The sequence below is a fragment of the Collimonas sp. PA-H2 genome (assembly GCF_002564105.1).
Taxonomy (GTDB): Bacteria; Pseudomonadota; Gammaproteobacteria; order Burkholderiales; family Burkholderiaceae_D; genus Collimonas.
The window spans coordinates 1608284-1664326 of record NZ_PDBX01000001.1 but is presented as its reverse complement, the minus strand read 5'-3'; the positions used below and the strand labels follow the sequence as shown (position 1 = coordinate 1664326).

Annotated in this window: 58 protein-coding genes (2 of these 58 only partly in view); 29 read left to right on the top strand and 29 right to left on the bottom strand. The window is 58.8% G+C overall.

All coding sequences use genetic code 11. The features are described 5' to 3' along the window. From BCF11_RS07485 to BCF11_RS07470, 4 genes are all read left to right on the top strand, one after another. On the top strand, window positions 1-592 hold the 3' portion of the coding sequence (locus BCF11_RS07485; protein WP_098494187.1) for a DsbC family protein. It extends 131 nt beyond the left edge of the window; only the last 592 of its 723 coding nucleotides appear in the window; its start codon lies beyond the left edge, outside the window; it ends in the stop codon at window positions 590-592. A gap of 126 nt (window positions 593-718) precedes the next feature. After that, window positions 719-1318 (top strand): NTP transferase domain-containing protein, encoded by a 600-nt coding sequence (locus tag BCF11_RS07480; RefSeq protein ID WP_098494186.1) that lies wholly within the window; start codon window positions 719-721, stop codon window positions 1316-1318. Window positions 1319-1441: 123 nt separating this feature from the next. Continuing rightward, window positions 1442-1900, top strand: a complete 459-nt coding sequence (locus BCF11_RS07475; protein WP_098494185.1) for a DUF3429 domain-containing protein — start codon at window positions 1442-1444, stop codon at window positions 1898-1900. A gap of 4 nt (window positions 1901-1904) precedes the next feature. Next, window positions 1905-3758, top strand: a complete 1854-nt coding sequence (locus BCF11_RS07470) for a M61 family metallopeptidase (RefSeq protein WP_098494184.1) — start codon at window positions 1905-1907, stop codon at window positions 3756-3758. Between the two features lie 63 nt (window positions 3759-3821). Here BCF11_RS07470 and BCF11_RS07465 read toward each other — a convergent pair whose 3' ends face one another. Together BCF11_RS07465 and grxD are read right to left on the bottom strand one after the other, a co-directional pair. Next, window positions 3822-4415, bottom strand: a complete 594-nt coding sequence (locus BCF11_RS07465; protein WP_098494183.1) for a UbiX family flavin prenyltransferase — start codon at window positions 4413-4415, stop codon at window positions 3822-3824. An 8-nt stretch (window positions 4416-4423) separates the two neighbouring features. Further along, entirely contained in the window at window positions 4424-4735 is a 312-nt protein-coding gene (gene grxD, locus BCF11_RS07460) for a Grx4 family monothiol glutaredoxin (protein WP_061944363.1), read from the bottom strand. Between the two features lie 312 nt (window positions 4736-5047). Between grxD and rplU the strand changes: the two genes are divergently transcribed. The 4 genes from rplU to proB all read left to right on the top strand — a co-directional run bounded on the left by rplU (window position 5048) and on the right by proB (window position 8286). Then, on the top strand, window positions 5048-5359 hold the full coding sequence (gene rplU / locus BCF11_RS07455) for a 50S ribosomal protein L21 (protein ID WP_098494182.1): 312 nt from the start codon (window positions 5048-5050) through the stop codon (window positions 5357-5359). 39 nt (window positions 5360-5398) lie between these two features. Continuing rightward, window positions 5399-5656 carry a 50S ribosomal protein L27 gene (gene rpmA, locus BCF11_RS07450; protein WP_014007873.1) on the top strand — a complete coding sequence of 86 codons (258 nt, stop codon included), beginning with the start codon at window positions 5399-5401 and terminating at the stop codon, window positions 5654-5656. A 273-nt stretch (window positions 5657-5929) separates the two neighbouring features. After that, complete coding sequence (gene obgE / locus BCF11_RS07445; protein WP_098494181.1) at window positions 5930-7039, top strand: GTPase ObgE; 1110 nt, start codon at window positions 5930-5932, stop codon at window positions 7037-7039. Window positions 7040-7167: 128 nt separating this feature from the next. Further along, entirely contained in the window at window positions 7168-8286 is a 1119-nt protein-coding gene (gene proB / locus BCF11_RS07440) for a glutamate 5-kinase (protein WP_098497370.1), read from the top strand. An 86-nt stretch (window positions 8287-8372) separates the two neighbouring features. Here the strand turns inward: proB and BCF11_RS07435 are convergent, their stop codons facing one another. Further along, window positions 8373-8957, bottom strand: a complete 585-nt coding sequence (locus BCF11_RS07435; RefSeq protein ID WP_098494180.1) for a CNP1-like family protein — start codon at window positions 8955-8957, stop codon at window positions 8373-8375. An 8-nt stretch (window positions 8958-8965) separates the two neighbouring features. Further along, window positions 8966-9535: an RNA pyrophosphohydrolase gene (locus BCF11_RS07430; RefSeq protein ID WP_098494179.1), complete on the bottom strand. Its 570-nt coding sequence runs from the start codon at window positions 9533-9535 to the stop codon at window positions 8966-8968. 260 nt (window positions 9536-9795) lie between these two features. On the opposite strand from BCF11_RS07430, the gene BCF11_RS07425 reads away from it, so the two are divergent. The 5 genes from BCF11_RS07425 to BCF11_RS07405 all read left to right on the top strand — a co-directional run bounded on the left by BCF11_RS07425 (window position 9796) and on the right by BCF11_RS07405 (window position 16256). Then, window positions 9796-11535: a proline--tRNA ligase gene (locus BCF11_RS07425; RefSeq protein WP_098494178.1), complete on the top strand. Its 1740-nt coding sequence runs from the start codon at window positions 9796-9798 to the stop codon at window positions 11533-11535. A gap of 107 nt (window positions 11536-11642) precedes the next feature. Continuing rightward, window positions 11643-12266, top strand: a complete 624-nt coding sequence (locus tag BCF11_RS07420; RefSeq protein ID WP_098494177.1) for a lytic transglycosylase domain-containing protein — start codon at window positions 11643-11645, stop codon at window positions 12264-12266. Window positions 12267-12547: 281 nt separating this feature from the next. Next, window positions 12548-13993 carry an alkaline phosphatase gene (locus tag BCF11_RS07415; protein WP_098494176.1) on the top strand — a complete coding sequence of 482 codons (1446 nt, stop codon included), beginning with the start codon at window positions 12548-12550 and terminating at the stop codon, window positions 13991-13993. A gap of 73 nt (window positions 13994-14066) precedes the next feature. Continuing rightward, entirely contained in the window at window positions 14067-15500 is a 1434-nt protein-coding gene (locus BCF11_RS07410) for an alkaline phosphatase (RefSeq protein ID WP_098494175.1), read from the top strand. A 96-nt stretch (window positions 15501-15596) separates the two neighbouring features. Further along, window positions 15597-16256 (top strand): hypothetical protein, encoded by a 660-nt coding sequence (locus BCF11_RS07405; protein ID WP_098494174.1) that lies wholly within the window; start codon window positions 15597-15599, stop codon window positions 16254-16256. 114 nt (window positions 16257-16370) lie between these two features. Here BCF11_RS07405 and BCF11_RS07400 read toward each other — a convergent pair whose 3' ends face one another. After that, on the bottom strand, window positions 16371-16739 hold the full coding sequence (locus BCF11_RS07400) for an SWIB/MDM2 domain-containing protein (protein WP_062119149.1): 369 nt from the start codon (window positions 16737-16739) through the stop codon (window positions 16371-16373). Window positions 16740-17061: 322 nt separating this feature from the next. Then, window positions 17062-18429 (bottom strand): signal recognition particle protein, encoded by a 1368-nt coding sequence (gene ffh / locus BCF11_RS07395; RefSeq protein ID WP_062119146.1) that lies wholly within the window; start codon window positions 18427-18429, stop codon window positions 17062-17064. A gap of 286 nt (window positions 18430-18715) precedes the next feature. Between ffh and BCF11_RS07390 the strand changes: the two genes are divergently transcribed. From BCF11_RS07390 to BCF11_RS07345, 10 genes are all read left to right on the top strand, one after another. Then, window positions 18716-19525 carry an inner membrane protein YpjD gene (locus BCF11_RS07390; RefSeq protein ID WP_098494173.1) on the top strand — a complete coding sequence of 270 codons (810 nt, stop codon included), beginning with the start codon at window positions 18716-18718 and terminating at the stop codon, window positions 19523-19525. Further along, window positions 19522-19788, top strand: a complete 267-nt coding sequence (locus tag BCF11_RS07385) for a PP0621 family protein (protein WP_098494172.1) — start codon at window positions 19522-19524, stop codon at window positions 19786-19788. The genes BCF11_RS07390 and BCF11_RS07385 overlap by 4 nt, the downstream gene beginning before the upstream one ends. Window positions 19789-19892: 104 nt before the next feature. Continuing rightward, entirely contained in the window at window positions 19893-21632 is a 1740-nt protein-coding gene (locus tag BCF11_RS07380) for a PAS domain-containing sensor histidine kinase (RefSeq protein ID WP_233212407.1), read from the top strand. A 23-nt stretch (window positions 21633-21655) separates the two neighbouring features. Then, complete coding sequence (locus tag BCF11_RS07375; protein WP_098494170.1) at window positions 21656-23137, top strand: sigma-54 dependent transcriptional regulator; 1482 nt, start codon at window positions 21656-21658, stop codon at window positions 23135-23137. Window positions 23138-23149: 12 nt separating this feature from the next. Continuing rightward, window positions 23150-23788 carry a 1,6-anhydro-N-acetylmuramyl-L-alanine amidase AmpD gene (gene ampD, locus BCF11_RS07370; protein ID WP_098494169.1) on the top strand — a complete coding sequence of 213 codons (639 nt, stop codon included), beginning with the start codon at window positions 23150-23152 and terminating at the stop codon, window positions 23786-23788. Window positions 23789-24277: 489 nt separating this feature from the next. Beyond that, on the top strand, window positions 24278-27202 hold the full coding sequence (locus BCF11_RS07365) for a ribonucleoside-diphosphate reductase subunit alpha (protein ID WP_098494168.1): 2925 nt from the start codon (window positions 24278-24280) through the stop codon (window positions 27200-27202). A gap of 145 nt (window positions 27203-27347) precedes the next feature. Further along, a complete protein-coding gene (locus BCF11_RS07360) occupies window positions 27348-28523 on the top strand; it encodes a ribonucleotide-diphosphate reductase subunit beta (protein ID WP_098494167.1) in 1176 nt (391 codons plus the stop codon). Between the two features lie 502 nt (window positions 28524-29025). Further along, entirely contained in the window at window positions 29026-29769 is a 744-nt protein-coding gene (locus tag BCF11_RS07355; protein ID WP_098494166.1) for a histone H1-like DNA-binding protein, read from the top strand. A gap of 358 nt (window positions 29770-30127) precedes the next feature. Further along, on the top strand, window positions 30128-30670 hold the full coding sequence (locus BCF11_RS07350; RefSeq protein ID WP_098494165.1) for a YggT family protein: 543 nt from the start codon (window positions 30128-30130) through the stop codon (window positions 30668-30670). Continuing rightward, complete coding sequence (locus BCF11_RS07345) at window positions 30667-31011, top strand: DUF167 domain-containing protein (RefSeq protein ID WP_098494164.1); 345 nt, start codon at window positions 30667-30669, stop codon at window positions 31009-31011. The genes BCF11_RS07350 and BCF11_RS07345 overlap by 4 nt, the downstream gene beginning before the upstream one ends. Before the next feature lie 63 nt (window positions 31012-31074). On the opposite strand, the gene bfr is transcribed toward BCF11_RS07345, so the two are convergent. The 19 genes from bfr to BCF11_RS07245 all read right to left on the bottom strand — a co-directional run bounded on the left by bfr (window position 31075) and on the right by BCF11_RS07245 (window position 48183). Continuing rightward, window positions 31075-31545 carry a bacterioferritin gene (bfr, locus tag BCF11_RS07340; protein WP_098494163.1) on the bottom strand — a complete coding sequence of 157 codons (471 nt, stop codon included), beginning with the start codon at window positions 31543-31545 and terminating at the stop codon, window positions 31075-31077. 293 nt (window positions 31546-31838) lie between these two features. After that, window positions 31839-32255, bottom strand: a complete 417-nt coding sequence (locus BCF11_RS07335) for a biopolymer transporter ExbD (protein WP_098494162.1) — start codon at window positions 32253-32255, stop codon at window positions 31839-31841. Continuing rightward, complete coding sequence (locus tag BCF11_RS07330) at window positions 32255-32992, bottom strand: MotA/TolQ/ExbB proton channel family protein (protein WP_098494161.1); 738 nt, start codon at window positions 32990-32992, stop codon at window positions 32255-32257. Before BCF11_RS07330 ends, BCF11_RS07335 begins: the two co-directional genes overlap by 1 nt. A gap of 67 nt (window positions 32993-33059) precedes the next feature. After that, window positions 33060-33749, bottom strand: coding sequence for an energy transducer TonB (locus tag BCF11_RS07325; protein WP_098497369.1), 690 nt, complete (start codon window positions 33747-33749; stop codon window positions 33060-33062). Between the two features lie 23 nt (window positions 33750-33772). Next, window positions 33773-34003: a bacterioferritin-associated ferredoxin gene (locus BCF11_RS07320; RefSeq protein WP_061944299.1), complete on the bottom strand. Its 231-nt coding sequence runs from the start codon at window positions 34001-34003 to the stop codon at window positions 33773-33775. Between the two features lie 92 nt (window positions 34004-34095). Next, window positions 34096-34416 carry a hypothetical protein gene (locus BCF11_RS07315; RefSeq protein ID WP_098494159.1) on the bottom strand — a complete coding sequence of 107 codons (321 nt, stop codon included), beginning with the start codon at window positions 34414-34416 and terminating at the stop codon, window positions 34096-34098. 92 nt (window positions 34417-34508) lie between these two features. Next, window positions 34509-34706 carry a hemin uptake protein HemP gene (hemP, locus tag BCF11_RS07310; protein WP_061946525.1) on the bottom strand — a complete coding sequence of 66 codons (198 nt, stop codon included), beginning with the start codon at window positions 34704-34706 and terminating at the stop codon, window positions 34509-34511. A gap of 348 nt (window positions 34707-35054) precedes the next feature. Then, window positions 35055-36290: a class I SAM-dependent RNA methyltransferase gene (locus tag BCF11_RS07305; protein ID WP_098494158.1), complete on the bottom strand. Its 1236-nt coding sequence runs from the start codon at window positions 36288-36290 to the stop codon at window positions 35055-35057. A gap of 169 nt (window positions 36291-36459) precedes the next feature. After that, entirely contained in the window at window positions 36460-37062 is a 603-nt protein-coding gene (locus BCF11_RS07300) for a 2-hydroxychromene-2-carboxylate isomerase (protein ID WP_098494157.1), read from the bottom strand. A 19-nt stretch (window positions 37063-37081) separates the two neighbouring features. After that, complete coding sequence (locus BCF11_RS07295) at window positions 37082-37504, bottom strand: CopD family protein (RefSeq protein WP_098494156.1); 423 nt, start codon at window positions 37502-37504, stop codon at window positions 37082-37084. 116 nt (window positions 37505-37620) lie between these two features. Next, a complete protein-coding gene (locus BCF11_RS07290) occupies window positions 37621-38886 on the bottom strand; it encodes a glutamate-5-semialdehyde dehydrogenase (protein WP_098494155.1) in 1266 nt (421 codons plus the stop codon). 54 nt (window positions 38887-38940) lie between these two features. Further along, the gene (gene holA / locus BCF11_RS07285; RefSeq protein WP_098494154.1) at window positions 38941-39960 is read right to left on the bottom strand and encodes a DNA polymerase III subunit delta; all 1020 of its coding nucleotides are present in this window, start codon (window positions 39958-39960) and stop codon (window positions 38941-38943) included. 21 nt (window positions 39961-39981) lie between these two features. Beyond that, a complete protein-coding gene (gene lptE / locus BCF11_RS07280; protein WP_233212406.1) occupies window positions 39982-40578 on the bottom strand; it encodes an LPS assembly lipoprotein LptE in 597 nt (198 codons plus the stop codon). A 71-nt stretch (window positions 40579-40649) separates the two neighbouring features. Further along, window positions 40650-43295: a leucine--tRNA ligase gene (gene leuS, locus BCF11_RS07275; RefSeq protein WP_098494152.1), complete on the bottom strand. Its 2646-nt coding sequence runs from the start codon at window positions 43293-43295 to the stop codon at window positions 40650-40652. Window positions 43296-43576: 281 nt separating this feature from the next. Then, entirely contained in the window at window positions 43577-45115 is a 1539-nt protein-coding gene (locus BCF11_RS07270) for a DUF535 family protein (RefSeq protein ID WP_098494151.1), read from the bottom strand. A gap of 315 nt (window positions 45116-45430) precedes the next feature. Next, window positions 45431-45862 (bottom strand): biopolymer transporter ExbD, encoded by a 432-nt coding sequence (locus tag BCF11_RS07260; protein WP_098494149.1) that lies wholly within the window; start codon window positions 45860-45862, stop codon window positions 45431-45433. A gap of 58 nt (window positions 45863-45920) precedes the next feature. Continuing rightward, entirely contained in the window at window positions 45921-46613 is a 693-nt protein-coding gene (locus BCF11_RS07255) for a MotA/TolQ/ExbB proton channel family protein (RefSeq protein WP_098494148.1), read from the bottom strand. A gap of 91 nt (window positions 46614-46704) precedes the next feature. Further along, the gene (gene dapB / locus BCF11_RS07250; RefSeq protein WP_098494147.1) at window positions 46705-47511 is read right to left on the bottom strand and encodes a 4-hydroxy-tetrahydrodipicolinate reductase; all 807 of its coding nucleotides are present in this window, start codon (window positions 47509-47511) and stop codon (window positions 46705-46707) included. Window positions 47512-47616: 105 nt separating this feature from the next. Beyond that, window positions 47617-48183 (bottom strand): outer membrane protein assembly factor BamE, encoded by a 567-nt coding sequence (locus tag BCF11_RS07245; protein WP_098494146.1) that lies wholly within the window; start codon window positions 48181-48183, stop codon window positions 47617-47619. A 74-nt stretch (window positions 48184-48257) separates the two neighbouring features. Here BCF11_RS07245 and fur point away from each other — a divergent pair, with 74 nt between their 5' ends. Further along, window positions 48258-48683: a ferric iron uptake transcriptional regulator gene (gene fur / locus BCF11_RS07240; RefSeq protein ID WP_038493139.1), complete on the top strand. Its 426-nt coding sequence runs from the start codon at window positions 48258-48260 to the stop codon at window positions 48681-48683. 18 nt (window positions 48684-48701) lie between these two features. Here the strand turns inward: fur and BCF11_RS07235 are convergent, their stop codons facing one another. The 3 genes from BCF11_RS07235 to BCF11_RS07225 all read right to left on the bottom strand — a co-directional run bounded on the left by BCF11_RS07235 (window position 48702) and on the right by BCF11_RS07225 (window position 50927). After that, on the bottom strand, window positions 48702-49073 hold the full coding sequence (locus tag BCF11_RS07235) for a TfoX/Sxy family protein (RefSeq protein ID WP_098494145.1): 372 nt from the start codon (window positions 49071-49073) through the stop codon (window positions 48702-48704). 14 nt (window positions 49074-49087) lie between these two features. Beyond that, window positions 49088-50110, bottom strand: coding sequence for a heat-inducible transcriptional repressor HrcA (gene hrcA, locus BCF11_RS07230; protein WP_098494144.1), 1023 nt, complete (start codon window positions 50108-50110; stop codon window positions 49088-49090). Window positions 50111-50186: 76 nt separating this feature from the next. Continuing rightward, window positions 50187-50927 (bottom strand): HAD family hydrolase, encoded by a 741-nt coding sequence (locus BCF11_RS07225; protein WP_233212655.1) that lies wholly within the window; start codon window positions 50925-50927, stop codon window positions 50187-50189. A gap of 55 nt (window positions 50928-50982) precedes the next feature. Here BCF11_RS07225 and BCF11_RS07220 point away from each other — a divergent pair, with 55 nt between their 5' ends. From BCF11_RS07220 to hemH, 3 genes are all read left to right on the top strand, one after another. Further along, complete coding sequence (locus tag BCF11_RS07220; RefSeq protein ID WP_098494142.1) at window positions 50983-51912, top strand: NAD kinase; 930 nt, start codon at window positions 50983-50985, stop codon at window positions 51910-51912. Window positions 51913-52019: 107 nt separating this feature from the next. Beyond that, a complete protein-coding gene (gene recN, locus BCF11_RS07215; RefSeq protein WP_098494141.1) occupies window positions 52020-53690 on the top strand; it encodes a DNA repair protein RecN in 1671 nt (556 codons plus the stop codon). Window positions 53691-53720: 30 nt separating this feature from the next. Continuing rightward, a complete protein-coding gene (gene hemH / locus BCF11_RS07210) occupies window positions 53721-54836 on the top strand; it encodes a ferrochelatase (RefSeq protein ID WP_098494140.1) in 1116 nt (371 codons plus the stop codon). A gap of 233 nt (window positions 54837-55069) precedes the next feature. Here the strand turns inward: hemH and BCF11_RS27475 are convergent, their stop codons facing one another. Continuing rightward, window positions 55070-55351: a hypothetical protein gene (locus tag BCF11_RS27475; protein WP_143751276.1), complete on the bottom strand. Its 282-nt coding sequence runs from the start codon at window positions 55349-55351 to the stop codon at window positions 55070-55072. Between BCF11_RS27475 and grpE the strand changes: the two genes are divergently transcribed. Both grpE and dnaK read left to right on the top strand, forming a co-directional pair. Continuing rightward, window positions 55341-55889: a nucleotide exchange factor GrpE gene (gene grpE, locus BCF11_RS07205; RefSeq protein ID WP_199110782.1), complete on the top strand. Its 549-nt coding sequence runs from the start codon at window positions 55341-55343 to the stop codon at window positions 55887-55889. The two genes, BCF11_RS27475 and grpE, sit on opposite strands and share 11 nt — an antisense overlap. A 106-nt stretch (window positions 55890-55995) precedes the next feature. Next, window positions 55996-56043 carry the 5' portion of a molecular chaperone DnaK gene (gene dnaK, locus BCF11_RS07200; RefSeq protein WP_098494139.1) on the top strand. The gene runs 1887 nt beyond the window's last position, so the window shows 48 of its 1935 coding nt (coding positions 1-48); it begins with the start codon at window positions 55996-55998; its stop codon lies beyond the right edge, outside the window.

Below are 56043 nucleotides of genomic sequence, written 5' to 3'. Positions count from 1 at the left end.
CGAAGTAACCAAGACGCCGTACGCCGGCTTGTTTGAAGTGCGCGTCGGCAGCGATATTTTCTATACCGATGCCGCCGCCAAGTATGTGTTCGTCGGCCGTATCATGGATGCCCAGTCGTCGCGCGACTTCACGCGTGAAAGAGTTGATGAGTTGAACAAGGTCACGTTCGCCGACCTGCCGCTGGACCTGGCCATGAAGAGGGTCAAGGGCAACGGCAAGCGCGTGATCGCGGTGTTCGAAGATCCTAACTGCGGCTATTGCAAGCGCTTCCACAAGACCACTTTGCAGGAAATCGACAACGTCACTGTTTACACCTTCCTTTTCAACATCCTGGCGGAAGACTCGTCGGTCAAGGCGCGCAACGTCTGGTGCAGCGCCGACCGCAACAAGGCATGGACCGACCTGATGGTGGACGGCAAGGCCGCCACCGCCGCGCCGACATCCTGCCAGGCGCCTAACGACAAAGTCCTGGCGCTCGGTCAAAAGCTGAATGTGACCGGTACGCCGACGATTATCTTTGCCGACGGTTCGCGTGTGCCAGGCTGGATCGACGCCAAGACCATGGAAGCAAAATTCTCCTCTTTGAAGTAATTTTCTGCTTATCACTGTTTATCGCGGCGTATTATTTTCGCGCCATACAGCATCGGGCTCCGGCATGGTCAATATCATCGATAAAGATATCGGCCTGGAGCCGGATCCTGCCGCTCACCGTCCGCCATGAGCCATTCTCGCTATAGCGGCCAGATCGTCGGCTTATTGCTGGCTGCCGGCCGTGGCCGGCGCTTCGACCCGACTGGCATCCAGAGCAAGCTGCTGCAAAAGCTGCCGACGGCTGACGGCCGGACGGTGCTCGCCAGCGCTGCCGCCAAGCTTGCCGCGACGCTTCCTCTTTGCATCGTGTTGCGTCCGGATGTGCCGGAGCAGATCGCGCAAATTACTGAATATCCCTGGGTGCAATGTGCAAACGCCGACGACGGCATGGCGGCTTCGCTGGCGTATGGCGTGCAGCAGAGCGCGGATGCGGCCGGCTGGATCATCGCGCTGGCGGACATGCCTTATGTTGAAACCTCAACCATCCAGGCGCTGGCGGCGGCGCTGCGCGGGGGCGCCGATATCGTGGCGCCGGTTTTCCAGGGGCGGCGTGGCAATCCGGTCGGCTTCAGCCGCGCGCACCTGTCGCGCCTGCTGGCCTTGCGCGGCGACCAGGGCGCCCGCAGTCTGCTGCAATCGTTTCCCGTCGTCGAGGTGGCGCTGGACGATCCCGGCATACACCAGGACATCGACACCGTCGCCGATATACGACAATCCTCCTCGTGAAGCGGGAAATAGGCCGGTGTTTTCAGCGTCACGCCACCGAGGAGCGGCCGAACATGCTCAATCCCGCTACACTATCGTCTTTTTGCGCAGCCTCGGCAGCCTATTTGACGTTATCCTGACCAGATGAACCCACATTTCCTGAACAAACGCATTATTCATTTACTCGGTTATGCCGGGCTGATTCCGTTCGTGCTGCTGACGCTGGCGAGCTGGCTGGTCAACGCCGACTGGCTGCGCGATTTCATCCGCGGTCAGCTGGCCTACGGCATCGCCGCGCTGTCGTTCCTGGGCGGAATCCACTGGGGAGCGGTGGTGCTGCGCGCCAACCTGTCGCCGGATCACACTCGCAAAGCCTTGATCTGGGGCGTGGCGCCGACCATCATTGCCTGGTTTTCGACCATGGCTGGCGGTTTCGGCTTCGCCTTGCTGATCGCCGGTTTCATTGCGGCTTACCAGGCCGACAAGCGCCTGTTCCCATGGTACGGCTTGCCGTCCTGGTTTATTGAACTGCGTTTCAGGCTGACCTGCGTCGCGGTAGCCGCGCTGATGCTGACCGTGATCGCCGGTAACGTTCGAGGATAAGAAGATGAAAAAGAATACAAGCAAATCAGCCGCTAAAACTGGCAGCGGCGTATTGTCATACAGCATCGTCGCCGCTGATCCGGCCGCCCATCTGTTTGCCGTGACGCTGACGATCGCCGATCCGGCCGTGGTCGGCCAGATCGTCGCCTTGCCGGCATGGATCCCGGGCAGCTACATGATCCGCGAGTTTGCCCGCAACATCGTGCAGATCCGCGCCGAATCGAATGGCCGCAAGATCGCTCTCCGTAAAATCGACAAGCATTCCTGGCAAGCCGCGCCTTGCGATGGCCCGCTGACCCTGCACTACCAGGTGTACGCCTGGGACCTGTCGGTGCGTACCGCCCATCTGGACCAGACCCATGCTTTCTTCAATGGCACCAGCGTTTTCCTGCGCGCGGTCGGCCAGGAAAATGTCCCGCACATCGTGGAGATCCAGCGGCCGCAAGGCGAGGCCTATGAAGCATGGCGGATCGCCACCGCATTGCCGACGCTGAAAGCCAAGCGCGGCGCGTTCGGCAGCTATGTCGCCGCCAACTACGATGAGCTGATCGATCACCCGGTCGAAATGGGTACTTTCCAGCTGCTCAGTTTCAAGGCGCATGGCGTGCCGCATGAAATGGCGATCACCGGCAATGTGCCGAATCTCGATCTGGCGCGCCTGAGCGCGGACCTGAAAAAAATCTGCGAAACCCAGATTGCTTTCTTCGAGCCGGCCGGCAGCAAGTTCGCCAGGCGCGCGCCGATGGAGCGCTATGTATTCATGACCCTGGCGGTAGGCGACGGCTATGGCGGCCTGGAGCATCGCGCATCGACCGCCCTGATCTGCGCACGCGCTGACTTGCCGGTCAAGGGCCAGGCGGAAATGAGCGACGGCTACCGTACTTTCCTCGGTCTTTGCAGCCACGAATATTTCCATACCTGGAACGTCAAGCGCATCAAGCCGGCAGCTTTCGCGCCTTACGATCTGCAAGTGGAAAACTACACGCCGCTGCTGTGGCTGTTCGAAGGCTTCACCAGTTATTACGACGATCTCATGCTGTTGCGTAGCGGCCTGATCGACCAGGTTGCGTATTTCAAGCTGGTTGAAAAGACCGTCAACGGCGTGCTGCTGGGCAGCGGCCGCCACAAGCAAAGCGTGGCGGAATCCAGCTTTGACGCCTGGGTTAAATATTACCGTCAGGATGAAAACGCGCCGAATGCGATTGTCAGCTATTACACCAAGGGTTCGCTGGTGGCGCTGGCGCTGGACCTGACCATTCGCACGGAAACCAAGGGCAGGAAATCGCTGGACGATGTGATGCGCGCCCTGTGGCAAAAATACGGCCGCGATTTTTATGCCGACAACGGCTTGGGCGGCCGTGGCGTCAGCGAGGCCGCCGTCGAAGCCTTGTTCGACGAAGTCACTGGCCTCAAGCTGAAGCGTTTCTTCGACCGTTACGTGCGCGCCACCGATGATTTGCCGTTGGCGAAACTGTTGGCGCCGACCGGCATAGTGGTGGCGGACCAGCGCAAGCCGGGCAAGCCTTCGCTGGGCGCGCGCATCGCCTACAGCGGCGGCGACTGCAGGCTGGCCAATGTGTATGAGAGTGGCGCCGGCCATCGCGCCGGCCTGTCGGCCGGCGATGTGTTGGTGGCGATCGATGGTATCCGCGTGCCAGTCAAGCTGGATACCTTGCTGGCGCGCTATCGGGTTGGCGACACCATTACGGTCCACGCTTTCCGGCGCGACGAGCTGCTGGTTTTCAGTGTCCGCCTGCTGGCCGACAGTGCGCCGCAAGTCAGTCTCGATGCGGAAGCCAAGCCGGCGCTGGGTACAGCGATGCGCACTGCGTGGCTGGCCGGGCGCAACAGCCGTTGAGTGTGTGCAGCCGATGCACAGCCGATAAAAAAAACCGGGCAGATTTGAGCTGCCCGGTTTTTTTTATTCCGCCTTCAAGCCGTTCCAGCGCGGCGTCAACGTATGTTCGATAGCGAACAAGTCAAGCACCCGCCCCAGCGTATGGTCTACCATTTCCGCGATGCTTTGCGGCCGGTGATAGAAACCCGGCAACGGCGGGAAAATGATGCCGCCCATTTCGGTGACGCTGGTCATGTTACGCAGATGCGCCAGGTTGAAAGGCGTTTCGCGCACCATCAGCACCAGGCGCCGGCGTTCCTTTAACACTACGTCGGCGGCGCGGGCAATCAGATTGTCCGACAGGCCGTGCGCGACCGAAGCCAGGGTTTTCATGGAGCAGGGCGCCACGATCATGCCGTCGGACTGGAATGAACCGCTGGCGATGGAAGCGCCGACATCGCGCACATTGTGGACCACGTCGGCCAGCGCTTCGACCTGCTTGCGGCGCATTTCCAGCTCTTGGTGCAGGTTCAGCACGCCGGCCTCGGAAATCATCAGATGGCTCTCGACGCCGGGCAGTTCGCGCAGCAGCTGCAACAGCCGCACGCCATAAATAACGCCGGTGGCGCCGGTGATGGCGACAATCAGGCGGCGTGGCGGCGGACTAGCTGAGACCACGGGCGGTCTCAGGCCTTCAACAGGGTTTGCAGTTCGCCGGATTCAAACATTTCATTCATGATGTCTGAGCCTCCGACGAATTCGCCGTTGACGTAAAGTTGCGGAATGGTAGGCCAGTTGGAGTAATCCTTGATGCCTTGGCGCACAACCGGGTCTTCCAGCACATTGATGGTGACGATGTTTTCGGCGCCGCTGGTTTTCAACAACTGGATGGCGCGGCCGGAAAATCCGCATTGTGGGAACTGCGCGGTTCCTTTCATGAACAGCACCACTGGGTTACTGGTCACGGTTTCCTTGATCCACGCTTGTACATCGCTCATGGCAATACCTTAAAAAAGTTCAGAATACCGCCATTATATGAAAAAGGCCGTTGCGCTGCTGGTGAGTCTGGCCTTCCGAGGCTGCCGAGAGCTTCGATCCGGCCGAAGTTGCCGGAGGGAAGTATGGAAGTGTGGTGAATTCCGCACTTGTCAAGAGTTTTTGACGAAAGGCCCGAGTCCATGTACAATCTCAGGTTCTCCCGATTCCGCCCAGCGATTTTGTGTTTGCTTGTTGCATATTCGTCGCTGATTATGGTGTTTTAGGAAAGAAATTTTTTTTAATAGTCTTCAATCATTTCGATGAGGTTTCATATGTACGCGGTCATAAAAACCGGTGGCAAACAATATAAAGTTGTTGCCGGCGAAAAACTCAAAATAGAACAGATACCTGCAGACATTGGCACCGAACTCACTATTGATCAAGTGCTTGCAGTTGGCGCTGGCGATTCCCTGAAATTCGGGGCGCCATTGGTCGAAGGTGCTACGGTGTCGGTTAAGGTATTGGCGCAAGGTCGCCACGATAAAGTCAAGATCTTCAAAATGCGTCGTCGTAAGCATTATCAGAAGCATCAAGGCCATCGTCAAAATTACACCGAAATTCAAATCGTTTCGATCAACGGCTAATCCCCGGCGATTGACTTAACCAGATACCAGGAGTTTTAAATGGCACATAAAAAAGGCGGCGGCACTACGCGCAACGGCCGTGACTCAGAGTCAAAACGACTCGGCGTCAAGGTCTACGGTGGCCAGGCGATTAACGCCGGCGGCATCATTATTCGTCAACGCGGCACTAAGACGCATCCAGGCGAAAATGTTGGCATGGGCAAGGATCACACCCTGTTCGCACTGATCGACGGCAAAGTACAATTCGTAACCAAGGGCGCTACCCAGCGTAACTACGTTACTGTCGTAGCAGCTTAAGCCACACTCTAAGCGTCGACACAAGCAAGGCCGCTGGCCTTGCTGCGAAAGGCTCTGCCGCTGGTAGAGCCTTTTTAGTTTCTGGTCGTAAAACACTGCACGGACAGCAAAGCTTGCGCGGCGATTTAATGCCGCCGCGGCGGATTGCGTCTGGTAGAGTTGTCGCTATTGCAATGACGGCCAGCGTGGCCGCTGCAACAATGCGCAAAAATCGGTAAAGTTACCCGTGCATTTCAATAAGAATTTAACCTCCAACCTCATTAGGACCTTCGAATGAAGTTTATAGATGAAGCAAAAATCGAAGTCATTGCCGGCGATGGCGGCAATGGGGTTGCGAGTTTTTGCCGTGAAAAATTCCGCCCGTTTGGCGGCCCTGACGGTGGCGATGGCGGCGTAGGCGGCAGTATCTGGGCCGTTGCCGACCGCAATATCAACACCCTGGTCGACTATCGCTTCTCCAAGATGCATCGCGCCGGCCGTGGCGAAAACGGCCGTGGCTCGGATTGCTACGGCAAGGGCGCGGACGACATCAAGCTGCGCATGCCGGTCGGCACGCTGATCGTCGACATCAACACCGGCGAAGCAATCGCCGACCTGACCGATCACGGTCAGGAAGTGCTGCTGGCCAAGGGCGGCGAGGGCGGCTGGGGTAACATCCACTTCAAATCCTCGACCAACCGCGCGCCGCGCCAGAAGAGCGACGGCAAGGAAGGCGAACGCCGTGAACTGCGGCTGGAGCTGAAGGTGCTGGCCGACGTCGGCCTGCTGGGACAGCCGAATGCCGGCAAGTCGACTTTCATCACCGCGGTGTCGAATGCCCGCCCGAAGATCGCCGATTACCCGTTCACCACCTTGCATCCGAACCTGGGCGTGGTCCGCGTCAGTCACGAAAAGAGTTTCGTGATCGCTGACATCCCGGGCCTGATCGAAGGCGCGGCAGAGGGCGCGGGACTGGGAATCCAGTTCCTGAAGCACTTGCAGCGCACTGGTTTGCTGTTGCACATCGTCGATCTGGCGCCGTTCGAAGACACGGTCGATCCGGTCAAGGAAGCCAAGGCGATCGTCAAGGAATTGAAGAAATACGATCAGTCGCTGTTCGACAAGCCGCGCTGGCTGGTGCTGAACAAGATCGACGTGATCCCGGACGGCGAGCGTGTCAAGCGCGTCAAGGATTTCATCAAGCGCTTCGGCTGGAAAGGCCCGGTATTTGAAATTTCCGCGCTCAACCGCGACGGCTGTCCAGAACTGGTGACCGAGATCTACGGCTACCTGGCGGAAAAGCGCCAGCAGGAAACCCGTTCGGAAGAAAAGCAGATGGTGGTAGAAGCACAAGCCATTCTGTCTATCGATCCGGATGATCCGCGTTTCAAGATACTGGACTAAGCTGTCATTTGGCGGCCGTTGTCGATAAGGGAGCAAAGGCCCGTTTCGACCGCGGCCTTATTTTTGCCCGCTGTTTTTGTCCGCCGCCTTGCGTCATCGGCAGCGGCACGGCCGCTATAGATAAACACATGAATTCCGTCATTCAAAAAGCCAAGCGCATCATCATCAAGGTCGGATCCTCCCTGGTCACCAATGACGGCAAGGGGCTGGACGCCGGCGCCATTGCCAAATGGGCGACCCAGATTGCCGAATTGCGGGCCATGGGCAAGGAAGTGGTGCTGGTCAGCTCCGGTGCGGTGGCCGAAGGCATGCAAAGGCTGGGTTTCGACAAGCGGCCGACCAGTATCGACGAATTGCAGGCTTGCGCCGCCGTCGGCCAGATGGGCCTGGCGCAGATCTATGAAACCAGTTTCCGCGCGCACAATATCCGCACCGCCCAGGTACTGCTGACCCACGCCGACCTGGCCGACCGCGAACGCTACCTGAACGCGCGCTCGACCTTGTTCACCCTGCTGCGCTTCGGCGTGGTGGCGATCATCAACGAGAACGACACAGTGGTGACCGATGAAATCAAGTTCGGCGACAACGACACACTAGGTGCGCTGGTCGCCAACCTGATTGAAGGCGATGCCTTGATCATCCTGACCGATCAGAAAGGCTTGTTCACCGCCGATCCGCGCAAGGATCCGAATGCCGAATTCGTGCATGAGGCGAAAGCCGGCGATCCGGCGCTGGAAATCATGGCAGGCGATGCCGGCACCAGCATTGGCCGCGGCGGCATGATCACCAAGATTCTGGCCGCCAAGCGCGCCGCCAGTTCCGGCGCCCATACGGTGATTGCCTGGGGCCGCGAAGATGCGGTGCTGACCCGGCTCGCCGGCGGCGAAGCCATCGGCACGCAGCTGCTCGCGCAAACCGGACAACTGACTGCGCGCAAGCAGTGGATGGCGGATCATCTGAAAACCGCAGGCAAGGTAGTGCTGGACGCCGGCGCCGTGCAAAAGCTGCGCAACGAGGGAAAATCCCTGCTGCCTATCGGCGTCACCGCAGTGTCTGGCGAATTCGGCCGCGGCGACGTGATTACCTGCACCGATGCCGATGGTCATGCCATCGCGCGCGGCATCAGCAATTACACCAGTTCCGAAGCGCGCCGCATCATGCGCCATCCATCCTCGGAAATCCAGACCATCCTCGGCTTTGTCGAAGAATCGGAATTGATTCACCGGGACAATATGGTATTGGTCTGAGCGGATTGCCGCAGTACGGTCACCGCAGGCAATAAAAAACGGCTCCGCAGAACGCAGGAGCCGTTTTTCATTTATCAGGCTGGCGATCAGCTACCCGGCTTGATCGGGCGATTGCTGGTGAGTCTGCTGCGGATATCTTCAACTTTGCCTGCCACCATGCCATCCTGGCAAAGATAGTCTCTGGCCAGGGATGCGTGATGCCGGTTGCCGGCAGAATCATTGATCCGCTTCCAGTCGTTCAGGCGCGCCCGCGACCAGCTGCCATCCTTCTGGCCGAACGCATACAGCTTGCTCTCATAAGTCTGGCAGCGGATTCCCTCATAGCTGACATTTTGCGCTCCAGCCTCGCTCTTGCTGACCAGCGTATAGCGCACTACGCCATCTTTACCCGTCGAGATCGATTTGACGTCGATGAAGAAATTCATGGTGGCAGTCGGGCTGACATAGAACGACACCAGGTTGGCCACCTGCGGCGCCGGCGGAATCTCGGTCTTGATTTCTTGCCATGACTTGCCATCGTCATCGTCGTCGAAATCGCCGGGGTTCATTTTCATGGCGCTGCCTTGATCGAAGGAGTCGGCATGCACATGTGCGCTCATGCCCAGCAACAGCAGGCTGGCGGCCAGCAATCGTGATATTTTGGTAACGGGGATGCGTAAAACAAAAGCCATGGAGGCGCTCACTTTTTTTCGGGTTCAGCGGGTGTGGATTGGTTCGCTACACGCGGCCCGTGGCCGGTGCGCAGATGACGGGCGTGATGCGGCGTGCTTTGCAAAGGACGCGTCAGGAAACGTGATAATTCTTGCAAGGCGCGCTGATAGACATCCCGCTTGAATTCGATCACGACATCCAGCGGCACCCAATAGTCATGCCAGCGCCAGGCGTCGAATTCGGGATGTTCAGTCAGGCGCAGGTTGACGTCGCAGTCGCGTCCGGTCATGCGCAGCAGGAACCAGATCTGCTTCTGGCCGCGATAATGCCCGCGCACGTCGCGCTTGATGAAATGATCCGGCACCTCATAGCGCAGCCAATCGCGGGTACGGCCGATGATCTTGACGTGTTCCGCCTTCAACCCGATTTCTTCCTCGAGTTCACGAAACATGGCCTGCTCCGGGGTTTCACCGTATTTGATACCGCCCTGTGGAAATTGCCACGAGTGTTCGCGCACGCGCTTGCCCCACCAGACTTCATTCTGGGTATTGAGCAAGATAATGCCGACGTTCGGGCGAAAGCCTTCACGGTCAAGCATGTTGTTACCTCAAAACTTTCTGCGGCCAGGCGGTTCTCCTGCCTGATTCCTTGCTTGCTGTCATCATTGCGGAACAAAGCTGCCGGTCTAGCCCCGGTCAACCACTCTGTCCTCGCCCGATTAGGCGCGCAATCTGCCCCGGCCAGGGGTGCCTATGGCCAGAACATCAATCAAATGTGCAAAGAGTAGGCGCATCAGCCAGCTAATCCTTTAAAATTGAGTTGATTATAACCCTCTCTTTTTAAAAAGAATTCATCGTTATGCGCGCCTCCCGTTTTTTTATCTCCACGCTCAAAGAAGCCCCATCCGACGCGGAAATCGTCAGCCATAAACTGATGATGCGCGCCGGCATGATCAAGCGCATCAGTTCCGGCATCTACACCTATATGCCGATGGGCCTACGCGTGATCCGCAAGGTCGAGAATATTGTGCGCCAGGAAATGAACCGTTCGGGAGCGGTGGAATTGCTGATGCCGGTAGTGCAGCCGGCCGAACTGTGGCAGGAAACCGGACGCTGGCAGAAATACGGCGCTGAACTGATGCGCGTCAAGGACCGTCACGGCCGCGACTTCATCATCCAGCCGACTTCGGAAGAAGTGATTACTGACATCGCCCGTACGGAATTGCGCTCCTACCGCAAGCTGCCGGTGAATTTTTACCATATCCAGACCAAGTTCCGCGATGAGCGCCGGCCGCGCTTCGGCCTCATGCGCGGCCGTGAATTCACCATGAAGGATGCTTATTCCTTCGACCGCGACCTGGACGGCCTGAAGCAGTCCTACCAGATCATGTACGACGCCTACGTGCGTATTTTCAACCGCTTCGGCCTGCAGTTCCGCGCCGTGGCGGCGGATAACGGCGCCATCGGCGGCACCGGCTCGCATGAATTCCACGTTATCGCAGCTACCGGCGAAGACGCCATCGTGTATTGCCCGAACTCGGACTATGCCGCCAATATGGAAGCGGCCGAATCCCTGCCGCTGATTCCGACCCGCGCGGCGCCCACACAGGCGCTGACCAAGACGGCGACGCCAGGCAAGGCCAAGTGCGAAGCGGTGGCCGAGCTGCTGCAGCTGCCTTTGACGCAAACCATCAAGTCCATCGTGCTCACCGTTGAAAAAGAAGCAACGGATAAAGAGCCTGCCAGCAAGGTGGTGTGGCTGCTGATGCTGCGCGGCGATCACGAGCTGAACGAAATCAAGGCCAACAAGATCCCTGGCCTAGCCGGTTATCGCTTTGCCAGCGAAGCGGAAATCGTCGAGTATTTCGGCACGCCGCCTGGCTATCTGGGCCCAGTGAACACCAAGAAGCAGGTGACCGTGGTGGCTGATGTCAATGTGGCAAACATGCACGATTTTGTCAGCGGCGCCAACGAAGTCGATTTCCACTACACCGGCGTCAACTGGGGCCGCGACTTGCCTGAGCCTATGGTGTTCGATATCCGCAATGTGGTGGAAGGCGATCCGTCGCCGGACGGCAAGGGCGCGCTGGCGATCCTGCGCGGCATCGAAGTCGGCCACGTGTTCCAGCTCGGCACTGCCTACTCGGAAGCCATGAAGGCTACTTTCCTGGACGAAGGCGGCAAGCCGCAACTGTTGCAGATGGGCTGCTACGGCATCGGCATCACCCGCATCCTGGGCGCCGCCATCGAGCAGAACTTCGACGACAAGGGCATCATCTGGCCGCTGGCCATAGCGCCGTTTGAAGTTGTTGTATGCCCGATGGGCTACGACCGCAGCGAGGCGGTAAAGGCCGAAACCGACAAACTGTACGACGCGCTGCTGGCCGCCGGCGTCGACGTCATCCTGGATGACCGCGGCGAACGCCCGGGCGCCATGTTTGCCGACTGGGAGCTGATTGGCGTGCCGCATCGCATCGTCATTGGCGACCGTGGGCTGAAAGATGGCCAGATCGAATACCAGGGACGGCGCGACACTGAAGCCACGCAGGTGCCGCTGGCCGAGATGGAAGCGTTCATCAAAGCCAAGCTAGTTTCCTAAATACAACAAAGTCGCGGCGCAACGGTTTCTTGCGCCGTTTTCTTTGTATACTCCTTGAAAAATAAAAAGTGTTTCTTAGGGAGTATCGATTGCGCTGGTCTCGCTGGATGAGCGTGCTGTCCATCTTGCTGCTGTTGTTGAGCGGCATGGCACATGCCGGAAATCAAAAAGAAGAAGAACTGGCGGATTCGGTGCGTCTGGCCTTGTCGCGCGCCATCAATGACGCGCGGCCGCCGAAACCTCAGTTCAGCGACATCGACCAGCGCATCCAGTACCTGTACTGGCTGGGCGAAATGTCGGAACGCCTGAAGAAAAAACTGCCGGATGCGCAGGTGCGCATCGAATTTCTGGAAACCGCCTGGTATGAAGCCAAGCGCTCCGGTCTCGATCCCGGCATGGTGCTGGGCCTGATTCAGGTGGAATCGGCCTTTCGCAAATATGCCTTGTCCAGCGTCAGCGCCCACGGCTACATGCAGGTCATGCCGTTCTGGAGCCGCGTGATCGGCGATTCCGACCGCAGCAAGCTGTTCAACATGCAAACCAATCTGCGCTACGGCTGTTCCATCCTGCGCATGTACATCGATATGGAAAAGGGCAATCTGTATCTCGCGCTGGGCCGCTATAACGGCAGCCGCGGCCGCCCGGAATATCCGAATGCAGTTCTGGCGGCCTGGAAGCGCTGGGAATACAAGGATGCTTCACCGCTGCATACGGTCTCTGCCCACCAATAATTTCGCTTCGCTCTGACTGCGGCGCGCCCTGCGCTTGCAGCCTTTCACCTGCAGCTTTCCACTACAACACGATCCAGATAGCTGGTCCGGCAACGCCCGGGCCGGTCTCTTGCCGCCTTGCCGCAGGCTCGCTCGTGCACCGAATAATCCTCCAGCAGGAATTTCTCTAAGGCTTGGCGTAAATCGCTCAGGCGTCATCAAGTTGTAACAAGATGCAGTTACAGTTGTAACAGATTATTACAAATGCTTGCATATTTCTGATTGACAACACGGAGCGATGAATGAAATTAAGTATGTTGATTGCCGCCGCCACGGCGTCGGCGGTGCTGGCGGGGTGTAGCGGTTCCAGCAATTCACTGGTGGAGGCGCCGGTCGAGCGGCCGGAAGTCAAGCCGGCGGCAAAGAACGTGATTTTCTTCCTGGGCGACGGCATGGGCATCACCACCATGACCGCGGCCCGCATCTACAAGGTCGGGGAAGAGGGGGATCTGACTCTCGACACCTTGCCGGAAACCGGTTTCGTCACGACTTATTCAAACGATGCCCAGGTCACCGACAGCGCGCCGTCGATGGGAGCCTACATGACCGGGGTCAAGGCCAACAATGAGGTGATCTCGATGTCGGCCAACACCAGCGCCCGCGACGCCAGCGGCAAGAGCTATGTCAGCGGCGCCGACAGCACCTGTCCGAGCGGCAATGGCACGCCGGCCGATACCCTGCTGGAGATCATGAAAGCCAAGGGCTACAGCACCGGCGTCGTGACGACTACCCGGATCACCCACGCGACGCCGGCGGCGACCTATTCGCATATCTGCCACCGCGACGGCGAAAACAATATCGCCGCGCAGCTGACGCCCAAGGGCGCCGGTTTCAACAGCAAGCTGAGCGATGGCGTCGATGTGATCTTTGGCGGCGGCCGCCGCCACTTCCTGCCGAAGACCGATGCCGACAGCAAGCGCAGCGACAGCCGCGACCTGGTCGCTGAATTCAAGGCCGCAGGGTATGCCTACGCGGCCAATTTCGCCGACTTCGACAAGCTCAGCAACACGGCGCCGAAAGTGGTGGGCCTGTTCAACAAGGACCACATGACTTACGACCTCGACCGCGACGCGGCCAAGGAACCGAGCCTGGCGCAGATGACCGCCAAGTCGATCGATCTGCTGAACAGCAAGAAGAACGGCTTCTTCCTGATGGTGGAGGGCGGCCGCATCGATCACGCGCTGCACGCCACCAACACCCGCCGCGCCTTGCAGGAAACCGTCGCTTTCGACGATGCCATCAAGATCGCGCTGGACAAGATGCAGCAAGTCGATCCCGGTCTGAAGAACACCCTGGTAGTGGTCACCGCCGACCATGATCATTCGATCCTGCTGAACGGCTACGCCAAGCGCACCGGCAAGACCACCAGCAGCGAACCGGGCGTGCTCGGCCTGGTGAAGAATGTCCTGACCGGCCAACCGGAACGCGACATCAACAACAACCCGTACACCGTGATCGGCTTCGGCAACGGCCCCAACCATCTGGCTACGCGCGGCGCCTTGTCGGACATGCAGGTGGCTGACAAAGACTATCTGCAAGAGTCGGTGATCCCGACCGAAGCGGGCGGCGAGACGCATGGCGGCACCAATGTCTTTATCGGTGCGCAGGGCATGGGCGCCGGGAACATCCGCGGCGTGCTCGACAACACCGAGGTGTTCGGCCTGGTGAAAAAAGCCGTCGGCCTGTGAGGTCTCCAGCGAACGCTACGAATGCGTCGCGCAATGATCAAGTAAAACGAAACAAAGAGTGCAAAGGTCAGACATGAAAATTCAACTAGCAGCCTCCAAGCAATTCCCGCATCGCCTCCGCCAAGGCGCAGCCTTGTGCGCGCTGGCGTTGCTGTTCAGCGGCTCGGCCCTGGCCGCCGATGCGGTCCCGGCGAAAGCCAAGAACGTTATCTTTTTCCTGGGCGACGGCATGGGTCCGGTGACCGTCACCGCGGCACGCATCTATGGCCATGGCGAAGCCGGCCGCCTGACCATGGAGACCTTGAATCGGACCGCCCGTGTCAAGACTTTCTCGCTGGATGGCCAGACTACCGACAGCGCACCGTCGATGGCGGCCTACATGACGGGCGTCAAGATGAGGAACGACGTCATCTCGATGTCTTCCGACACCCATGCCTTCGATGCCAACGGCAAGCCATATCAAACCAAGGCGGATTCCACCTGTGTAGCCGGCAATGGCCAGCCGGTGCAGACTTTGCTGGAACTGTCCAAGGGGGCGGGCAAGGCAGTCGGTGCGGTCAGCACCACCCGCATCAGCCATGCCACGCCGGCTGCGACCTACGCCCATGTCTGTAATCGCGATGCCTACAACACCATCACCGAACAGGCGACACCGGGCGCGCCGCGTTATAACGCGGCGCTGAAAGATGGCGTCGATGTCTTGCTCGGCGGCGGTTTGCGGCATTTCCTGCCAAAGAGCAGTCCAGGCAGCCAGCGCAACGACGAGCTGGATGCACTGGGGATGTTCAAGGCCGCCGGCTATACTTATGTTGCCTCCGGCAGTGAACTGAAAAACCTCAATCCTGCCAATGTCAGCAAGCTGCTCGGCTTGTTTACCGCCAGCGACATGGATTACGAACTGGACCGGGTCAAGAAGAAGCTGAACCAGCCTAGCCTGGCCGAGATGACGGAGAAAGCCATTGGCGTGCTGAAGAAGAATCCGAACGGTTATTTCCTGATGGTGGAAGGCGGCCGCATCGACCACGCGTTGCACGGCACCAACGCCAAGCGCGCGCTGGAAGATACGCTGGCCTTCGATGCAGCGGTCAAGAAGGCGCTGGAACTGGTCGACTTGAAAGACACATTGATCGTGGTCACTGCGGATCATGACCACGCCATCGGCTTCAACGGCTATCCCAAGCGCGGCAATCCTATCCTCGGCAAGGTGGCGAATTATTCTGACGGAAAACTGGCGCTGGCGGCCGATGGCAAGCCCTACACCACGCTGGTGTTCGGCAATGGCAGCGCGCCGCGGCGGCCGGAAGACAGCGACCTGACCAATGTCGATACCGAAGCGGATGACTACCTGCAGCAAGTCGGCGTGCGCTTCGCCGGCTCGCCTGGTTCGGAAACCCATGGCGGCGGCGACGTCATGCTGTTTTCCGCCGGCGCCGGCAGCGACACTTTCAAAGGCACTTTTGAAAACATCAAGGTGTTTGGCAAGGTCAAGAATGCGCTTGGCCTGTAATACGGTTACCTGAGTAGTCCTTAAGCCGCCATCGTTCCGGTGGCGGCATTTTTTGGTGGGAAAATGATGTGCTTTAAAAAATGCAGGAATAGCTTGATGCTTGCTGTACTGGCCTTGGCGGCGCAGATGCCGGCTGCGCTGGCGGCGGAAGCGGTCAGCGGACCGGATCAGAATCTGCAGGTCCAGAACTATTCGATGACGATCGGACGCGATGGCGTCAAGCGCGAAACCACATTCACCGAGCGCGTGTATCGCCGCAACGACCAGGTCTGGACCGAGCGCCTGATCGCCAGCGAGTCCGCCGGGGAAGATGCTCACGGCGGCCATAGCCATCCGGATGCCGGCAGTTCGCCGATGTGGGTACGGCGCCAGGCCGACGGCGCGCTGGATGCCCGGCTGATCGAGCGTCATCAGCGGCGCAGCATCAAGGTTGATTCACAGTACTACGGCAATATCGGTTTCAACGGCAGCTGGGGTAGTACGTTTTTCCTGAGCGATCCGCAAAGCCTGAAAAACATGCGGGCGATTGGTGCCGCCAAGGACGGCGTGCAGCAATATGAAAGCAAGCGGGGCGATTTGACGGTGCGCGTCAGCTGGGACGTCAAGGGTCAGTATCCACGCCGGGTAGAGTCGCTGGACGCGCATGGCAAGGCGCGCCGCGAAACCTTGGTCAGCGTGATCGAAGCGCCCAAGGTCTTGCCATGGAACGCGCTGGCTGGTTATACCGAAATAGACTATTCGGATTTGCTCGATTAAAGCCCGTGTTTCTGCCGCGGCGTAAATGCTGCGGATACAAAAACGCCCGCGCGATGCGGGCGTTTTTGTTTGGCACCCAGGGCGGCGCAAAAGACTGCGGCTAGGCCCCAAGCATTATTTCAAGTGATCGGAAATGAGTTTTGTCATTTCAAACATCGACACTTCTTTTTTGCCGCCAAAGACAGCTTTCAATTTGTCATCTGCAACAATATTGCGCTTGTTTGCTGGATTTTGCAGATTGTGCTTCTTGATGTACTCCCACACTTTCTTGGTGACTTCAGTGCGTGGCAGTGGGGCCGCGCCGACAACCGCAGCCAGGGTGGCCGATGGCGTCAGTGGTTTCATGAATGCTGCATTAGGCTTGCGCGCTACAGTACCTGTTGCAGTTACTTTTTTAGGCGCTGCCTTTGGTGCCGATTTAGTCGGCGCTTTGGCTGGTGCGGCAGCTTTCTTTGCCGCTGGTTTTTTTGCTGCTGTGGCCATCTTTGAGCCTCCTTCAGGGATATGGGAAAAATGCGTCAAGCACGCATCGCTAATAGTGTTGCGCTTTTCTTGGCGATGCAAGCGTTTTTTATGGGTTTGTGCGGGATTTGATACGGAAGCGGAAGCCCCGCCGAGCCAGGAAAAATCACGGACTGGCGCGCTTGAGCGGCCGTTTGCGATGATCTTTGGAAATTCCGGGCAGGTAACAGTTGGCGCCGGCGGCCGCTGCCGAGCGTTCCGGGTCGCTCCGATTTGCTGAAAAGCCTTGCAAGTCAATGACTTGCAAGGCTTTTCAGGTCTTGCGGCAGTGCCTGTGCAGCGTTTAGCGCATGCCTGGCATCATGCCCTTCATGCCGCGCATCATTTTCATCATGCCGCCGCCCTTGAGCTTTTTCATCATCGACTGCATTTGGTCAAATTGCGACAGCATGCGGTTCACTTCCTGCACCTGCACCCCGGCGCCGACGGCGATGCGGCGCTTGCGCGAGGCCTTGATCAGCTCCGGCTTGGCCCGTTCCTGGGCAGTCATCGAATTGATGATGCCTTCCATCCGGCGTACCTGTTTCTCCGCCTGGTCCATATTGGCGCCGCCGGCGGCTTGCTGGAATTGCGCCGGCAACTTGTCCATCAGGTTGGACAGGCCGCCCATTTTCTTCATCTGGCCGAGTTGCGCCTTGAAGTCATTCAGGTCGAATTTGCCACCGCCCTTGATTTTGTGCGCCAGGTCTTTGGCCGCGGCGACGTCGACGCCTTTCTGCGCCTCTTCAACCAGCGCCAGGATATCGCCCATGCCGAGAATGCGGTTGGCCATGCGGGTCGGATCGAAAGCTTCCAGGCCGTCCAGTTTTTCGGCGGTGCCGGCAAACTTGATCGGCTTGCCGGTGATATGCCGCACCGACAGCGCTGCGCCGCCGCGCGCATCGCCGTCCAGCTTGGTCAGCACGATGCCGGTCAGCGGCAAGGCGTCGCTGAAGGCCTTGGCGGTATTGATGGCGTCCTGGCCGAGCATGGCGTCGACCACGAACAGGGTTTCGATCGGCTTGACGGCGGCATGGATGGCGCTGATTTCCTTCATCATCGCTTCGTCGATGCCGAGTCGGCCGGCGGTGTCGATGATCAGGACATCGTGGTAATGGCGCTTGGCATAGTCCAGCGCGGCCAGGGCGATATCCACCGGCTTGTCGGTAATCTCGGTCGGGAAGAAGTCGGCGCCGACCTGCGCCGTCACGGTTTGCAGCTGTCCGATCGCGGCTGGACGATAGACGTCGGCGGAAACGGTCAATACTTTTTTCTTCTTTTGTTCACGCAGATATTTGGCTAGCTTGCCGACTGTGGTGGTTTTACCCGCACCTTGCAGGCCCGCCATAAGGATGATGGCCGGCGGCTGCGTGGCAAAACTCAGCTGCGAAGCTTCCGGGCCGAGATCGGCGCCCATCAGCGACGCCAGCTCGCGCTGCACCACGCCGACCAGGGCCTGGCCGGGCGTCAGCGAGGCGATGACTTCTTCGCCCAGCGCTTTTTGTTTAACGTTGGCGATAAATTCGCGCACGGCAGGCAAGGCGACGTCGGCTTCCAGCAAGGCCAGGCGGACTTCGCGCAGCATTTCCGCGGTATTGGTTTCGGTAAGGCGCGCTTCGCCGCGCATGGTTTTGACGACTTTGGCGAGGCGTTGGGTAAGATTGTCGAGCATGGGTACGCAGCGTTTCCAGAAGAGGTGCAATCGGTCAATGTGAACCGGCGCGCGCGCAACTGATGCGCCAGCGCGCTGCAAAAGGTCACAGTAATGCTTGTAAACCGCCATTTTACCTGATGCCGGACAAACACCTAGCATTCAGGGGCGCAGCAAAGGTCTGTGCATTAAATAGCAGGAGAAAAATGATGTGCAAATTGCAAGAAATGAAGCCGGGCTTCGACCGCATGCATGTTCGCCTTGTTTGAGCACGCCGCGCGGACGCCACATGTTGTAAACTTACACGATGCAAACATCTCTTTTCGTTCTGGTGGCGCTGCTATATATAGGCTGCACCTTTTTGCCGGCTAGCCGGCGCCAGACTATTTCGATTGTCGTTGCCGCCGCCTGGTTGCTGCACGGCGGCGTGCTGTGGGCCGACGTGGTCGGGCCGGAAGAGTTGCGGGTCGGCTTTTCCATGATGCTGTCGGCGACCTTATGGGTGTCGGTGGCGGCCTATTGGCTTGAAAACCGCAACTACACCCTTGACGGCTTGCGGGTGCTGGTGCTGCCGATGGCGGCCCTGGCAGCGGTCCTGCCCGCAGTGTTTCCAGGAAATATGGTGCCCCTGAACGGCAAGTCGCCGGTTTTCCTTTGGCATATCGTGATTTCCATTCTGGCTTACAGTACGCTCACGATTGCTGCCTTTCATGCCGTGCTGATGGTGTTGCAGGAATCGCGCCTGCATACCCGGCCGGGCGGCGTCAAAGCCGGCTGGTTCGGACTGGCGCTGGATCGCTTGCCGGCGTTGCTGACTATGGAAAAACTGCTGTTCCGCCTGATTGCTTTCGGATTTTTCCTGTTAACGCTGACCGTGCTGTCAGGCGTGGTGTTTTCGGAAGAATTGTTCAACAAGGCCTTCAAATGGGATCACAAGACCATTTTCACCATGTTGTCATGGGCCCTGTTCGGCCTGCTGCTGGCCGGCCGCAGATGGCAGGGCTGGCGCGGCCGCACCGCACTCAGTTTTACCTTGACCGGGTTTGCCATTTTGTTACTGGCGTATGTAGGGAGCCGTTTCGTGCTTGAAGTTGTGTTGCATCGGGTATTGGTATGAAATTCATTATTTTAATTATCATTGTGCTGGCCGTTATCGTCTGGCTGCAGCGCCTGCAGAAAAATCTCGGCCGCGATCGTTCGTCCTCGACGGGATCCCCATCTTCTGGCGGTGCGGCCTCCGCCGCCAATGAACCGGCGCAGGCTGAGGCGATGGTGGCTTGCGTCCATTGCGGCATCCACTTCCCGGCGTCGGAAGCGATTGCCGATGCCTCCGGCGCGCCTTTCTGCAGCGCTGAACATCGCCGTCTGCATTCCTCCTAGCGCGCTCAATACTTGAACATTTGCGTTCATTCCGGGCCGGGCTCGCCTGCCGAGGGCGGCCAGTCTGGAATTTCAACATTCATCGCCAGACAGGATATTTGCGCATGACCAGCTCCAGCCTCACTTCGCAGAGCGAAAAGCCTGACACTTTCTGGCGCACGCTGCAAACCTTCAACGTGACGCGGATCGTGGTTGCGATGGTGATGCTGGCCTATGTCAGCAGCCAAAGCAAAGGCGAGATATGGTTTTCCCAACTCTTCACGGGTACTGAAACCTGCGGCGTCTATCTGCTGTGCGCCGTCCTCTTCACGCTGGTGACGGCCTACCACCGGCGCCATTACATGCTGCAGATCGTGCTGCCGATCACGGTCGACCTGGTCGCGGTGTCGATTCTGTATATAGGCGCCGGCGGCGCCAAAAGCGGCTTGGCGATCCTGTATCTGTTCCCGCTGGCCGGTGCGGCGATTCTGGCGCCCTTGCTGGTGGCGCTGCTTTTTGTCTCGATCGCGACCATGGTGCTGCTGGCGGACAGCGGTTATCAGATTCTGCAATCTTCCCCGGATATCTCCACCGTGCAAGCAGGCTTGTATGGCGGCGCCTTCTTCTTCGCCGTGCTGGTGATCAACCGCCTGGCGCACAAGCTGATCAAGCAGGAAGAGCTGGCAACTCAGCGCGGCCGGGATTTGCGGGTGCAGATGGACATCAACCGCATCGCCATCAAGGATATGGGCGACGGCTTGCTGGTGGTCGATCCGATCGGCACGCTGATCATGGCCAATCCGGCGGCGGAAAGGATGTTGGGCCTGTCGTTCACGATGTCGGACGACGAGCCGCGCCATAAGCTGAGCGATTATGCCTTGCTGGCGCCGATCACCGATGCGCTGTTTGCCTGGGAATCAAGGGTCAGCGATTTGCCGCGTCCTGGCGCGCCAGTGGTCGGCGAGGCGGTATTCGTCACCATCAAGCATACCGACGATCTGGGCCAGGAAGCGGCCCCCATAGACTGGAGCGGCCGACGCGAGCTGGCGGCGCACCTGAAAGTGCGCTTTGCCGCGGTCAGGATGCGCGAACTGAGCGAGTATCGCGCCGTCATTTTCTTGCAGGATGTCAGCGAAATCGAAAATCAGGCGCAGCAGCTGAAACTGGCCGCCATGGGCCGCCTGACCGCCAGCATCGCCCATGAAGTACGCAATCCGCTGGCCTCGATTTCCTATGCCGCCACCTTGCTGTCAGAGGAGGCGGGCAGCCAGACGCAAGCGCGGCTGGTAACGATCGTCGAAGACAACGTGGCGCGCCTGGACCGCATGATCGAGGATATCCTGAAGCTGTCGCGCAAGGCGCAGCGCCAGCTGGAACCGATTCAGCTGGCGCCGCTGCTGCACGATATCGTCAACGATTTCAAGCAGACGCACGCGGTGGCGCCTGGCGCCATCGCCCTCCAGATCGAACTGACGGACCGTTACCACGTCTGGTTCGATCCGCTGCATTTGCGCGAAGTGGTGACCAATCTGCTGTCGAATGCGGTGCGCTACGCCAGCGGCCGGCCGGGCGGCATGCGTTTGCACATCATGTCCAGCGTCGCCGGACGGCTGGAGCTGCATGTGCAGGACGATGGCGAACCGATTTCGCCGGCGGTGCGGTCGCACCTGTTCGAGCCGTTTTACACCACTTCCAGCAAGGGCACCGGACTGGGCTTGTTTTTGGCGCGCGAATTGTGTTTGAATAACGGCGCATTACTTGATTATGAATACCGGCATGATGTTCAAGGACAGAATTCCAGCCATGTTAGTGGTCGTTTTGTTATTGCGTTTGCTCCCCGTGATCCTCTGTCATTAGCTGACTAGAACTATTAAAAAAGACCATTGCCATGACTTCACCCCGTATTCTGGTCGTCGATGACGAAGCCCACCTGCGCGAACTGCTCGAGATCGCACTGGTCAAGATGGGACTCGATGTCGACAGCGCCGACAGCCTAGCCGCTGCGCGCAGCCATCTGGCCAGCAATGAATATGCACTGATCCTGACCGACATGCGGCTGCCGGACGGCCTCGGCATCGAGCTGGTGCGCGAAGTCACCAGCGGCGACAAGGTGATTCCGATCGCCGTGATTACCGCCTACGGCAGCGCCGACAACGCCGTGGTGGCCTTGAAAGCCGGCGCTTTCGACTATCTGTCGAAGCCGGTGGCGCTGGATCAGCTGCGCCTGATGGTGCAATCGGCGCTGCGCATCGGCAAGCCGGCCGAGAACCCCCGCCAGTCCGGCGATGTCAAGGCTCGCAGTAACGGCAACGCCTTGCGCCTGATCGGCCAGTCTGCCGCCATGCAGGAATTGCGCACCCAGATTGTGCGGCTGGCGCGCAGCATGGCGCCGGTGGCGATTACCGGCGAGTCAGGCAGCGGCAAGGAGCTGGCTGCGCGCGATATCCATGCGCTCAGCCCGCGTGCCGACAAGCCGTTTGTCGCTGTCAATTGCGGCGCCATTCCGGAAGCCTTGATGGAGGCCGAATTCTTCGGCTACCGTAAAGGCGCATTTACCGGCGCCGCCGATGACCGCGAAGGATTTTTCCAGGCGGCCAACGGCGGCACCCTGCTGCTGGATGAGGTCGCCGACCTGCCGCTGGCGATGCAGGTCAAGCTGTTGCGCGCGATCCAGGAGCGGCGCGTGCGCAAGGTTGGGGCGACGGTGGAAGAACCGGTGGACGTCCGTTTGATCAGCGCCACCCACCAGAATCTGGCCGAGTGTGTCGAATCAGGTAGATTTCGCCAGGATTTGTACTATCGTTTGAATGTTATCGAATTAAAACTGCCGCCGTTGCGCGAACGCCTGGATGATCTGGGCTTGCTGATCAGTGCAGTGCTGGCGCGCTTGTCGGTGTTTGCGCCGCAGGCGGGGCAGGTGACGCTGGCGCCGGCAGCCATGGAAGCTTTATGCGCTTATGCCTTCCCGGGCAATGTGCGCGAGCTGGAAAATATCCTGGAACGGGCGCTGGCGTTTGCCAACGACGGCGTGATTGAAGTAGCGGATCTCGGCCTCAAGGGCGGCGGCAACGGCCGTGTGCTGGAAGCGCAAAGCCTGGATCAGGGCTATCTTGATGATGCAGGCGCCGGCCCGGTTATCGGCGCTGCGGCCGGTTTCGAGCCGGTTGCCGCCGCCGCGACAGTGTTGCTGGGCGGTTCCGAGTTGCCACCGTCGCTGCCGGACTATCTGGACAATATCGAGCGCGATGTCATCCGGCGGGCGTTGACGCGCACGCACTTTAACCGGACCAAGGCGGCCGATCTGCTGGGCATCAGCTTCCGCCAGTTGCGTTACCGCATGCAGCGTTTATCGATTCACGAGCAAGACTAAGGCAAGGTAACAATGACGGAGCAGAGTACGCTTCACCCCTACTTCGAAGTCGGCGCCGACGGCTGGTGCCGTCCCGATGAAGTGGTGCGCCAGTCGTCGCCTAACTGCGATGCCCGGCCGGACGGCAGCGTCATCGATCTGCTGGTGATCCATAACATCAGTCTGCCGCCTGGACAGTTTGGCGGTCCGTATATTGCCGACCTGTTCGGCAACCGTTTAGCGTATGATGCGCATCCTTATTTCGAACAGCTGCGGCCGCTGCGGGTTTCATCCCATTTCCTGATTGTGCGCGACGGCGGCGTGATCCAGTTCGTGTCTGCCAATGAGCGCGCCTGGCACGCCGGCGTTTCCAGTTTCGAAGGGCGTGAACGCTGCAATGATTTCTCGATCGGGATCGAGCTGGAAGGGACCGATTTCGAAGAGTTTTCCGTGATGCAATATAGTGCGCTGGCTGCGCTGACCCATGCGTTGCAATTACGTTATGCGCTGACTGCAGTGGTCGGACATGAGCATGTCGCGCCGGGCAGAAAGACCGACCCGGGTCCGTTTTTTGACTGGACCCAATACCAGCAAGCCTTAGCCGGGCATGTGCCGGAAATCTCCGGCAAGCAGCCTTTGCGCTTTCCTGCCATAGCAAAAAAAGTCAATTAAATAGTCTCTTTTTGAATATAAAAAGATCCTACTTTTGGATTGCATCGGCAGGGTCTAGGTACTACAATTAGTAAAAATCAAATCCAGAAAACTATATGTAGTGTTTTTTTGTATCTCTTCATTGGCTTGTTTTGCATGGTCTGTCCACTTTGTGGTGTTTTGTTTTTGTACTCATATCAGTATGAATGCAGGTGTCGGACAGGCTGCTAAGCGGCCTCTGGATTTGTTGTCGGTCATTGATTGTTGGTCATCGCGTACCCCTTTTTAACGCTAAATTTTCTCGTGTTATCCAGTTTTGGGCATCAGTCATGAACGCCTGCGGAGAGCTCGCCGACAGCGCAATGACGGATGTAGGAACAGCAAGAAGTAGCAAGAATCAGCAAGAATCAGTAAGAAGCAGCGATATCTGAACCATCAACGGTTCCACGGTTCTAATTAATAACAGCAGGCGTAATGAGTTCGTCTGCTTTCACAGTCTCGGGAGGCTCAGTGCAATCTACTCAAGAAATTTCCGTTAAATCATCAGCCGAAGTTGCTGGTGTTCCGTCAGCAACCGGTAGCGGCTCTCCCGTCAAGGTAGCCAGCAGTTTTGGCGACTACAGAATTATCCGGCGCAATGGCGCCGTGGTCGGCTTTGAGCCATCCAAGATCTCGATCGCCGTCACCAAGGCCTTCCTCGCTGTCAACGGCGGCCAGGGCGCGGCCTCGGCGCGGGTGCGCGAACTGGTCGAGCAGCTGACCTCCAACGTTGTCGCCGCCCTGGTGCGCCGGCAGCCGAACGGCGGCACCTTCCATATCGAAGATATCCAGGACCAGGTCGAACTGTCCTTGATGCGCTCCGGCGAACACGATGTGGCGCGTGCCTACGTGCTGTATCGCGCCAAGCGCATGGAAGAGCGTTCGCAGCAGCAGCCGGCAGCCAAGTCAGTGGCCGGCGGCGCGGAACTGTTTGTCACCGAAGACGGCCAGCGCCGTGTGCTGGACATGAACCAGGTGCGCGACTTGATTACCGCTGCCTGTATCGGCCTGGAAAAGCATGTCGACGCCGAAGCTATCCTGGCCGAGACAGTCAAGAACCTGTACGACGGCGTGCCGGTGGAAGAGCTGCACAAGTCGGCGATCCTGGCTGCCCGTGCGCTGATGGAAAAAGATCCTGCCTACAGCACGGTCACCGCGCGTCTGCTGATGCACACCATCCGCAAGGAAGTATTCGGCAAGGAAGTGGCGCAAGCCGATGCGCCGGCGGAATATCTTGAATATTTCCCGAAATTTATTAAAAAGGGTATTGAAGCCGATCTGCTGGATGCCAAGCTGGCCCAGTTCGACCTGGCCATACTGGGCGAAGCCCTGCAGCCCGAGCGCGACCTGCAATTCGGTTACCTCGGCCTGCAAACGCTGTATGACCGCTATTTCCTGCACGTGCGCGATATCCGCATCGAAATGCCGCAGGCTTTCTACATGCGCGTGGCGATGGGCCTGGCATTGAACGAAGTCAACCGCGAAGCGCGCGCCATCGAGTTCTACAACCTGCTGTCCAGCTTCGACTTCATGAGCTCGACGCCGACCCTGTTCAACTCGGGCACCCAACGCTCGCAGCTGTCGTCTTGCTATCTGACTACGGTGGCTGATGACCTCGACGGCATCTACGAAGCCATCAAGGAAAACGCCCTGCTGGCGAAATATGCCGGCGGCCTTGGCAACGACTGGACGCCGGTGCGTTCGCTGGGCGCCCATATCAAGGGTACCAACGGCAAGTCGCAAGGCGTGGTGCCGTTCCTGAAAGTAGTTAACGATACCGCTGTGGCGGTCAACCAGGGCGGCAAGCGCAAGGGCGCGGTCTGCGCCTACCTGGAAACCTGGCACATGGATATCGAGGAATTCCTCGACCTGCGTAAAAACACCGGCGACGACCGCCGCCGCACCCACGACATGAACACCGCCAACTGGATTCCGGACCTGTTCATGAAGCGCGTGATGGAAAAGGGCGAGTGGACCCTGTTCTCGCCAAGCGATGCACCGGACCTGCACGACAAGGTCGGCAAGGCCTTCGAAGCAGCTTATACCGGCTACGAAGCCAAGGCTGCCCGCGGCGAGCTGCGCCTGTTCAAGAAGATCCAGGCGCTCGACCTGTGGCGCAAGATGCTGTCGATGCTGTTCGAAACCGGCCACCCATGGATTACCTTCAAGGATCCATGCAACATCCGTTCGCCGCAGCAGCACGTCGGCATGGTTCACAGCTCCAACCTGTGCACCGAGATCACGCTGAACACCAATGAATCCGAGATCGCGGTCTGCAATCTGGGCTCGGTAAATCTGCCGGCGCACATGAAAGACGGCCAGCTGGATCATGCCAAATTGCAGAAAACCATCAATACTGCGATGCGCATGCTGGATAATGTGATCGATATTAACTATTATGCAGTGAAGAAGGCGCGCGATTCCAACCTGCGGCACCGTCCGGTTGGTCTCGGCATCATGGGTTTCCAGGATTGCCTGCACATGATGCGCATGCCTTATGCCTCGAAAGCAGCGGTTGAATTTGCCGATACCTCGATGGAAGCAGTCTGCTACCACGCTTATTGGGCATCGACCGAACTGGCGGAAGAGCGCGGCCGTTACAGCAGCTATCGCGGTTCCCTGTGGGATCGTGGCATCCTGCCGCAGGATTCCCTGAAATTGCTGGCGGAAGAACGTGGCGGCTACCTCGAAGCCGACATGTCGGAAGCGCTGGACTGGACTCAGTTGCGTGCCCGCATCAAGGAATTCGGCATGCGAAACTCGAACTGCGTGGCGATTGCGCCGACAGCGACGATCTCGAACATCATCGGTGTATCGGCATGTATCGAACCGACTTACCAGAACCTGTACGTGAAATCGAACCTGTCCGGCGAGTTCACCGAAATCAATGCATACCTGGTGCGTGACTTGAAAGCGCGCGGTCTGTGGGATGAAGTCATGATCTCCGACCTCAAGTATTTCGACGGCAGCCTGGCCAAGATCGACCGCATTCCGCAAGATCTGCGCGACATCTACGCAACCGCCTTCGAAGTTGAACCGTCCTGGCTGGTGGAAGCTGCATCGCGCCGCCAGAAATGGATAGACCAAGCACAGTCGCTGAATATCTATATGGCAGGCGCATCCGGCAAGAAGCTGGATGAAACCTACAAGCTGGCGTGGTTGCGTGGCCTCAAGACCACCTACTACCTGCGTACCATCGGCGCAACGCATACCGAGAAGTCGACTTCGAAAACCGGTGCACTGAATGCGGTGGCGGTAGACGGCGGCATGAGCGGTGGCGCGGCGGCGACTTACGGCACTGCAGCAGTGGAAGCAGCGCCGCAGGAACTGGACGGCCCAGCATGCACCATGCGTCCTGGCGATCCAGGATTCGAGGAATGCGAAGCTTGCCAGTAATACTGTTTAGATAAAACGAAACATTTGCAAAGAAAGTAGGGTGGGCAGGAAGTTTTGCCCACGCGTTACCGCAACAAACCTGGTGACGGATTTGACACCACGCGTGGGCACAGCGCCCACCCTACGAAAGATAAAGGAATAAAGAATGCTCTCCTGGGATGAAGAAAAAAGTTCGGCGCCCGCTCCTCGTACCCCGTCGGCACAGCCAGGGTTTGTCCCCTCGGCCCGCCCGCAAATGTCCGATACTGCTCTCAACCCGGCATTGATGGGTCAGGCGGCTGCAGCGCCTGTGGTCGACACCACCCATCGCGTCAATGCTGCCGACAAGCGCATCATCAACGGCCACACCGACGTCAACCAGCTGGTGCCGTTCAAGTACAAATGGGCCTGGGACAAGTACCTGGCCGGCTGCGCCAACCACTGGATGCCGCAGGAAATCAACATGCAGCGCGATATCGAGCTGTGGAAGAACCCGAACGGACTGACCGACGACGAACGCCGCCTGGTCAAGCGCAACCTGGGATTCTTCGTCACCGCCGACTCGCTGGCGGCCAACAATATCGTGCTTGGCACCTACCGCCACATCACTGCGCCGGAATGCCGCCAGTACCTGCTGCGCCAGGCGTTTGAAGAAGCGATCCACACCCATGCCTACCAGTACATCGTGGAATCGCTAGGCCTGGACGAGGCGGAAATCTTCAACGCCTACCACGAAGTCAAATCGATCCGCGACAAAGACGAGTTCCTGATCCCCTTCATCAATACGCTGACCGATCCCGAGTTCAAGACCGGCACTACTGAAAACGACCAGAAACTGCTGCGCTCGCTGATCGTGTTTGCCTGCATCATGGAAGGTCTTTTCTTCTATGTCGGCTTCACGCAGATCCTTGCGCTGGGCCGCCAGAACAAGATGATGGGCGCCGCCGAACAGTATCAATACATTCTGCGCGACGAGTCGATGCACTGCAATTTCGGGATCGATTTGATCAACACGATCAAGATGGAAAACCCGCATTTGTGGACACCCGAATTCCGCGATGAAATTAAAGCGTTGTTTTTAAGCGCAGTGGAGTTGGAATATCGCTACGCAGAGGATACAATGCCGCGTGGAGTGCTCGGTTTGAATGCGCCAATGTTCAAAGGGTATTTGCGGTTCATCGCAAATCGCCGCGCGCAACAGATCGGACTGGACCCGATGTTCCCTCAGGAAGAAAATCCCTTCCCCTGGATGAGTGAGATGATCGATCTGAAAAAAGAACGCAACTTTTTTGAGACTCGTGTAATCGAATATCAAACCGGCGGTGCACTGAACTGGGAATAAAGGCTTCAGATCTCGGACAAGAATTAATGTAGTGGATGGATGAGGTGAGGAGACCTGCAGCGCTTAGTACATAAAAAAGTCTGCAAACTGAAAGGTGATTTCCAAACTTAATGAACAACCAAAGACAGAAACGTACTTATCTGTTGTCGCCGCTTACCCCGATTCAATCGGGTTTGGCGGCGTTTTCTTTGGAAAAATCTAAAAATTTTTGTAACAGAATTCCGACGCCGGCCTAGCCGCTGGCGTTTTTTTGGTTAGGGATCGCCGCCGACAGGTGTTGCGAAGACCTTCTCCCCAGTCTTGGAACTGGCGAAAAGACCCTGGCCGATAATGGCTGAAGTGCTGCATCAATGAGGGGATGGAGCAGTTCAGCTGGTGCCGAATTCATTAGCGCAAGCAGAGTTGATTGCGCCGATGAATAATCCGCCGTTCCCATCGCGATGGGTTCGTCGGGTTTCCAACTTGGAGCTTGATTTTTTCCATCACGTGAAGGAGAAACAAAATGGCAACAGCAACAAAGAAAGCCGCAGCGAAGAAACCCGCTGCGAAGAAGGCAGCTCCGGCTAAGAAGCCAGTCGCAGCTAAGGCAGCAGCAAAACCAGCAGCTAAGAAACCAGTTGCTAAGAAAGCTGTAGCAAAGAAACCGGTAGCGAAAGCAGCAGCCAAGCCTGCAGCGAAAGCAGCAGCTAAGCCAGCGGCCAAGAAGCCGGTTGCTAAGAAAGCTGTAGCGAAAAAGCCGGTAGCTAAAGCCAAGGCAGCAGCAAAACCAGCAGCTAAGAAGCCAGTTGCTAAGAAAGCTGTCGCGGCCAAAAAGCCAGTAGCTAAGAAAGCAGCAGCAAAACCAGCAGCCAAGAAGCCAGTTGCTAAGAAAGCTGTCGCGGCCAAAAAGCCAGTAGCTAAGAAAGCAGCAGCAAAACCAGCAGCCAAGAAGCCGGTTGCTAAGAAAGCTGTTGCGGCCAAAAAGCCAGTAGCTAAGAAAGCAGCAGCAAAACCGGTAGCTAAAGCAGCAGCGAAACCAGCGGCCAAAAAGCCGGCAGTTAAGAAAGTCGCGGCTAAGCCAGCAGCAAAAAAGCCGGTAGCTAAAGCAGCAGCGAAACCAGCTGCAGCTAAGCCAGCTGTTAAAAAGGCCGCAGCGAAACCTGCAGCCAAGAAGCCAGCAGCCAAGCCGGCAGCAGCGCCAGCAGCAGCAACAACGGTGCTGAACCCGGCAGCAGCTTGGCCATTCCCAACTGGCACACGCCCGTAATCAGGGTTTGCCAGCGCATCTGATTAAACCCGGATGCATCGCCCGCTGTACAGCCTAGCGCTGTCCAGCGGGTTTTTATTTTTGCGGGGTGCGCGCAAGTATTGAGGACCCGTTCCCATGCGATTTGGTCTTCAGCAAGTCCCGACTGCGACCGGGGCTGCCATAGCAAGTATGCTTCCCCCTGAGTTGCGGTATTCTTTCTTCCCGATTGCAAACTATCTCTCCTGCTTCAACTGTTCAGGAGAACGCATATCGCCAAGATTTATCAAATGAGTTCTAGTATATTGGCTGGGTGGTCCAGCCCGCGCCGCCGCCAGCAAGTCAAAATCATTGCTCCATCTGGAAAAGGAAACACGTCGTGTTGCAGAATATCTTTAGCTTGATTATCGAAACCATCGCTAGCGTCCTCGGCGGCGTCCTGTTGCTGCGCTTCTGGATTCAAGCGGTGCGCGTGCGTCCCCCACAGCAGCTTGCGCAGTTCATCTTTACGCTGTCTGACTGGGCGGTAAAGCCGTTGCGCCGGCTGCTGCCAGGGGTCGGCGGCTACGACTGGGCCAGCCTGATCGGCGCGGTGCTGGTGGCTGTCGCCTGCATCCTGCTGGAGCTAGGCGTGCGCTCGGCGTTCAATGCCTCCCTGATCTTCAGTCTGTCGGCATTGTTGTTTTTCCAGTGGGTCTTCTACGGCTTGATTGCATTGCTGATCATCGAAGCGGTTTTCAGCTGGGTGAATCCGCATGCTCCATTGGCGCCGTTCGTGCGGGCCTTGAATGAACCGCTGCTGCGTCCCTTGCGCCGGATTATCCCGCTGGTCGGCAGCGTCGACCTGTCGCCGCTAGCGGCCCTGATACTCTTGAGGGTGGTGCATCTGCTGGTGATTTATCTGATTTCGATAGTGGCATGAGCCGCAGCGCCGGCGCTGGCACGCCTGCCGGGCAGGATGCTGCCTGGTGCTCGCCGATAGCCGGCGGCGTGCGCCTGGCGCTGCAGGTGACGCCCAATGCCAAGAAAAGCCAGGTAATCGGCCCGCTGGAAGACGTGCTCAAGCTGCGCCTGCAGGCGCAGCCGATTGAAGGCAAGGCGAATGAAGCCCTGATCCGTTTCCTGGCGGAGCTGCTGGACCTGCCGCGCAGCCGGATCAACATCACCCACGGCCAGACCAGCAAGAAAAAACTGGTCGAGCTGAGCGGGACGCAACTGACGGTGGATGGCGTGGTGCGCAGCTTGCTGGCCGCGGCGGCGTAGGCACGAAAAAAAACGGCTCCCGCCACTATGTCGGAAGCCGTTTTACATTTTCTGCAAGTATTTTCAGGCGTCCATCTGGCTTTGCAGATAGTTTTGCAGGCCGACCTTGTCGATCAGGTCGAGCTGGGTCTCCAGCCAGTCGATATGCTCTTCGGTATCTTCCAGGATTTCCTTGAACAGCTCGCGCGAGACATAGTCGCCGGCTTTTTCGCAAGCGGCGATACCTTCCTTGACGGTCTTCTGCGCGCCTTGCTCCAGCTTCAGGTCGCATTGCAGCATCTCCGGCGTCGATTCGCCTATCATCAGCTTGTGCAGCGCCTGCAGGTTCGGCAAGCCGTTCAGCATCAGGATGCGGTCGATCAGCTTGTCGGCGTGTTTCATTTCGCCGATCGATTCTTCATATTCTTTCTTGCCGAGCTTTTCCAGGCCCCAGTGCTTGTACATGCGGGCGTGCAGGAAGTACTGGTTGATTGCTGTCAGTTCGTTGGTCAGCTGCGCATTGAGCAGCGTGATGATTTGTTTTTCGCCTTGCATGGGGACCTCGCTATGATGTTGGGGCAGAGTGGAGCGGCGATAAAGGGGGAATCAGTATTTATGCCGGCTTCTCACGCGATCGGAGCGGTGTTTAACCGAAATTCAACCGAAATCGCAGCCATGATAGCGCAAGCAAAAAGCTTTTTCATCATTAGATAGCGCGAATCATTTTCATTGTGATTTGTGCATCTACCTGATTGTCGGCAGGTTCTCGGCAGCGGCCCATGTAAATAGAGCCTGCGCATGAAACCATGGCAGGCTCTATCGGATACAGGCAGCCGGGTAGGGCCGGTCTACTTGGCGTCGGGCTCGGTAACGAAACCGATTTTCCCGAGGCCGCCGGACTGGGCGGCGGCCATCACCTGGGCGACTTTTTCATACTGCACGGTGCGCGCCGCGCGCAAATGCAGCTCCGGTTGCGGCTGCTTTTGCGCCGCTGCCGCAATCCGCGCAGTCAGTTCATTGCGGTCAACCGCTTCTTCGTTCCAGAACAGCTTGCCGTCGGCATCAATCGACAGATTGATGTTTTCCGGCTTGGTCTGGTCCGGCTGGTTAGTCGCGCGTGGCAGGTCGATCTTCACCGCGTGGTTCATCACCGGGATGGTCATGATGAAGATAATCAGCAGCACCAGCATCACGTCCACCAGCGGGGTGGTGTTGATCTCCGGATTGAAATCGTCGTCCGAATCGGACAGGGAACCCATGCCCATCATGCGCCTTTCACGGCGACCAGCTTGGCGCCATTGCCTGAAGCGCTGTGATTGTCCACTTCGCTGCTGGAGCGGGAACCGGTGACAAACAGCGCATGCAAGTCGAAGCCGAATTTATTCAGTTTGGCGATAATCGTCTTATTGCCGCGCACCAGGGCGTTATAGCCGAAGGTCGCCGGAATCGCCACCGCCAGTCCGAGCGCGGTCATGATCAGCGCTTCGCCGACCGGACCGGCAACCTTGTCGATGCTGGCCTGGCCGGAAGTGCCGATCGACACCAGCGCGTGATAAATGCCCCAGACGGTGCCGAACAAGCCCACGAACGGTGCGGTCGAACCAACCGAGGCCAGCACCGCCATGCCGGTCTGCAGCTTGCCGGAAACTTCGTCGATCGCCTGGCGCAGCGACAGCGTGACCCAGTCGCTGACCGACAACTGGTCGTGCAGATGGCCTTTGTGCGCGGCGTGATGGCGCATCGAAGATACGCCGGCCTGCGCTACTTCGGCAAACGGATTCTCGGTGCCCAGCGTGGCAATCCCTTCCGGCAGGCTGGTGGTGTCCCAGAACTGGTGGCCGGCGGCATGCGCGGCGCGCTGGAAGCGCAGGATCTGCAATGCCTTGGTCAGTATCACGTACCACGATGCAATCGACATCGCGACCAGCAGCACCGCCACGCTTTTAATGACGAAATCGCCCTGGCCCCAGAGCGCCTCTAATCCGTATGGACTTGCTTCCATGATGAACTCCCTTGTATCTGTGATGTAAGTGCGGCTGCATCGGCCCTGCGCCAGGCAGGGCCTTTGATTAATTGGATAACTGAAAATTGATGGGCACGATGGCGAATACCGGTAGCGCCTTGCCGTCTTCCATATAGGGCTTGAACAAGGCGCGCATCACGGCTTGCTTGGCCGCATCGTCGAGACGGCCGGAGCCGGACGATTTCTGCACCTCGACCCGCTCGGCGCGGCCCTTGTCATTGATCAGGACGCGGATGACGGCCTTGCCTTCTTCACCCATGCGCTTGGAAATCGCTGGATATTTGACGTCGGGCGGCTGGAGGTATTCCACGCCTGAGGTAATGGTGCGCGGCTGTGCCGGCGCTGCTACCGGTGCAGGAGCGGGCGCCGGGGCGGCGGCGGGAGCTTCTTCGTGCTGTGGCGGCTGTGGTGGCGCTACAGGTACTGAAATCGCGGTTTCCGAGGGAGTATTGTTGACTACTGGCGCAGGGCGTGGAGGCGTGATGCTTTTCTTTACTACGGCGACGGTCTTCGGCGGCGCCGGCTGTGGCTTGGGAGGCATCGGCTCAGGGGCCTTTTCCGGCGTGATGAAACTGGCGAAGATTTCCTTGGGCATCGCTTGCGCAGCCTGGTGAATCAGGCCACTTTCCAGCGCCCAGAAGAAGGCGACGTGGAGCAGCAGAATCGTCCCAAGGGGACCGATGCGTTTGACTTTTTTCCATGCAAGCGCAGGGTAACTGATTGCTGCTGACGACATGGCTGCGCTCATCCCATCCGGCATTAAGCGGCTTGTATGTTTTGCTGGAACACCATGGCGTGAACGTGACGAAGGGCCGCGGGCGCCTTGTTATCCAGGCACTCGCGCAATACGCTTTTGGCGCAGGTATGGCACTTGCCGCAGCAGGTGGCAATCCCCAGGTTTTCGCGCAGCTCGGCCATGGAAGACATGCCCGAATCGACCGCCTGGCGGATCTTTCTATCAGAGACGTTGTTGCATACACAAACAATCATTTTGCATCCTACTGCCATAGTGAGAGGCAGATTAAAAATAAAAGTCGGCCGACAAAGATGTCATCGCGGCCTTATGGTTTATCGGTACTTCTCTAACACAAGCGGTTTGCGGCTACCAACCTGCTGAACAGATTGTATTTTTCCGGCGCCGGCATGGTGCTTTCCACCACCGTGCCCCATTGTTCTGACAACTGCAGGCAGGTAGCGCGCAGCACCGGCGCCAGGTTCGGCAGATCGGCCAGCGCCTTCAAATGCCGCTCGATCACCGAGGCCAACTTGACGCAAGCGCTGGCTTCCTGGCTGCTGGTCGTGTACTGCGACATCAGGTGCAGCACCGCCGAGACCAGCAGTTCCGGCTGCGCCGGGGCGCCGTTGGGCTCTATGAAAGCCGGATTGATTTTCTCAGAGACCATCAAGTAACTCCTATAGTGACTCGCTGGCTGGCTTCCGTATGATGCAGGCGGGCTTCACAAGTTATGGCGGATAAGACTGCCTGTTGAGCTGCTTAAGCAGTCAGGATCAACTTGTTCAGCTGGGTTAGCCTGAGTTTATAAATTCTGCCGCCGTGATCGATTTCAAGCTCGCGCATTTGCTTGAACAGATCCTGGCTCTTGATTCGCGTGACTGCAGATGCAACTGACTTCGTGATGCTGGACACAGGGGCTTTTTCAAGATGTGCTTCGCGTCGTATCGAGTGGCTCATAATAGTCCTTTCTGTAAATGCGAACAATTCGTATTTGTATTATTAGCTACTTGCGCGGGGAATGCAAGCGCTTTTAGCGTGGCGTGCCGCTGCGCGACAGAATGATGCTTGGCAGGCAATACGGCACAAGAGCTGACCATGATGCACGGCGGAAATGTTGCTATGCGTAGCGGGTGAAATCGGCTGGGGAAAGCAGAGTCTGGCAGTTTCAGGTGAGACGGAGGATTTGCTGCTCGCAGCAAAGGGGCAGGCTGGACGTGAAACAAGCGCAAAGATTGCGCTTGTTTGATGATGAATTGCTAATCAGGTGGGACCGCCTAGGTGGGGCCGCCTAGGCAGGGATCAGCCTCATTCAGTCTTGGGCTTGGCCGCTTCGCGCCGGTTGAAGCCGGCCACCATGTCGAAGCGGAACAGGCGGCATTCCAGGGCGCCGTTGAAGAACGGCGTCTTGCGCGCTTCTTTCAGGCGCAGCAGCTTGGGTAGGCCGAGGTCGGCCGAGAACAGGAAGATGCTCCAGCCGGCAAAGCGCTGCTTGAGCGTGGTGCTGAAGGCGGTGAAGAAGGCCGTCAGCAGATCGTCGCTGCTGAGGGTGCTGTCGCCACGCACGCCGATGCGCTCGCCATACGGCGGGTTGGTCAGCATGATGCCGCCTTCGGCATCGCTAGGCGGCTTGACTTCCTGTGCTTCGATCTGCTTGACCGGCACTTCGAACAGGATGCCGGCGTTGCGCAGGTTGTTGAGCGCGATCTGCACCATGTCGCCCGAGATGTCGCTGCCGAAAATGGTCGGCGTGGTCGGCAGGGGATGGGGCTTGAAGCTGCCTTTGATGGCCAGCCATTTTTCGCTTTCGAATTCGTTGAATTTTTCGAAGGCGAAGCGGCGGCGGGCGCCGGCCGGAATGCCGGCCAGGATCTGGGCCGCTTCGATCAGGATGGTGCCGGAGCCGCACATCGGGTCGAACAATACCGTGCCAGGCTTCCAGCCGGAAGTACGCAGCAGGCCGGCGGCGAGGTTTTCGCGCAGCGGCGCATCGCCGGTTTCGGCCCGCCAGCCACGTTTGAACAAGGCTTCGCCGGAAGTGTCGAGGTACAAAGTAAAGTTGTGGGCGTCGAGGAAGCCGACGATGCGCATGTCCGGTGTGCCGGTATCGACCGACGGCCGTTCGTTGCACAGGTCGCGGAAGCGGTCGCAGATGCCGTCCTTGATCTTGAGCGTGGTGAACTGCAGGCTGCGCAAGGGCGATTTCACGGCAGTGACATCGACCCGGATGGTATGGCTGACCGGAAACCAGCTTTCCCATTCCTGTTCCAGCGTCATGTCGTAGATATCGTTTTCATTCTTGTAAGCGCCATGCGTCAGGCGCAGCAGCACCCGGCTGGCGATGCGCGAATGCAGGTTGATGCGCCAGGCATCGCTCAGCAAGCCGGAGCAATGCACGCCGCCGGGCACCTGGGTATGCACCTTGAGCGTGACCGCAGGGGCGCTGAACTGGGCGATTTCCTCCAGCTCTTCCGCCAATGCGGCTTCCAGGCCACGCGGGCAGGGGCAAAAATAGGAGTGTTTATCAGTAGATTTGTGTGACATGGGGATCCCTTTATCCGTGGACGATCAGACCTCGACAAACCTACTGCGCGGCCCAATCTCGGCACTGCGATGCTCACCGTACTTTCGTACGGCTGCGCTTCTCCTGCCGACCCTGGGCCGCTCGCTACGGTTTTTCGAGGCCTCTTTACTACTTATTAATAGAAACAATTTATCTGGCGAACGCGCGTTCGACAAAATCTAGCCGGTCCTGGCCCCAGAACGCTTCACCATCGACCACGTACCAGGGAGCGCCGAAGATGCTGGCGGAAATCGCTTCGTCGGTAAAACGATCGAACTCGCTCTGGACGCTGGCGGTTTCCGCCGATTTCAGCAAGGTCTTGCCGTCATGGCCGAGCTCCGAGGCGATCGCCGCCAGGGTGGCGCTGTCGGCGATATTGCGCTGTTCCGCCCAGACTGCCCGCATTATAGCCCCGGTCAGGGCCAAGGCCGCATCTGTTCCATGCGCCAGCTGGGTGGCGATGATCAGTTTTGCAGCGTCGTCGCTCTGTACCGGGAAAAAAGTCGGCTGCAGATTCAGCGGCACTTGCAGATATTCGCTCCAGCGCCGCAGCTCTTCCAGGCGGTAGGCCTGGCGCTGAGGCGCCCGCTTGGCTAGCGGCAAGCCGCCGGAAGTGTTGAACACCTTGGACAGGTCGCAAGGCTTCAGTATGATTTTGACATCGTATTGCTTGGCCAGCGCCACCAGGCGGGCATGGCCCAGATAGGCGAAAGGTGAATGCGGCGCGAAATAATATTCACAGAGCTTGCTCATGACAGGGCCTCGGGTAGCGTTAGAACGGTTTGACAACAACCAGGATCACAATAGCGAGCAGCAAGATAACCGGCACTTCATTGAACCAGCGCAACCATACATGGCTGCGTGCATTCGCGCCTTTTTCAAATTTCTTCAGCAGGCTGCCGCAGGCATGGTGGTAGCCGATCACCAGGATTACCAGGAATAATTTAGCGTGCATCCAGCTATTGCCAGGGCCTTTGCCGATGCCGTAGCCTAGCCACATCCAGGCGCCGAACAATACCGCGGGGAACGCCAGGATCGTCGTGAAGCGATACAGCTTGCGTGCCATCAGCAACAGTCTCTGGGTAGCGGCCGGATTGGTTTCCTGCGCTAGGTTGACCAGGATACGCGGCAGGTAAAACAAGCCGGCAAACCAGGAGGCGATGAAGACGATATGCAGCGATTTGATCCAGAGCATGGACGATTTCCTTTTTTACCATTGATGATCGGGCAATCCGCGAAAACGCGAAAGGCACGAAAATAAGAACAAGAATTTTTCGTGCCTTTCGTGTTTTCGCAGACCTGTCTTAAAAACTATTGGCGCACTTCACCATGTCCAAACACCACATATTTTAGCGAAGTCAGGCCATCGAGGCCGACCGGTCCGCGCGCATGCAGCTTGTCGTTGGAGATACCGATTTCGGCGCCCAGGCCGAATTCGAAACCGTCGGCAAAGCGGGTCGAGGCATTGATCATCACCGAGGCAGAGTCGACTTCGCGCAGGAAGCGCATCGCCCGCGAATGATTCTCCGTGACGATGCTGTCGGTATGCTGCGACGAGTAAGTGTTGATATGGGCTATGGCTTCATCGACATCGGCGACGATCTTCACCGCCAGGATCGCCGCCAGGTATTCGGTGCGCCAGTCTTCTTCTGTGGCCGCGCTCAGCTGCGGGTAGCCTTGCAAGATGGCTTGCGCTTCGGCGTCAGCGCGCAATTCGACTTGCTTGCCTTGGTACAGGCTGGCCAGTTGCGGCAGGATTTGCGGCGCCACGCTGCGCGCCACCAGCAACGTTTCCATGGTGTTGCAGGTGCCGTAGCGATGGCATTTTGCGTTGAAGGCGATGTCTGCCGCTTTCGCCAGGTCCGCCTGGTCGTCGATGTAGACGTGGCAGATGCCGTCCAGATGCTTGATCATCGGCACCGTGGCTTCTTCGATCAGGCGTGCGATCAAGCCCTTGCCGCCACGCGGCACGATGACGTCGACATACTGTGGCATGGTGATCAGGGCGCCGACGGCTGCGCGGTCGGTGGTGTCGACCACCTGCACCGCATCCGGCGGCAGGCCGGCGCCGGCCAGGCCTTCCTGTACCAGCTTGGCCAGTGCCTGGTTGCAATGATGAGCTTCCGAGCCGCCGCGCAGGATGGTGGCGTTGCCGCTCTTGATGCACAGGCCGGCGGCGTCTACCGTGACATTCGGGCGGGCTTCGTAGATGATGCCGATGACGCCCAGCGGCACCCGCATCTGACCGACCTGGATGCCGCTGGGACGGTACTTCATGTTCGAAATTTCGCCGATCGGATCGGGCAAAGAGACAATCTGTTCGAGCCCCGCGATCATGGTGGCGATGGCCTGCTCCGACAGCGTCAGCCGGTCCAGCATGGCGGGCGCCAGGCCGTTGGCGCGGGCGGCCGCCAGATCGGCCTGATTGGCGGCGCGCAGCAGTTCGGCATCGCGCCGGATGGCGGCGGCAATCAGGGTCAGCGCACGGTTTTTCACAGCGGTGTCGGCGCGCGCCATGGCGCGCGATGCGGCGCGGGCGCGTTGTCCGACTGCAGTCATGTATTGTTGGATGTCCATATGCCTATGTTCTTAACTTCTTTGCAATTCGTGTATCTTGCCTAACTGCCTTGTTCAACCGCTCTGCGCAACTTTTAAGCCTAATTGCAGCAGGGCATCCCAGGCATCGCCGCTGAACGCCTTGGCACGCAAGCCCTTGACCATCTTGTCGACCTGCGCCGCATCTTTCAATGCCGCTTCCAGCGTCGCCAGGCTCAGGCGCCGCAGCGCTGGCTCCATCAAGCGTTCGCGCGGCCCCCAGATGCGATATTCCTTCAGCAGCGCCGGGATAGGGCGCCCCTGGGCGGCGGCCGATTTCAATTTCAGCAAGGTGCGGATTTCCTCGGAAACCGCCCACAGCACCAGCGGCAGGGCTTCGCCTTCGCCTTTCAAGCCATCCATCATGCGCACCAGGCGCGCGGCATCGCCCACCAGCATTGCTTCATTGAGCTTGAAGACATCATAGCGCGCGACGTTGAGGACTGCATCGTGACACTGTTCGAAGCTGAGCTTGCCGGGTGGATGCAGCAATGCCAGTTTCTGGATCTCCTGGTGCGCCGCCAGCAGGTTGCCCTCGACCCGGTCGGCGATGAAGTCCAGCGACTGGCGGTCCGCGCTCTGCTGCTGCGCAGCCAGGCGGACGCCGATCCAGTTTGGCAGCTGCGCCCGCTCGACCAGCGGGATATCAATGTATACCGCGGCCTGTTGCAGGCTGGCGACCCAGGCCGCCTTTTGCGTGGCCCAGTCCAGCTTGGGCAGGCTGATGATGGTGACGTTGTCGGGATTCAGCGTCGCCGTATAGCTTTGCAAGGCCTGGCCGCCATCCTTGCCCGGCTTGCCGCCGGGGATGCGCAATTCGATCAGCTTCTTGTCGCCGAACAGCGATTGCGACTGGTTGGCGGCCAGCAGCTCGCCCCATTTGAAGCTACGGTCGACCACCAGCACATCGCGCTCGCTGCAGCCGTGGCTGCGCGCGCTTTTGCGTATCTTGTCGGATGCCTCCAGCGCCAGCAGATGCTCGTCGCTGGTGATCACATACAAGGGAGCCAGGGTCTTCCCCAGGTGGCCGTCGAGCGCGTCAAACCGCAATTGCATGCACTTTTACCTTTGAACTGATTATTTGGCCGGCGCGGCAGCTGGAGCAGCTGCAGGCGCTACGTCCGGCGTTGCAGCCGGCGCCGCTTCAGGCTGCGTCGGCTGCGCCGTCTTGATGGCGGCCAAGCGGCGCAGGATCTGCTGCACCATGTCGGATTGCATGTCGCGGTAGAGCAGTACTTCTTCCGCATCCTTGGACAATTCCTGCGACGAGTTGTAGCTGATGTCGCGTTTCAGCGTGATCAGCGTCGGCGCCAGCAATTCTTTGTTTTGCGCATCAATGACATGGAAAGTCAGGCGGTAGTACAGCATGTACTCGCTTGGACGGCCGGAACTGTTGGTGGTCAGGATGACTTTCTCGCGGGTCTCGCTGAGCACGCCCAGCGTGACTTCGGCGCCTTCCGGCTTCGGCAGCACCTTAGTATTGCCGCTGGCAACGATATTGCGCTTGAGCTCGATTCCCAGGGGCGAAGTAGGAGCGAAAGTCATGTACAGCGAACTGAAGGGCAGATTGGCCGAGCCGCGCAGGTGAAAACCGCAGGCGCACAACATGGCAGTGATCAGCAGTACGACAGGCCAGCGCAGCCAGTTGCGGGAAGCAGGCATTGTGAGAGACATTCTGTTCAGCATTCAGGCATTCCTTGTTTCAAGATTCAGGCTGGATCCGCAGATCCGGCCACGGCCATCGCCTAGGCGACGATATTGACAAGCTTTCCAGGCACCACGATGATTTTCTTGGGCGCGCCTTCGAGATATTTCTGCACATTCTCATTGGCAAGCGCCGCTGCCTCGATGCTGGCCTTGTCGGCATCCTTGGCGACGGTAATGCTGCCGCGCAGCTTGCCGTTCACCTGGATCATCAATTCGATCTCGCTCTGCTCCAGCGCCTTGGCGTCGACTTCCGGCCAGCTGGCGTCGAGCAGGTCGCCGTACACCGCGGCAAAGCCGAGCTCTTGCCACAAGGTGTGGGTGATGTGCGGCGCAACCGGATTCAGCACGCGCAGGAAAATCGACAAGCCTTCGGTCAGGACCGCATAGCTGGCCGGCGACTGGTCGAGCTTGGCCGCTTCCAGCGTGTTCAGCATTTTCATGCAAGCCGAAACTACCGTGTTGTACTGGATGCGCTTGAGGTCGTGGTCGGCCTGCTGCAGGATCTTGTGGACTTCACGGCGCAAGGTTTTCTGGACGTCGTTCAGGCTCGAAAAATCCGCTGCAGCGCCTGGCGTAATGCTGCCGGCGCGCGCATAGCTGAAGGCCCACACCCGGCGCAGGAAACGGTTGGCGCCTTCGACGCCGGTGCCCGACCACTCCAGGGTCTGTTCCGGCGGCGAGGCAAACATGGTGAACAGGCGCGCGGTGTCGGCGCCGTACTGGTCGATCTGGGCTTGCGGGTCGATGCCGTTGTTTTTTGACTTTGACATCTTCTCGGTGCCGCCGATTTCCACCGGCTGGCCGTCCGATTTCAGGATCGCCGTCAGCGGCCGTCCCTTGTCGTCGAAGGTCAGGTCGACGTCTTCCGGATTGTGCCAGGTCTTCTTGCCGCCGGCCTCTTCGCGGAAATAGGTTTCGTTCAGCACCATGCCTTGCGTCAGCAGGTTGGTGAACGGCTCGTCGAACTTGATCAGGCCGAAATCGCGCATGACCTTGGTCCAGAAGCGCGCGTACAGCAGATGCAGCACGGCGTGCTCGATGCCGCCGATATACTGGTCCATCGGCATCCAGTAATCGTTGCGCGAATCGACCATGGCGTCGTTGCTCTTTGGCGAGCAATAGCGCATGTAATACCAGGACGAATCGACGAAGGTGTCCATGGTGTCGGTTTCGCGGCGCGCCGGTTTGCCGCACTTGGGGCAGTCGACGTGCAGGAATTTTTCATGCTTGTTGAGCGGATTGCCGCTGCCGTCCGGTACGCAGTCTTCTGGCAGGATCACCGGCAGATCTTTTTCCGGCACCGGCACATCGCCGCATTCGCCGCAATGGATGATAGGGATAGGCGTGCCCCAATAACGCTGGCGCGAAATGCCCCAGTCGCGCAGGCGGTAGGTGATCTTCTTTTCACCCAGGCCGTGCGCCGCCAGGTCGGCCGCCACCGCATCGACTGCCTGCTGGTAGTTGAGGCCATCGTATTTGCCGGAATCGGCGCAGACGCCGTTTTCCTTGTCGCCATACCATTCGTGCCAGCTTTCTTCGGAGTAGGTCTTGCCTGCCACCGCGATCACCGGACGGATCGGCAAAACATATTTCTGGGCGAAGGCGAAGTCGCGCTCGTCGTGCGCAGGCACGCCCATCACGGCGCCGTCGCCGTAGGTGATCAGGACGTAGTTGCCGACCCACACTTCGATCTGCTGGCCGGTCAGTGGATGCGACACGTACAAACCGGTCGGCATACCTTTCTTTTCCATGGTCGCCATGTCGGCTTCGATGACGCTGCCCTTTTTGCATTCGGCGATGAACTCAGCCAGTTCCGGATTGCTTTTGGCGGCGAAGGTGGCCAGCGCATGTTCCGGCGCCACCGCGCAGAAGGTCACGCCCTTGATGGTGTCGGCGCGGGTGGTGAATACCCACAGCTTGCCGTCCTGGATCAGCTTGCCGTCTTCTTCGATCTTGTGCGGGAAGGCGAAGCGCACCCCGGTCGACTTGCCGATCCAGTTGGCCTGCATCAGGCGCACCCGTTCCGGCCAGCCGGGCAATTTGGTTTCCACGTGCTCCAGCAGTTCTTCGGCGTAGTCGGTGATCTTGGCGTAGTACATCGGGATTTCGCGCTTCTCGATCAGCGCGCCGGAACGCCAGCCGCGGCCGTCGACCACCTGCTCGTTGGCCAGCACGGTCTGGTCGATCGGATCCCAGTTCACGGTGCCGGTTTTTTTGTAGATGATGCCTTGCTCCAGCATCTTCAGGAACATCCACTGGTTCCACTTGTAGTATTCAGGCGTGCAGGCGGTCATTTCGCGCGACCAGTCGATTGCCAGGCCCATCGCCTGCAACTGCTTTTTCATGTGCGCGATATTGGCATAGGTCCATTGCGCCGGCGGCACGCCGTTAGCCATGGCGGCGTTTTCCGCGGGCATGCCGAAAGCGTCCCAGCCCATCGGCATCAGCACGTTGTAGCCGTTCATCCGCAGGTAGCGGTACATGACGTCGTTGATGGTGTAGTTGCGCACATGGCCCATGTGCAGCTTGCCCGATGGGTAAGGCAGCATGGAGCAGGCGTAGAACTTCTTTTTATCCTGGCCGTTCTTGTCCTTGGCATGTTCGACAGCCTTGTAGGCGTCTATGGATTGCCAATAGTCTTGTGCTGATTTTTCGACGTCGGTTGAACTGTATTTTTCTTGCATGACGGGAGCTAAAAAGTGAATGTTATCCGCCCGCACTGCAAACGGCGTCAGGAACTGCCATGCCGTCGGCGGAAATGCAGGCCGGGACGAGCGGGGCGTTTCTGATCGTTCTTGGTGCGGTTCGGAATGGGAGCTTGCTGGGCTGGGGCAGTATTTCACGATCCGCGAAACATTGCCTCATCGACCCCGAACCGATGATTATACTGGTTCGGATGCCGCTTTAGCGCATGGGACGCGCGGCGTCACGCAACGCTTGACGCAGGCGACTGAAACATGAGGCTCTAGACGCGCTCGAATTTACCGGAAAAGCCGCCTAATGCGGCCTGTACCGCGCGTTCCGTCAGATCGATGCGCTTGCGCGCTTCCGAGCGCTTGTGGGAAGGAATTTCCTGCAGGTTAGGCAGCGGAATGTCGTCGCAACAGAGCTGGTACTCGCCGTCGGCGCGGCGCACGGCGCCAATTTCTTGCCAAAAATCATCATAATCGGCAAAAACCTGGCCGGTGCGCACCTGATGGAACATCACCCGGTTCTGGTTTCCCACCAGGATCAGCTGCTGGCAGCCATAGGCACGGCCGATTTCCCTGACCAGGCGCACCATCAAGCCCTTAGGCCGCATGCCGAACATGTCGCGGGTGGCGTGGCGCACGCGTTCCTGGGCGTCGCAGCCGCGTGGCCCCTGCAGGCAACCGATACCGATAGCCGGGCGCAGTTCATTGCCATGGAAAGTGAAGGCAACGGAGAACAGGCGCTTTTGGTCGCAGCACAAGTCCAGCGCCAGTTCGCCTTCCCGGTCCAGCGTGGCGATCGCCGACAGCCGGATCTCGTAGACGGCGCCGGACTTGCCGCTGAAGCTGCCCAGCAACAGCGGCGATTTTGCCGCCTGCAGCACCAGGGCGGCGAGGTCTTGCCGGAAAATAAAGTTGTAATGGCTTACCAGGAGATCCATTCGTTCTTCGCTGCGCAGGCGCAACGATTGATATGGCCGGTAGATTTTCTGCAGCAGCCGCGGCGTCGCCTGCGCCAGGCTGGCGTGCATCGGCGATGCGTTCCAGTAGGCCAGCCAGCGCCGGGTTTGCCGGTAGTGCAGCAGCGTGCGGGCGCTCAGCTTGATCTGTTTGGCGTAGTAGGACAAGCCGCGCGGCGAGTGCTGCAGGCAGCTAAGCAAGGTAACGCGCTGCTGGCCATGGCGATGGCCAGGCTTGTGCAGCGTCGCCGGGGCTGAGAAAAAATGCGACAGCTCCGACAGTAATGCCAGGTTTTGCAGGCGGCTGTTGATGAATCTGACGGCGCCGTCGCTGACCATCTTGCCGTACTTCGAATTCATGGCCAGCATCATGGCCAGCGAGACCAGGCCGGCGCCGAAGATATCCAGCGGATAGTGCATGCCGAGAAAGACCTTGGCCCAGCTGACGGCGAGCGACAGCATCACCAGCAGTACGCCGACCCATTTGATCTTGATGGCCCGTGCGGTCCATAGCGTCAGGCCGGTGGCCAGGATGATGGCAATCGTGACGCTTGGGCTCAGGTAATGCTCGCCCTGGGGCTGGTAGGTATAACCGCCGTCTTCCACCGCCGGTTGCGTAGCGGCCCACAGCAGCGCAACGGCTTTGCTGGCCAGTACGGCCGCCGCCATGGTCACTACCGCCTTGAGGGAAGTGATGCGGGTTTCTCTGCCGCCGCTGATCCACAGGGCCAGCAGGCTGGTCGGCACCAGATACACGCCCCACTCGGCAATCGTCAGCGCCAGCAGCAAGGGCAGGCCGATGAATCCGGGATGGCCGGTCGTCCCTAGCAGGTGATTGTAAGAGGACAGTGTCATATGCTTGGGCGATCAAAAAAAGTAGCGAGGCAATGCGGAAATAATTATCAGATTGAAATTATTTATTACTATCATTTGTTATTGTAATTTGTTGACATATAAAGATACAAATGAAAATATGATGTTACATGCAAAAGTGCTATCCAGTGCTATTCAAAGCAAATTATTGGGTTTCTATGGGGAAATTGTTGCTGAGGAAATAACGCGCACGAAGACAAGGCGCGCGGCTGCAATCAGCTGGCGCCAGATACAAACAGATACAGAGGGGGCGTTGGCCGGGCGGCCAGATCTCAGTGTGTAAAGCGGTGTGAGGGATTACTTGGCGGCGTCGTTCTTGGAGGGCACCGTGACAAAGCCAATCTTGGCCAGGCCGTTGTTTTGCGCCAGCGACATCACCTGCGCCAGGATTTCGTAGCGGGTATCCTTGTCGGCGCGCAATTGCAGTTCCGGTTGCGGCTGCCGTTGCGCCGAGGCCACGATGCGGTTGGCCAGTTCGCTTTCGCTCACTTGGTCGTTATTCCAGAACATTTTGCCGCTGCGGTCTATGGAGAGCGAGATGGTCTCGGGTTTTTCCGGCGCTGGCGCCGATTGCGCGCTGGGCAGGTCGACCTTGATGGCGTGGGTGAAGAGCGGCGCCGTGATGATGAAGATCACCAGCAGCACCAGCATGACGTCGACCATAGGCGTGATATTGATATCCGCCATCGGCGCCTGGTTCTGGTTATCGTTGAAGCCGCCAAAAGCCATGATTTGCCTCGAATCGGTTAAATAGATTGTCGGATTGTTGTTATCCGGCTGGGTTGAATTACTTGCCGACCCGGCTGCCGGTAGTCAGGTAAGCATGCAGGTCATGCGCAAATGCATCCAGTTCCGATAGTGTAATCCGGTTGACGCGGGTAAAGGCGTTATACGCCAGCACCGCCGGAATCGCCACCACCAGGCCGAGCGCGGTCATGATCAACGCTTCGCCCACCGGACCGGCGACTTTGTCGATCTGGATGGTGCCGCTGGACGAAACCGCTTCCAGCGCATGGTAAATGCCCCAGACCGTGCCGAACAGGCCGACGAACGGCGCCGTCGAGCCTACCGACGCCAGCAGGGTCAGGCCGCTTTCCAGGCGCGACGAAACGCGATTGATTTCACGGCGCAAGGTGCGGGTGATCAGTTCGCCCGGATCGGAAGCGGCATTCAGGGAAGCCGCCGGAGTGCCCGGGGCGGGCGGTTTGATGGCGGCCGCGTCGGCTGCCTGGCTGGCCAGTGGCGAAAAGACGTTTTCGGAATCGAAAGGCTTGATGCCGGCAATCGCCACTTCCAGCGTCGGCGCCTGCCAGAAGTCGTCGAGCGCGGCGGCGCTGCGGCGGATGCGCCACGAACTCCAGGCTTTCGACAGGATATAAAACCAGCTGACCACCGACATGATTACCAGCACATAGGCAACCGAGTGGGAGATGGCGTCAGTTTGCGCCCAGTAACGGGCTAGTCCGAGAGATTGATCCATGGCGTCGATCCGAGAAGATTAGTGTCATGACGGCAGCAGCATCACAGCAGTGCAGCAGCCGATCTGGCAGCGGCCAGACCGGCACGGAAAATCAGCGCAAGCCCAGCACGTCCTGCATGTCGTACAGGCCGGTGTTCTTGTCGCTCAGGAAGCGGGCGGCGCGCAAGCTGCCGTGCACATAGGTCACGCGGCTGGAAGATTTGTGAGTGATCTCGATGCGCTCGCCGATGCCGGCAAATAGCACCGTATGATCGCCGACGATGTCGCCGCCGCGGATTGCGGCAAAGCCGATCGAGGACGGATCGCGTTCGCCGGTGACGCCTTCACGCGCATAGACCGCGACATCGTCCAGCTTGCGCCCTTGCGCCGCGGCGATCACTTCACCCATCATCAGCGCCGTGCCGGAAGGCGCATCGACCTTGTGCCGATGGTGGGCTTCGATGATTTCGATATCGTAGCCATGAGAAAAGGTCTTGGCGGCCAGTTCCAGCAGCTTCATGGTGACATTGACGCCGACGCTCATGTTGGGGGCGAACACGATGGCGGTCTTTTTTGCCGCTGCCGCGATCGCCGCCTTGCCGGCTTCATCGAAGCCGGTGGTGCCGATAATCATCTTGATGCCGTGGGCGGCGCAGTATTCGAGGTGCTTCAGCGTGCCTTCGGGGCGCGTGAAATCGATCAGGTAGGCAGCTTGCGCCAGGCCCTTGGCCAGGTCGGCTTCAATCGGGACATCGGCAGGCTTGCCGAGGAAGGCGGCGGCATCGCTGCCCAGTTCCGGCGCATCCGGCACGCCAAGCGCGCCCACCAGCACGGCGTCGTCGGCGTTCTGGATTGCTTCGACCAGCATGCGTCCCATACGTCCGGAGGCGCCGGCAACGGCTATTTTCATCTGAGTCATGTTAATTCGGCGATCTGAACAGTGGATCTTGATTGCTTGAGCTTGGCAGGTGGAGAGCAGGGCCATGCTGCGCAATACAGCAGCGGCCCTGCCCGCAACGCGAGCTTAGTTTTTGGTAGGAGCAGGGGCGCTAGGCACGGTTGGTGCAATTTCGACATTCTTGACGCTCTTCTTGGCTTCCGCCGCGCCGCCGGAGATCCGGTCCAGGTAGTCGTTCTCGGTAGGCAGGTTGCCGCCGTCTATGCGCGCCAGCAGGTTGCCGTTGAAGAAAGCGCTGACCCGGCTGGTGGTGACTTCGCCATTGCCCTTTTGCAGGCGGAACACATAGTCCCAGCGGTCATCGTGGAAGATGTCGGTCACCAAGGGCGTGCCGAGCGCAAAACGTACTTGTTCGCGTGTCATGCCTTCTTTAACCTGGGCCAACATTTCCTTGGAAACAAAGTTTCCCTGTTGTATATCTATACGATATGGGGAAAAAATCCCCAGGAAGCGGCGATGCTTGACGGTTTGCACGCCGCTGGTGTCAGCGGCGGCAGTGGCAGTGTTGCCCGGCGCAGCTGCGGCAGGACTGTCCAGCAAGGGGTTTTTCGAGGCGCAGCCGGCCAATGCGGCCATCAGGACAAAGCTAGCGGTCAAAGCGGAGGTACGGGCAGGGGAGAGCAACATTCGCATAAGGATCTCAATTGATTGAGCAACTGTGCTAAAACGCTATATGATAAAGCAGATCATCCATTTGTGACCAAAACATGCCGAACAATCCATCCGAACTAAAAGCCAGCGGCCTCAAAGCCACATTGCCACGCCTCAAAATCCTGGAAATCTTCCAGAACAGCGAAGTGCGGCACTTGAGCGCTGAAGACGTCTATAAGATCTTGCTCAGCGAAAATCTTGATGTCGGCCTGGCAACTGTGTACCGCGTACTGACGCAATTTGAGCAGGCAGGGCTGTTGCAACGCAACCACTTTGAAACCGGCAAGGCCGTGTTCGAACTCAACGAAGGCTCGCATCACGACCATCTGGTCTGTCTGGATTGCGGCCTGGTCGAAGAGTTCTACGACGAGGAAATTGAAAAGCGCCAGAAAATCGTCGCCAAGGAACACGGTTTTGAAATCGCCGACCATGCGCTGGCCCTGTACGGCCATTGCCGCGACTGCCGCAAGAAAAAGGCTTGATCCCTTGTTCGCTGCCGCTCAGCGCGTACGTGTCTTGGCTGCCTTAGGCGCCGGCTTGGCGTTAGCCTTGCGCACCGCCGCCGCATAAGCCAGCCGCGCCCACGGCGTCATGGCGTGGGCCGAATCCATGGCGTCTTCCGGCGCCGACCAGTAGCTCATCTCAATCGTTTTCCCCCTGCTCTCGGTAACGAAGGGCCGGCACCCGGCGGCGGCAAACTGCGGTCGGGTCAGTTCATCTGTCTTCAGGAACAAGGTGCTATCGGCGACCAGGCCGATCATCACGCTGTCGTGATAGATGCCGTAACCGCCGAACATGCGCCGTGCGCTGACAGCGCCAAACGGCTCCAGCAGCTCACGGATATAATCGATGATGGCGTCGTTGCGGGACATGCGGGCAGCCCTGGTCAGCTGTGGCTGAGGGCGTTCGACAGCAGCTTGGCGGTGATATTCACGATCGGGATCACCCGTTCATAAGCCATCCGCGTCGGCCCGATCACGCCCAGCGTGCCGACGATCTTGCCGTTGACTTCATACGGCGCCGTCACCACGCTCATCTCGTCCATCGGCACCAGCTGCGATTCGCCGCCGATGAAGATCTGCACGCCAGTGGCCTTGCCGGAGATATCCAGCAACTGCATCAGGCCGGTTTTTTGCTCGAACATGTCGAACAGCTTGCGCAAGGAATCCATATTGGACGACAGGTCGGTCACGCTGAGCAGATTGCGCTCGCCGGAAATCACCACCTCGTCGCTGTTGTCGGTCATGGCGTCGCTGCCGGCTTCCACGGCGGCCTGCATCAGCCAGGTCATGTCGTCGCGCAGCTTGCGCAATTCGCCTTGCAGGCGCAGGCGGACGTCGTCCAGGCTGAGGCCGCCGTAATGCTGGTTGATATAGTTGGCCGCCTGCACCAGTTTCGCCGGGCTGTAGTCGACATCGGTCAGCAGCAGGCGGTTCTGGACGTCGCCGCTGGGGCTGACGATCACCAGCAGGATGCGTTTTTCCGACAGCCGCAGGAATTCGATCTGCTGGAAAATCGATTCGCGCCGCGGACTCAGCACGACGCCGGCAAAATGCGATAATGATGACAACACTTGCGCCGCATTGGTGATGATTTTCTGCTGCGAGCTGGGCTGCAGGCTGTTTTGCATTTTCGATTCGAGCGCGGTCTCGTCGATAGCCTCGACCGTCAGCAGGGTATCGACGAACATGCGGTAGCCGCGCGGTGTCGGCACCCGCCCGGCAGAAGTATGGGGACTGGCGACGAAGCCCATTTCCTCGAGGTCGGCCATGATGTTGCGGATGGTCGCCGGCGACAGCTCCAGTCCCGAGATCTTGGACAGGGCACGCGAGCCGACCGGCTGGCCGTCGGCAATATACCGTTCGACCAGGGCCTTGAGCAGGGTTTGAGCGCGATTATCTAGTTGCATATGGTTCTATTTTAGCGAGCGCTGCGCATGCTTGCCAGCGCCTTACGCACTTTAACTAAAGCACTTATACACTGTTTTAGCCAGCAAATCGTGTTTGTTCGAGCCATGCCTCCAGTTCATTCAGGCTGGTGCAGCTGGCTTGCGGCTGGACCCCCTCCGGCAGCGCGCGCTCAAAGCGATTGATCCAGACCGCCTGCAAGCCGGCCTGCTGGGCGCCGACCACGTCCAGCAGGGGGTCGTCGCCGACGTACAGGGCTTCCTGCGGCGCCACCTTGAGGGCGGCGCAGGCGGCGTGGAAGATAGCCGGATCGGGCTTGGCGCTGCCGAAGCTGTGGGCTGCGATCGAGGCCTGGAAATGGCCGGCCAGGCCGATTTTCTCAAGGTCGGCAAAGCCGTTCGAGACCGTACCCAGCGGCAGGCGGCGCTGCAGCCGGCTCAGTACCGGCTGGACGTCGGCGAACGGCGTCACCGCATGGCGCGCTTCGGAAAACACGGCCATGGCGGCATCTGCCTTGGCCGGGTCTTCGCCGACGCTGCTGAGGGCAGTGCTCAGCGCCGCGTGGCGCAGCTTCCACAGATCGAAGCGGAACACCGGATCGGTAGCCACCAGCTGCAGCCGCTGCTGGCGCAGGCTGTCGATGCTGAACTGGCGGGTGAGCGCCTCGGCATTGGCCTGCAGCCACTCGAACAGGATTTGTTCGGCGCGCGCGATCACTGGCGCTATCGGCCATAGCGTATCGTCAAGATCGAACAGAACCGCTTTGATGATCTGCGGCTTGTCCGGCTGCGAATGGGGGGAAGGTGTTGAATTATTCATCAGAGCCACGTGCGTATCCTTCATTGCAAGCCTAAATTATGGTCTAATCGCCAGCATGTGGCCTATAAAATTACCTTCTCAAGCGAATTTGCCGGAACCTGCGCCGAAGACCATTGCGATCGTCGGCAAGTATTTTGCCGCCGGCATTTCCGAATCGCTGACTGAAATCGTCGATTTCCTGCAAGGTCGCGGCCATCACGTGGTGCTGGAGGCCGAGACCGCGCAGAATGTCGCCTTGCCCGGCATCGCCGCCATGACCCCGGAGCAGATCGGCGAACAGGCCGATGCCGCCATCATTGTTGGCGGCGACGGCACCATGCTGGGTATTGCACGCCAGCTGGCGCCCTATGATGTGCCGCTGATTGGCATCAACCAGGGCCGGCTGGGTTTCATTACCGATATTTCGCTGGAGCGGATGCTGCCGGTGCTGGGCGAGATGCTCGACGGCCAGGTCGAATCCGAGCGCCGCAGCCTGTTGCAGAGCGCTGTGATGCGCGACGGCCAGCAGATTTTCAGCGCGCTGGCGTTCAACGACGTGGTGGTGACGCGCGGCGCCGGCTCCGGCATGGCGGAGCTGATGGTCGAAGTCGATGGCCGCTTCATGTACAACCAGCGTTCCGACGGCCTGATCGTGGCGACGCCGACCGGCTCCACCGCCTATGCGCTGTCCGCCGGCGGGCCCTTGCTGCATCCTTCGCTGGGCGGCATCGTACTGGTGCCGATTGCGCCGCATGCGTTGTCGAACCGGCCCATAGTGATCCCGGATAGCAGCGAAATCGTGATCGAGATCGTCAACGGCCGCGACATGAGCGCCAATTTCGACATGCAGTCGCTGGCCAGCCTGCAGCATGGCGACCGCATCCTGATCAGGCGCTCCGAGCACACCATCACCTTTTTGCATCCGGCCGGCTGGAGCTACTACGCCACCTTGCGGCAGAAACTGCACTGGAACGAGTACCCGTCGGCGGAAGGGCAACTGAAGTAATTGCGATCATGTAAGCTGCGTTGTTTCTGTATTCCCATGCGACTTTGCCACTGAGGTGGCGGTCCGCGTTATATTGACATCCATTTTTGAGCCACTCCCAGACTCCCATGCTGCGCACACTTTCCATCCGCGATTTTGTCATTGTCGATGCCATCGAGCTTGAGTTCGCCGCTGGCTTTACTGTATTCACCGGCGAAACCGGCGCCGGCAAGTCGATCCTGATCGATGCCCTGGCGCTGGCGCTGGGCGGCCGCGGCGACGCCAGCGTGGTGCGCGAGGGCGCCGCCAAGGCCGACGTCACGGCCGAGTTCGCCATGGCTGCCGGCGCCGACGCTGAAGTCATTGCCTGGCTGGAGCGCAATGAATTCGGCAGCGAAGACGGCGTCATCCTGCTGCGCCGCGTGATCGACAACGCCGGCCGCTCGAAAGCCTTCATCAACGGCGTTGCCGCCACTGCCGGCCAGCTGCGCGAGCTGGGCGAAATGCTGGTCGATATCCACGGCCAGCACGCTCATCAGTCCCTGCTGAAAAACGATGCGCAACGGCTGCTGCTGGATGACCAGGCCGGCTTGTCCGACGATCTGCTGGCGCTGGCCGCCGCTTTCAAAAGCTGGCGCTCGCTGGCGCGCCAGCGCGAAGAATTTGAAACCAATGCCAAGAACGTCTTGCTGGAGCGCGAGCGGCTCGAATGGCAGGTGGGAGAGCTGGAAAAACTGGCGGTCAAGCCGGGCGAATGGGATGAGATCACCAACGAACACAGCCGCCTGTCGCATGCAGCCAGCCTGATCGAAGGGGCGCAGGAAGCGCTCAACGTGATTTCTGAAAACGACGCGGACGACACGCCGCCGATGCTGTCGCAACTGTCGGCGCTGAACCAGAAAATCGGCAAGCTGGTGGATGTCGACAGCAGCCTCAAGCCGGTGCTGGAAGCGCTGGAACCGGCCCGCATCCAGCTGCAGGAAGCGGTGTATGCCTTGAATGATTACCTGAGCCGGGTCGAGCTCGATCCGGCGCGCCTGCATCAGGTGGAAGACCGCATGGAAGCGATCCACTCGGCTGGGCGCAAGTTCCGCCTGGCGCCGGACGAACTACCGCAGGAACTGGAGACGCTGTCCGGCCAGTTGCGCCAGCTGGCCGACGCCAGCGACCTCGACGCCATGCGCGCGCAGGAAGAAAAGTTGAAAGCGGCCTATCTGGCGCTGGCGCAAAAGATGTCGAAAGCGCGCGCCAAGGCGGCGCAGGCCTTGGGCACGGCGGTGACTGCGGCGATGCAGGACTTGAGCATGAGCGGCGGCCGCTTTGCGGTGGCGCTGAACCCCTGCGAGCCGGCCAGCTACGGCGTCGAGCAAGTGGAATTCCTGGTGGCCGGTCATGCCGGCGTGGCGCCGCGGGCGCTGGCCAAGGTGGCGTCCGGCGGCGAGCTGGCGCGTATCGCGCTGGCGATTTCAGTGATCACCTCCAGCTCGACCGCCACCCCGACCCTGATTTTCGACGAAGTCGACAGCGGCATCGGCGGCGGCGTCGCCGAGGTGGTGGGGCGCTTGCTGAAACGCCTGGGCCAGGACCGCCAGGTCTTGTGCGTTACCCATTTGCCGCAGGTCGCCAGCCAGGCCAACCAGCACTTCCAGGTCAGCAAGCAAAGCCAGGGCAATAAAACGGTATCGGCGATCGATGGCCTCGACGCCAAGAACCGGATTGAAGAAATCGCCCGCATGCTGGGCGGCCTGGAAATCACTGCCACTACCCGCAAGCACGCGCGCGAACTGCTGGCTCTCTAACCTCGCTGTCATTTTCCTGGACATCTTTGCATGGCATTTCTGAAAGAACCTCCGTTCATACATGGCAACAGCGGCAAGAGCGGCAAGACCGCCGTGCTGCTGGTCAATCTGGGGACGCCGGATGCGCCCACCACCAAGGCGGTGCGGCGCTACCTCAAGCAATTCCTGTCGGATCCGCGCGTGGTGGAAATCCCGCGCGCGATCTGGTGGCTGATCCTGCACGGCGTGATATTGCCGTTCCGTTCCAGCAAGTCGGCGCATAAATACGCTTCGATCTGGAGCAACGACGGTTCGCCGCTGAAAGTCCATACCAGCAAGCAGGCTACGCTGTTGCGCGGCTATCTGGGCCAGCGCGGACATCGGGTGCAGGTGGCTTACGCCATGCGCTACGGCAGTCCTGCCATAGGGGAGGTGCTGGAACAGCTGAAAGCCGATGGCTGCGAACGCGTTCTGGTGCTGCCGGCCTATCCGCAGTATTCGGCGACCACCACGGCATCGATCTACGACGCCGTGTTTGCCCACTATGCGCAAGTTCGCAACGTGCCGGAACTGCGTTTCATCAAGCATTATCACGATCACGAAGCCTATATCCAAGCCCTGAAAGATTCAGTCCTGGCTTATTGGGCCATGCACGGCGCGCCTGACAAGCTGATCATGAGTTTTCATGGCGTGCCGAAGCGCAGTTTGCTGCTGGGCGATCCCTATCACTGCGAATGCCAAAAGACCGCGCGCCTGCTGGCTCAGCAGCTGGGGCTGGGGCCGGAGCAGTACCAGCTTACCTTCCAGTCGCGCTTCGGCAAGGCGGAATGGCTGCAGCCTTACACCGCGCCGACCTTGCAGGCGCTGGCCAAGCAAGGAGTCAAGCGGGTCGACGTCATGTGTCCGGGTTTTACCAGCGACTGTCTTGAGACCTTGGAAGAGATCGCGATCGAGGCCAAGCAGGATTTCTTGCATGCGGGCGGCAAGGAATTCCATTTCATCCCCTGCCTGAACCAGGCGCCCGGCTGGATTGCCGCCATGGCGACGGTGGTCGAAGAGCAGATGATAGGCTGGCCTACCCATCTGACCGAAGACGAACGGGAAGAGTTGAAACAGCAGGCTGAGGTGTCAAAAAAACAAGCGTTGGACTTGGGGGCGAGCCAGTAAATCAGCGGGTTTGCAGCAGAAATTTAGGGTGCCGGTGCGCCGCGGCGGCAAGGCGCAATTATAATAAGCGCCCAAACTCTGAGCGAAGCAATAAAATATTATTTATTCTGCAAGCGCCCCGAAGCTTTGGGCGGAATGCAAAATCTAGTACAGCGCAACCAGTTGCGAATAGCTGATCATGCCAGCCGCGAGCAAGGTGTACACGATCAGAAGTGCGGAAATCAACGGCAGTTTCACGATATTCCCCTTTTTGTTAGTGGGGCAGGCAGCTCTTCTGAAGAGCCTGTTCTTGCTTGAACCACGCTTTCAGCATAGCTCCAATGTGGCATTGCAGCAAACCCAGTTCTGGTAAATTTTGTTTCAATTTGTTGCCAGAATCCACTGCTGACGGCGCTCTTGCCTGATATCTCATGCAAGCGGTTTTTTAACCCTTGAAAAAGTAAGGGCATAGCCTCATTTGGGCTGCTATAGGTTAGTAAGTTATTGATTGTTGGAGATTTTTGAATGGAACACATGGAAAATCAGAACGAGCCGGTACAGACGGCGCAAACAGAAAAAGACTCTGTTGCCGATGATGCAACAGTGATTCCCGAGTCGGCGCTGGAAGTCCAGCTGTCCGAGGCGCAAGCCAAGATCGCGGAAATGCAGGACGCTTTCCTGCGCGCCAAGGCTGAGTCGGAAAACATCCGCCGCCGGGCCCAGGATGATATTGCTCGTGCGCATAAATTTGCGATCGAGGGTTTTGCCGAGGCGCTGGTGCCGGTCAAGGACCACCTTGAAATGGCGCTGAAGATTGAAACCCCTTCGCTGGAATCGCTCAAGGAAGGCGTGGAAATGACGCTGAAACAGCTGTCGTCCGCCTTCGAAAGAAACCGTTTGCTGGAAATCTCGCCGGAAGTCGGCGAGAAGCTGGATCCGATGAAACACCAGGCAATCTCGACCGTGCCTGCGGAGCAGGATGCCAATACCGTGGTGACCGTGCTGCAAAAGGGCTACACCATTGCCGATCGTCTGTTGCGTCCAGCCCTGGTCGTCGTGGCGCAAGGAAAATAGAAAAAAAACGCCAGGAGCGAGCAGTTTAGCGCTTGAAAGCGCGCTTTCGCTCCCTATATTCAGACCATCCAAACATTCATCAGATATTCAGTAAAGGACATACACCATGGGTAAAATTATCGGCATTGACTTGGGTACCACCAATTCTTGCGTT

Coding starts and splice junctions, on each gene's coding strand:
- BCF11_RS07415 (WP_098494176.1), top strand. CDS start 12,548: ATGAAATTAAGTATGTTGATTGCCGCCGCCACGGCGTCGGCGGTGCTG.
- holA (WP_098494154.1), bottom strand. CDS start 39,960: ATGCAATTGCGGTTTGACGCGCTCGACGGCCACCTGGGGAAGACCCTG.
- BCF11_RS07290 (WP_098494155.1), bottom strand. CDS start 38,886: ATGGACATCCAACAATACATGACTGCAGTCGGACAACGCGCCCGCGCC.
- BCF11_RS07330 (WP_098494161.1), bottom strand. CDS start 32,992: ATGGAAGCAAGTCCATACGGATTAGAGGCGCTCTGGGGCCAGGGCGAT.
- hemH (WP_098494140.1), top strand. CDS start 53,721: ATGGCATTTCTGAAAGAACCTCCGTTCATACATGGCAACAGCGGCAAG.
- BCF11_RS07305 (WP_098494158.1), bottom strand. CDS start 36,290: ATGTCACACAAATCTACTGATAAACACTCCTATTTTTGCCCCTGCCCG.
- ffh (WP_062119146.1), bottom strand. CDS start 18,429: ATGCTCGACAATCTTACCCAACGCCTCGCCAAAGTCGTCAAAACCATG.
- hrcA (WP_098494144.1), bottom strand. CDS start 50,110: ATGCAACTAGATAATCGCGCTCAAACCCTGCTCAAGGCCCTGGTCGAA.
- BCF11_RS07315 (WP_098494159.1), bottom strand. CDS start 34,416: ATGGTCTCTGAGAAAATCAATCCGGCTTTCATAGAGCCCAACGGCGCC.
- ampD (WP_098494169.1), top strand. CDS start 23,150: ATGACGGAGCAGAGTACGCTTCACCCCTACTTCGAAGTCGGCGCCGAC.
- BCF11_RS07320 (WP_061944299.1), bottom strand. CDS start 34,003: ATGATTGTTTGTGTATGCAACAACGTCTCTGATAGAAAGATCCGCCAG.
- hemP (WP_061946525.1), bottom strand. CDS start 34,706: ATGAGCCACTCGATACGACGCGAAGCACATCTTGAAAAAGCCCCTGTG.
- dapB (WP_098494147.1), bottom strand. CDS start 47,511: ATGACTCAGATGAAAATAGCCGTTGCCGGCGCCTCCGGACGTATGGGA.
- grpE (WP_199110782.1), top strand. CDS start 55,341: ATGGAACACATGGAAAATCAGAACGAGCCGGTACAGACGGCGCAAACA.
- rpmA (WP_014007873.1), top strand. CDS start 5,399: ATGGCACATAAAAAAGGCGGCGGCACTACGCGCAACGGCCGTGACTCA.
- proB (WP_098497370.1), top strand. CDS start 7,168: ATGAATTCCGTCATTCAAAAAGCCAAGCGCATCATCATCAAGGTCGGA.
- BCF11_RS07300 (WP_098494157.1), bottom strand. CDS start 37,062: ATGAGCAAGCTCTGTGAATATTATTTCGCGCCGCATTCACCTTTCGCC.
- BCF11_RS07435 (WP_098494180.1), bottom strand. CDS start 8,957: ATGGCTTTTGTTTTACGCATCCCCGTTACCAAAATATCACGATTGCTG.
- BCF11_RS07385 (WP_098494172.1), top strand. CDS start 19,522: ATGAAATTCATTATTTTAATTATCATTGTGCTGGCCGTTATCGTCTGG.
- BCF11_RS07360 (WP_098494167.1), top strand. CDS start 27,348: ATGCTCTCCTGGGATGAAGAAAAAAGTTCGGCGCCCGCTCCTCGTACC.
- BCF11_RS07345 (WP_098494164.1), top strand. CDS start 30,667: ATGAGCCGCAGCGCCGGCGCTGGCACGCCTGCCGGGCAGGATGCTGCC.
- BCF11_RS07375 (WP_098494170.1), top strand. CDS start 21,656: ATGACTTCACCCCGTATTCTGGTCGTCGATGACGAAGCCCACCTGCGC.
- BCF11_RS07355 (WP_098494166.1), top strand. CDS start 29,026: ATGGCAACAGCAACAAAGAAAGCCGCAGCGAAGAAACCCGCTGCGAAG.
- BCF11_RS07220 (WP_098494142.1), top strand. CDS start 50,983: ATGTGGCCTATAAAATTACCTTCTCAAGCGAATTTGCCGGAACCTGCG.
- BCF11_RS07390 (WP_098494173.1), top strand. CDS start 18,716: ATGCAAACATCTCTTTTCGTTCTGGTGGCGCTGCTATATATAGGCTGC.
- grxD (WP_061944363.1), bottom strand. CDS start 4,735: ATGAGCGATGTACAAGCGTGGATCAAGGAAACCGTGACCAGTAACCCA.
- bfr (WP_098494163.1), bottom strand. CDS start 31,545: ATGCAAGGCGAAAAACAAATCATCACGCTGCTCAATGCGCAGCTGACC.
- obgE (WP_098494181.1), top strand. CDS start 5,930: ATGAAGTTTATAGATGAAGCAAAAATCGAAGTCATTGCCGGCGATGGC.
- BCF11_RS07430 (WP_098494179.1), bottom strand. CDS start 9,535: ATGCTTGACCGTGAAGGCTTTCGCCCGAACGTCGGCATTATCTTGCTC.
- BCF11_RS07380 (WP_233212407.1), top strand. CDS start 19,893: ATGACCAGCTCCAGCCTCACTTCGCAGAGCGAAAAGCCTGACACTTTC.
- BCF11_RS07325 (WP_098497369.1), bottom strand. CDS start 33,749: ATGTCGTCAGCAGCAATCAGTTACCCTGCGCTTGCATGGAAAAAAGTC.
- BCF11_RS07270 (WP_098494151.1), bottom strand. CDS start 45,115: ATGACACTGTCCTCTTACAATCACCTGCTAGGGACGACCGGCCATCCC.
- rplU (WP_098494182.1), top strand. CDS start 5,048: ATGTACGCGGTCATAAAAACCGGTGGCAAACAATATAAAGTTGTTGCC.
- BCF11_RS07400 (WP_062119149.1), bottom strand. CDS start 16,739: ATGGCCACAGCAGCAAAAAAACCAGCGGCAAAGAAAGCTGCCGCACCA.
- BCF11_RS07405 (WP_098494174.1), top strand. CDS start 15,597: ATGCTTGCTGTACTGGCCTTGGCGGCGCAGATGCCGGCTGCGCTGGCG.
- BCF11_RS07235 (WP_098494145.1), bottom strand. CDS start 49,073: ATGTCCCGCAACGACGCCATCATCGATTATATCCGTGAGCTGCTGGAG.
- BCF11_RS07425 (WP_098494178.1), top strand. CDS start 9,796: ATGCGCGCCTCCCGTTTTTTTATCTCCACGCTCAAAGAAGCCCCATCC.
- BCF11_RS07335 (WP_098494162.1), bottom strand. CDS start 32,255: ATGGGCATGGGTTCCCTGTCCGATTCGGACGACGATTTCAATCCGGAG.
- BCF11_RS07295 (WP_098494156.1), bottom strand. CDS start 37,504: ATGCTCTGGATCAAATCGCTGCATATCGTCTTCATCGCCTCCTGGTTT.
- BCF11_RS27475 (WP_143751276.1), bottom strand. CDS start 55,351: ATGTGTTCCATTCAAAAATCTCCAACAATCAATAACTTACTAACCTAT.
- BCF11_RS07470 (WP_098494184.1), top strand. CDS start 1,905: ATGAAAAAGAATACAAGCAAATCAGCCGCTAAAACTGGCAGCGGCGTA.
- BCF11_RS07480 (WP_098494186.1), top strand. CDS start 719: ATGAGCCATTCTCGCTATAGCGGCCAGATCGTCGGCTTATTGCTGGCT.
- BCF11_RS07410 (WP_098494175.1), top strand. CDS start 14,067: ATGAAAATTCAACTAGCAGCCTCCAAGCAATTCCCGCATCGCCTCCGC.
- BCF11_RS07255 (WP_098494148.1), bottom strand. CDS start 46,613: ATGGATCAATCTCTCGGACTAGCCCGTTACTGGGCGCAAACTGACGCC.
- fur (WP_038493139.1), top strand. CDS start 48,258: ATGCCGAACAATCCATCCGAACTAAAAGCCAGCGGCCTCAAAGCCACA.
- BCF11_RS07260 (WP_098494149.1), bottom strand. CDS start 45,862: ATGGCTTTTGGCGGCTTCAACGATAACCAGAACCAGGCGCCGATGGCG.
- recN (WP_098494141.1), top strand. CDS start 52,020: ATGCTGCGCACACTTTCCATCCGCGATTTTGTCATTGTCGATGCCATC.
- BCF11_RS07245 (WP_098494146.1), bottom strand. CDS start 48,183: ATGCGAATGTTGCTCTCCCCTGCCCGTACCTCCGCTTTGACCGCTAGC.
- leuS (WP_098494152.1), bottom strand. CDS start 43,295: ATGCAAGAAAAATACAGTTCAACCGACGTCGAAAAATCAGCACAAGAC.
- lptE (WP_233212406.1), bottom strand. CDS start 40,578: ATGTCTCTCACAATGCCTGCTTCCCGCAACTGGCTGCGCTGGCCTGTC.
- BCF11_RS07475 (WP_098494185.1), top strand. CDS start 1,442: ATGAACCCACATTTCCTGAACAAACGCATTATTCATTTACTCGGTTAT.
- BCF11_RS07420 (WP_098494177.1), top strand. CDS start 11,643: ATGAGCGTGCTGTCCATCTTGCTGCTGTTGTTGAGCGGCATGGCACAT.
- BCF11_RS07225 (WP_233212655.1), bottom strand. CDS start 50,927: ATGAATAATTCAACACCTTCCCCCCATTCGCAGCCGGACAAGCCGCAG.